We start from the raw sequence: 57,671 nt of genomic DNA on the forward strand, positions 1-57,671 counted from the left end.
ATCGCCTAAAAAATAGTCTCTGTCAGTGCCATGGTCGAATGTTCAACACGCCCTAATATTCTCTATTAGTTTTTTGATGTTTTGACAATAATAATAGGGCCGCTGTAGTGTGCCCCTTATTTAATAAACAAGGATAGTTATGATTTATCAGTATTTAGACAAAAAACCTGAGTTTGCCGTCCCTTTTAATGGCTGGGTTGCCGATACGGCGCGAGTCATTGGCGATGTGTATTTAGGTCATCAAGCCAGCGTTTGGTTTGGCGCAGTGATTCGCGGTGACAATGAGCGTATTCATATCGGCGACTACAGCAATGTGCAAGAAAACAGCGTGATTCACACTGATGCGGGTATCGAAGTCAAAATTGGCGATTATGTGACGATTGGGCATTTAGCGATGCTACATGGCTGTGAGATCGGTGATAACAGTTTAATTGGCATCGGCGCAGTAGTACTTAATAAAGCCAAAATCGGTAAAAACTGTATTATCGGCGCTAAAGCCTTAGTCACTGAAGGTAAAGAGATTCCGGATAATTCACTAGTGATGGGCGCACCGGCCAAAGTGGTCAAAACTTTGACTGATGAGCAGGCCGCGATGCTCAAGCTATCCGCTATGCACTACGCAGATCGCTGTCAAAAGTTCAAAACAGGTCTGACCGAAATCCAAGCGCCTGAATAGTTTTATAAGTTTTATAATAAGAAAACCGATAGCTTAAATAGTAAGAATAGTAAGTAAGCGTCCTTATTTTAGGACGCTCCTTTTATCCTCAGCGAGTATGTTTTATGAATAACACTTCTACACCAGCCCCTGCCAATGCGCGCACCTTAGCGTTATTTGATTTAGACCATACTTTGCTCGATGTCGATAGCGACTATTTGTGGGGCGAGTATATCGTCAAGCACGGCCTTGTCGATGAGGCGCAGTATCGCACTGCCAATCAAAAGTTTTATAATGACTATATAGAAGGTACTCTTGATGCGACTGAGTACAACGAGTTTGTCGCACAGTTTTTGAGCTCTTTACCGATGGACAGGCTTGATAAGTTACGTGAAGACTATATAAAAACAGAGATTGAGCCGCATATTCGCCCAAAGGCGATGGAGGTGTTGTGTGAGCACGTGGAGCTTGGTCATGAGGTGGTGATTATCTCAGCGACCAATAACTTTGTGGTGTCTGCTATCGCTCAGCGTTTTGGCATCACCGAGGCAAACGTACTATCGACGCCGCTTGAAATCGTCGATGAGCGCTACACCGGTAAATTAACCGATAAGCCTAACTTTCAAGAAGGTAAGATTTATCATCTGGATAAATGGCTTGATAAAAAGCAGCAAGATGGTATCCACTTTACCAAAACTTATGCCTACTCTGATTCTAAAAACGACATCCCGTTATTAGAATGGGCAGATATTGCCGTTTGCGTATCGCCGGATAAGGCTTTGCATGCCCATGCATTGGCGAATCGCTGGGCGGTTGAGGATTGGTCGATTTAATTTATCATCATTTAGCAGTGCTATTGCGATGAGTAGTCGACAACATCGCTTTTAATAATTATTATTTTTGGCGTAGGCTAGGTTTTTAACTCAGCATTTTGAATTTACAAAGTCCTGAAGCTGGGTTAAAAACCCAGCCTACAAAGACACTATTATTTAATACATACAGGAACACTGATGGAAATTAACCCATATCAAGAGCAAATCAAAGACTTATCGACGCGTGGACAGGACCTGCGGAGGTATCTTTGACTTCGATGGTAAGCAAGAGCGCTTAGAGGAAGTCAATTTAGAGATGGAGAGTCCGGAGCTGTGGAACGATCCGGAACGTGCCACCAAAATTAGCAAAGAAAAAAGTCAGCTCGATAGCGTCATCGAGATAGTGGTATCGCTTGAGACTACGCTTGAAGATGCCGCTGCAATGCTAGAGCTCGCGGTCGAAGCCGAGGATGAGTCCCTGCTCAAAGATGTGCAAAGCGAGCTTGATAGTGCTGAAAAACGCGTCGCCGATTTGGAGTTTCGCCGGATGTTCAGCGGTGAGATGGACCCGAACAACTGCTATTTGGATATCCAATCGGGTAGCGGCGGCACCGAGGCCCAAGATTGGGCGGAGATGCTACTGCGCATGTATACACGCTGGGCGGAGGCGCACGGTTTTAAAGTTGAGGTTATCGAAGTATCTTCAGGTAGTGTCGCCGGTATTAAGTCTGCCACTATCGAGATCAAAGGCGATTATGCTTTTGGCTGGCTACGCACTGAGATTGGCGTGCATCGCTTAGTGCGTAAGTCGCCTTTTGATAGTAACAACGGTCGTCATACCTCGTTTGCGGCTGTGTTTGTGTCGCCTGAGATTGACGATGATATCGATATCGATATCAATCCTGCTGATCTGCGGATTGACACTTATCGCTCATCAGGTGCTGGCGGTCAGCACGTCAATACCACAGACTCGGCAGTACGTATCACCCATGAGCCAAGCGGCGTGGTGGTCACTTGCCAAAACGAGCGTAGCCAACATGGCAATAAAGCCACCGCAATGAAAATGCTACGCGCTAAGCTCTATGAGCTTGAGATGCAAAAACGCATGGAGAGCCAACAAGCGGTAGAAGATAATAAGTCCGATGTCGGTTGGGGCAGTCAAATTCGCTCGTATGTCCTTGATGACTCGCGGATCAAAGATTTGCGTACTGGCGTTGAGACCTTTAATACCGGCGCCGTACTCGACGGCGATTTGGATCAATTTATTGAGGCTAGTTTGAAAGCAGGATTATAAATTAAATTGAAGCTAACTTTCAATTGAGTATAGATTGCTATAGGGTGTATTCTATGCACCGTGATAATAGCGTTTGACGGGTGCTTAGAAAGCACCCTACGCTTTGAGCACCTTAAAAAGTGGTGAATTAAAAAAGAAAATTATGATGACTAAATTTTAATATTAACTGTTTAATAAAATTTACTTAAGGAAACCTATGCCAAGCGTTAATCAATATTTTGATAATAAAGTGGCGTCCATCGCCTTTCAAACCGCTACTCTCCCTGCCACTGTTGGTGTGATGGAGATAGGCGAATACGAATTTAGTACTAGCGAGTTTGAAACCATGAGTGTCGTGAGCGGGACACTCACCGTAAAGTTGCCAAATAATGATAACTGGCAGACTTTTGCGGCGGGCGAGCAATTTACGATTGAAGCGGATAAAAAGTTCAACGTTAAAGTTGAAGTCGAAAGCGCTTATTTATGTACTTACGGTAAATAGCATTATTATCGACAATGTTAGCAATAATTTCAGTGCCATAAAATGCCAAGCTTAATGCTTGGTTTTTTTTTATTTTTTAATCATTCTACTTTTACACAGCACTACATATTCTCTGCGTCAATTTAACAGTAAACAGCGCTTTATTTCATTATTCTAAATCATCAACAGTTTACTTTTAAAATAATGAATTACAAGGGTTTTGGTTTATGGTGAATAAGGCTCAAGTACAGGCGGCTCTAGATCTTCGTCATGATTATGAGCGCCTAGCCAAGCAAGCAAACCTGCGCTATGTCAGCGATGATGAGCCGGGTTTTACCCGCCGCCGTCATGGTCGCGGCTTTACCTATCGAGATGCAGCAGGCAATACGGTCAAAGATAAAAAACTGCGCCAACGTTTTGAGGCTTTAGTCATTCCGCCGATGTGGTCTGAGGTGTGGATATGCCAACATGAAAACGGTCATCTCCAATCGACAGGGCGCGATGGCAAGGCGCGTAAGCAGTATCTGTATCATGAGCTGTGGGATAGTGTGCGCGATCGTGCCAAATTTGAGGCGATGATTGGCTTTGCGAGCGCCCTGCCTAATCTGCGCGCGCAAGTCGAAAAAGATTTAGAAGCTGAGACTTTATCGCATGATAATGTGCTTGCGGCGGTGGTGAAGTTGCTAGAGACGACTCTCATTCGTATCGGTAATAGTCGCTATGCTAAGCTCAATAAAAGCTACGGCCTTAGTACTTTACGTAGTAAGCATGTGAGTGAAACAGAGAATGGCTTGGCCTTCGATTTCGTTGGTAAAAGTGCCAAAGCGCATCATATCGAGCTACAAGACGAGCGCTTGATAGACATCGTACAGTCTTGCTCTGAGTTGCCTGGCTATCAGATTTTTAAATATTTAGATGACAATGGCGACAAACGCGTGGTTGATAGCTCTGATGTCAATGAGTATCTACGCCTGCATCTGTGTGAGGATAGCAAGGCTGCCTCGGACTGCACAAGTAGGCTCTACAGCGCAAAAGACTTTCGCACTTGGATGGCAAGTGTGCTGGCCGCCAGTTATTTATACGATGAGCTACAAAACGGAAACGGCGAAGCCATTTTGGCGAGTGCCCCTGACAGTAAACTGCGGCAAACGTTAGTCACTGAGATGGTCAAAGATGTCGCAGAAGAGTTAGGCAATACGCCAAGTGTCTGCCGTAGCTCCTACATTAATCCTATTATCATTGAGAAGTTCTTGGCAGGCGAGTTTTATGAAAATTATAAACAAGCCCGGCGCGGACGAACTAGAGAGTATCAGAGCTTAGAGGAAAAAGCGCTGCTTCGTTTTTTGGATAACTCATGAGTAGATGAATAGCTCTAAGACTTCTTAGATAAAGCTGTTATCTTTTATATCGTTAAGATAGTTTACTTACTCTTATCTTAACAAGGTAAGCGCATCGTATATATAATCGATAATATATACACTATGAAGATATACACTAAGGGTCATCATCTACAAACGATAAGGGAGATATCATGCAAATACAGGGAAACAGTTTTTTAGTCACTGGCGGCGCTTCAGGGTTAGGCGAAGCCGTGGTTCGCGCTATCACTGCGCAAGGCGGAAAAGTAGTCATCGCGGACCTCAATGAAGAGGCGGGGACAGCTTTAGCCCGTGAGCTTGGCGATAGCGTTCGCTTTGTGCGCTGTGATGTCACCAGCGGCGATGACGTACAAGCGGCAGTCGCTACCGCCGAGACGGACTTTGGTAGTCTGCAAGGCTCTATCAACTGCGCGGGCATCGCTGTGGTACAAAAGCTACTCGACCGTGATAATAACCCAGCGGATCTAGAGGCGTTCACACGCGGCGTTACTATCAATCAAGTCGGCTCGTTTAATGTCGCACGTTTGGTGGCAGCTAGTATTGCTAAGCGTGTCGCCGCCAATACCAACGCTGATAGTGCGCAAAATGCCGATAACGGTATTATTATTAATACAGCGTCTATTGCAGCTTTTGATGGGCAAGTCGGGCAGGCCAGTTATGCGTCATCGAAAGCGGGCGTGGCTGGTATGATGTTGCCACTAGCGCGTGAGCTGACGCGTCATGGTATTCGCGTTATGACGATAGCGCCAGGGGTGTTTGCGACGCCGATGATGCACAGTATCCCAGAAAAGGCCCGCGAACAACTAGAGGCAGCTGTCCCTTATCCAAAACGTCTGGGCGCTCCTGAGGAGTTTGCTAAGTTGGCGATGCATATTATCGATAATGCCTATCTTAATGGTGAAGTGATACGCTTAGATGGCGCGATTCGTATGGTCTGATCGCTTAGCTCTTTTTCTATTCATAACTTCTGCACAAACCTTGGCATAGAGATCTGTTATCTTGTGACTAAGCTCACTTAATAAGAAGCAATTTCTATGTCATTTTCTCGATTATAGTCGAACCACTATTAAAGTGTTACAGCGTTAGACTCGTTTAGCCTACTACTGTAGTACTTGCACTCGTCTGCCTTGTACCACTTTTAATATTGATTGACTATATCATCTCGCAAAACCAAACCCTTCTCTTTGGCTATTCTGATGCTGATAGTCGTTAGTATGATAAGTGTGAGCGCGCTGGCCTTAGCTAAAAATAGCAGCAAGCACAATCAAGCTATCCATACAGATGTCACTATCGATAAAGTTTATGTCGATAAGTCCGAGCGGGTATTAAAGCTATTAAGTGGCGATCGAGTAATCAAAACTTATCACATTGCTTTAGGGGATAGCCCAGTGGGACATAAGCGCCAAGAAGGCGACGAGCGCACACCGACAGGGAGTTATATTTTTGATTATAAAAACGAAAACTCTAACTACTATCGCTCCATCCACGTCAGTTATCCTAACGCCGCTGATAAAGCCCAAGCCAAAAAACGCGGGGTCAGTGCGGGCGGTGATATTATGATTCATGGACAAAAAAACGGCCTTGGTCATCTGGCGGCTATTACGCAGCAGCGTGATTGGACGGATGGCTGTATTGCGGTGACTAATGATGAGATGGATGAGATTATGAGCGTATACAAAGCAGGAATGCCGATTGAAATTGTAGAATAGCTTAGCGTTTTTTATCGTCTCATGAGCCAGTTATAGCGTTTGTTCTGGATAGGGCAAGCGCTTTTTTATTAGCAATAAACTCTTATTTAGGTACTTATTTTTCTTTAAGCTTCTCAAAAAAGCTTCTTGAAATAGCACTGATAAATACTTATTAATAAACTAGATTTATATCATTGCTAATAGTAAGGTTTTTATTGTTTTTCGCTTGAAATGACTGTCACTATACCTTATATAGATAGCAACCAAAGGCAAACGGGCTAACCTAATACTTATAAAAGCCTGTTGCCATGATAAATTATCAAAGGATAACAATATGAGATTTGAGAAATTCACCCAAAAGTTGCAATCTGCAATACAAGAAGCGCAAAGCTTAGCGTTAGGGCGTGATAACACCGGTATCGATCCGGTGCATTTATTAGCAGTATTATTGCAAGATGAGTCAAACATCGCGATCTGTCAGCAAGCCGGCGCATCCATTCCGGCGCTAAAAAATGGCGTGGCCAAAGCGCTCGATAATCAAGCAACTATTAGCAACCCAACAGGCGATGTCAATCTAAACCCAAACTCAGTAAAGATTTTAAACCTAGCCGATCGCCAAGCACAAAAAGAAGGCGATGATTTTATTGCCACTGAATGGGTGCTATTGGCACTGGCGGAGCAAGGCGAAACCAAAAAAATCTTTGAAAGTGCTGGGGTTACCGCAGATAAGTTAGCAGCGGTTATCGAGCAACTTCGCGGTGATGAAACTGTGAATAATCAAAACGCAGAAGATCAGCGTGATGCGCTAAACAAATATACTATCAACTTAACTGAGCAGGCTGAGCTGGGTAAGCTTGATCCGGTCATTGGCCGTGATGAAGAGATTCGTCGTACCATTCAGGTGCTCTCGCGCCGCACCAAAAACAACCCCGTGCTCATTGGTGAACCGGGCGTCGGTAAGACAGCCATCGTCGAAGGCCTAGCACAAAAAATAATCAATGGCGATGTGCCAGAAGGTCTACGCCGTAAGGAAGTGTTGTCCTTGGATTTAGGTGCATTGATTGCCGGTGCTAAGTTCCGCGGTGAGTTCGAAGAACGTCTCAAAGGCGTGCTTAGCGACCTTGCCAAGCAAGAAGGTAACGTCATTTTGTTTATCGATGAGCTGCATACCATGGTCGGCGCGGGTAAGTCAGAGGGCGCGATGGACGCCGGCAATATGCTAAAGCCTGCACTGGCGCGCGGTGAGCTACACTGCGTCGGCGCGACGACGTTAGATGAGTATCGTCAATTTATCGAAAAAGATGCCGCCCTTGAGCGCCGTTTCCAAAAAGTATTGGTCGATGAGCCAACGGTTGAAGACACCATTGCGATTTTGCGTGGTCTAAAAGAGCGTTATGAGCTGCATCACGGTGTCGATATTCAAGACAGCGCGATTATTGCCGCAGCGCGCATGAGCCATCGTTATATCACCGATCGCAAGCTGCCTGATAAAGCGATTGATTTAATCGATGAAGCAGCCAGTCGCCTGCGCATGGAGATGGACAGTAAGCCTGAAGCACTCGGTAAGCTCGATAGCCGTCTGATTCAGCTAAAAATGCAGCGCGAAGTACTCAAAAACGAAGAAGATGCCGGCGCACAAGCAGAGCGTAAAGTGCTTGATAGCCAAATCGAGGAGCTAGAAAAAGAGTACGCCGATCTCAATGAGATTTGGCAAGCGGAAAAAGCGCTGGTCAAAGGCTCTCAGCAGCTAAAAGACGAGCTGGACAAAGCGCGTATCGCTTATGATAAAGCCAGCCGCGAAGGCGACTATGAGACCATGAGTAAGCTGCAGTACGAGACGATTCCACAGCTTGAGCGCCGTATCACAGAGTCTGATTTGGCCGAGCAAAAAGAGCTGGCAGGTGATAATGGCGGTGCCAAACTGCTGCGTAATAAAGTCACGGACAACGAGATCGCAGAGGTGGTGGCAGCCGCGACGGGAATTCCTGTCAGCAAAATGCTGCAAGGCGAGCGTGACAAGATGCTGGCGATGGAAGACAAGCTGCATGAGCGCGTCATCGGTCAAGATGAAGCAGTCGAAGCAGTCGCCAACGCTGTGCGCCGTAGCCGAGCTGGGTTGTCTGATCCCAACCGCCCATCGGGTTCGTTCTTATTTTTAGGGCCTACGGGGGTTGGTAAAACTGAGCTGACCAAATCACTGGCCAACTTCTTGTTTGATAGTGAGGATGCCATCATCCGTATCGACATGAGTGAGTATATGGAGAAGCACAGCGTCAGCCGCTTAGTGGGCGCGCCTCCAGGCTATGTCGGTTATGAAGAAGGCGGTACGTTAACCGAAGCGGTACGCCGTAAGCCTTATAGCGTGATACTGTTTGATGAGGTCGAAAAAGCGCATCCTGATGTGTTTAATATCTTGCTACAAGTGTTAGACGATGGACGTTTGACCGACTCACAAGGCCGCGTGGTCGACTTCAAAAACACGGTGATTGTGATGACCAGTAACTTAGGCTCACACAAAATCCAAGAGATGGTCGGCGAGAGCTATGAAGACATCAAGTCTGAGGTGATGGATTCGGTCGGACAGCATTTCCGCCCAGAGTTTATCAACCGTATCGATGAGATTGTGGTCTTCCATCCGCTTGGCATGTCGCAGATGGCTGGTATTGCTGACATTCAGTTGCAGCGTCTACGTCAGCGTCTCCAAGAGCGTGAGATGGATATCGAGCTGTCAGCCGATGCGATGCACAAACTAGTCGCTGTTGGTTACGATCCTGTGTATGGCGCGCGTCCACTAAAACGTGCTATCCAGCAAGAGATCGAAAATCCATTGTCATTAAAGCTATTGGCAGGTGACTTTGTCGCAGGTGATATCATCAAAGTCGATGTCGATCAAGATGATAGATTGACTTTTAATAAGCTTAGAATGAGCTAATAGTCATTTTAGATTGAGAGTCAATCTCTAAGTAACACTAACCCTTTATCTGCCATAGTAGATAAAGGGTTTTTTGTTGCATAATTGCTGTTCGAAGCGACCTGAAGCTTGCTATATTAAAATAGACGTCAGCGATAAATAAAAATGAGATTAAAGATATTAAAGGATGAACGCTATGCCAATCGACAGCAAGATAAGTAAAAAAAAGCAAGTTAGTTTACCGCTAATGGTAGCCGCTCTACTATTTAGCACTGCGGCCTGCTCAGAATCAGCCGCTCCTGTAGCCAGTACACAAGACGTTGACATTAGTACTAGCGAGCAAACAGAAGATAGCAAGCCCAGCTTTACTACCCAAGTGATCGCAACCTTTAATGAGCCATGGGCGATGACTGCACTACCAAAAACAGGAAATGACGCGCTTGAGTTGCTAGTCACGCAACAGTCGGGCGAGCTATTTGTGGTCGATACGCAGACGGGAGTCAAAACCCAAGTCGCAGGTGTGCCAGAGGTGGCTTATGGCGGACAAGGCGGCTTAGGAGATGTGACTTTAGCGCCAGATTTTAGGGCAAGTAATGCTATTTATATCAGTCACGCCGAAGCGGGCAGTGGTGCTGATAGTAATAAATATGGGGCAAAGGTTATCAAAGCGACGCTCAGCGGTTTAGATACCGAGAAGCCAAGTTTGCAAAACATCAGCACTATCTGGCAGCAAAACAAAAAAATCGATGGGCAAGGGCATTATAGTCATCGCTTATTGTTCTCACCTGATGGACGTTACCTTTATATCAGCTCAGGCGATCGTCAAGAAAAACAGCCTGCGCAAGATATGAGCTTAAATCTTGGTAAAATTATCCGCTTGCATCCTGACGGGACTGTCCCTAGTGACAATCCTTATGCCAACAATAATGACATTAGCGCCCAGTTTTGGAGTACGGGTCATCGAAATGTACTCGGTATGGCGTTTGATGAGTCGGGCAGATTGTGGAGCAATGAGATGGGACCGCGTGGCGGTGATGAGTATAATTTGATCGTCAAGGGCAATAACTATGGCTGGCCTGTGGTTTCAAACGGTCGTAACTATTCTGGCACAGACATACCCGACCATGATACTCGTCCTGAATTTACTCCTCCTAAAGTGAGCTGGACGCCTGTTATTTCACCATCGTCTTTGAGTATCTACACCTCAGGCAGTCAAAATGACTTTCCAGCATGGCAAGGCAATGCTTTAATGAGTGGCTTATCCTCTAAAGCGCTTATCGTGGTCGATATGGACGCGGTAGGTAATGCCAGTGAGCGCTATCGCTATGATATGGGCGCAAGAATACGAAATGTATTAAGCGTAGATGGTCAGGTATGGCTACTGGAAGATGGCGATAACAGCAGATTGCTACATTTATTACCACAGTAAAACCAATGTCAATTAATCATAATGCTATGGTCATAACATGGCAGTAGTTTTACTAATAGTGAAACAATGTTTTTTAATTGATGACTTATAATTTTGTTTCTATTCAATAAAGACTTGTAAGTACTTGGTTTATAATTGATAGTTGCGCGTTATCTTGATAATGTAAATTCCCAAAAAATTTAAGGTTATTTAACGAATGGATCACGTAAAGGTTGAAAGGCTTGGCCCTTTTCCTAGGGTAAACAAGCCCGTCTTCATCACATCGAGTATTCTTATTATTGGTTTTATTGTTTTTGGCGCGTTTTTCACTGAGACTGCTGGTGCGCTTTTTAGTTATCTGCAAAGCTTTATTACGACTAATTTTGGCTGGTTCTTCATTTTACTTATGAACGTGGCTTTAGTCTTTTGTATTTATCTTATAGCAAGTCGCTACGGCGATATACGTTTGGGTCAGCAAACCGAGCGGCCGCAGTACAGTCTGGGGTCTTGGATTGGTATGCTGTTCTCAGCAGGTATCGGTATCGGTCTAGTCTATTGGGGTACGGCTGAGCCATTATACCATTACATGGCGCCGCCAATGGCTGAGCCTGAGACCATGGAGGCCGCTAAGCAGGCGATGAATATATCGTTTTTGCATTGGGGCTTACATGCTTGGGCTATCTATACTATCGTCGCGTTATCTTTGGCCTATTTTCATTTTAGACGCGGATTACCGCTGTCCATTCGCTCAACTTTGTACCCTATATTGGGTCAAAAGATTTATGGGCGCTGGGGACATACGGTCGATATTTTAGCCGTCTTTGGTACGATGTTTGGCGTTGTGACCTCGCTAGGTTTAGGAGTCATGCAGATCAATTCAGGACTTGAAAACCTATTTGGTCTTCCAAATAGTCTTGCTGTTCAGTTTGTCATTATCGCCTTTATTACTCTGCTGGCTTGCGGATCTTTAATGCTTGGTCTTGATAAAGGCATCAAGCGTTTGAGCGATCTCAATATGGGTCTCACCGGCCTTCTGCTAGCCTTTATAGTTATTTTGGGTCCAACACTATTTATCTTTGATAGCTTCTTTGAAAACATTGGTAATTATCTGGCGGCAGTCGTTCCACTTAGTTTTTGGGGCGAGTCGTATAGTGGTACCGATTGGCAAAGTGGCTGGACGATATTTTATTGGGCATGGTGGGTAAGCTGGGCACCATTTGTTGGGGTGTTTATTGCTCGTATCTCTCGTGGTCGTACCATTCGTGAGTTCACTTTAGGTGTGCTACTGATACCGATGACTATTTTGTTCTTTTGGTTCACAGCCTTTGGCGGCGTAGCTATCCATATGGAGCTGTTAGCAGCGCTTGATCCTGCTCTAGTAAGCCCTGGGCTGATAGAGGCAGTACAAGCAGACACAGGTAGCGCAATCTTTAAGTTGGTTGAGTATTATCCATTCGCTAAGCCTATTACCTTGTTGATCGTCATCATGATTGTCTTGTGGTTTGTCACCTCGTCTGATTCTGCAAGCTTTGTCATTGACATGCTAACCGCAGGCGGCGATACTAATCCACCAAAGATTCAACGTCTATTTTGGGCGACGGCAGAAGGCTTTATTGCCGCAATTTTGCTCGCAGCAGGTGGTCTTGGCGCTCTGCAAGCAGCAGCGATTGTTGCAGGGCTACCCTTTGCCATTGTCATCTTTGTCATGATGTACGCGCTATGGCGTGGTCTTGGCCGTGATCGCTTGATCCTTTATCGTGCGCAGCAGCGTTTTATTACTGATGAGTCTATCGATCATAATACCGCTGATGAGTTTACCGATGAGCATCTACTCAAAGGACCGCCAAAGATCGTCAAAGGCGATTAATCTTCAGTTAAGTACGTTAAACTTTATTATTAGTCTCAATCTTTAAACAGATTGAGGCTTTTTTTATATCCATGATAAAAGCTAAAATAGCCTAAGCGATTGTATTGATAATAGCTTTTAAGGCTCAAAGTTCGATTCGCTATAGCAAAATATCCTTAATTCTTTCTAAATTATTTTTGCATATTAACCACTGTATTTTTAATATTGCATTTGATAATCACCCTATACCTTGATAAGGTGACGCAATTTTAACTTTTGGACACGCTATGGATCATGTAAAAGTTGGCCGCTTAGGCCCTTTTCCACGGGTAAGTAAACCTGTGTTCTTGACCTCAGCTATTTTGATTTTGGTCTTTATTATTTTCGGCGCTTTTTTTAATGAGCAAGCTGAAGTGGTGTTTAACGAGGCAAAAGCGTTTGTCTCGTTGCGCTTTGGCTGGTTCTTTATCGTGGTAGTGAATCTAGCCTTAGTCATGAGTATCTATATGATATTTAGCCGTTATGGCGATATCAGACTAGGTCATCAAACTGAGAGGCCCGAGTATAATCTAGTCTCATGGATTGGTATGCTCTTCTCAGCAGGTATCGGTATTGGTTTGCTGTATTGGGGTACTGCTGAGCCGTTATATCACTTTATGGCTCCGCCATTAGGCACGCCTGAGAGTGTTGAAGCCGCTAAGCTTGCGATGAATATCTCATTTTTGCATTATGGGTTTCATGTTTGGGCCATCTACGGTATCGTCGCTTTGGCGTTGGCTTATTTCCATTATCGTGTCGGCCTACCTTTGGCCATTCGCTCAACCCTGTATCCTTTACTCGGCAAAAAAATCTATGGACCTATGGGTCATACGGTAGATACACTTGCCGTATTTGGGACGATGTTTGGGGTGGTGACGACGCTTGGCTTAGGGGTGTTACAGATCAATTCAGGTCTTGATACCTTGTTTGGTATTCCAAATAACATTACCACGCAGATTGTGTTGATTGCTGTGATTACTGTATTTGCAGGGATGTCACTGTTCTTGGGACTAGATAAGGGTATCAAGCGCTTAAGTGATATCAATATATTCTTGACGATCGTGCTACTGAGTTTTGTGATTATCTTGGGCCCGACGCAGTTTATCCTTAATAGCTTCGTCGAAAACGTTGGTAACTACTTGCATCAAGTGATTCCTTTAGGTCTTTGGACTGAGTCTTATGAAGGCCAAGATAACTGGCAGTCATCTTGGACTATCTTCTACTGGGCATGGTGGATTAGCTGGTCACCTTTTGTTGGTGTATTCGTCGCTCGTATCTCACGTGGCCGTACGATTCGCGAGTTTATTTTGGGTGTGTTATTAATCCCCATTACTATTCTTTTCTTATGGTTCACCGCTTTTGGTGGCTCAGCAGTACACATGGAGCTGATGGCTGCAGCTGATCCAAGTGTGGCAAGTCCTGGTCTTATCGAGGCAGTCAAAGCCGATACTGGCAGCGCAATCTTTAAGCTAATGGAATCGTATCCATTAACTGCAGCGGTCAACCTACTCATCGTGATTATGATCGTGCTTTGGTTCGTGACCTCGTCAGATTCTGCAAGTTTCGTTATCGATATGTTGACCTCTGGTGGTGATACCAATCCGCCTAAGATTCAGCGTCTATTCTGGGCAGGTACTGAAGGCGTTATCGCAGCGGTACTCTTAGCAGCTGGCGGTTTAGGGGCTCTGCAAGCGGCATCGATTGTTTCAGGCTTCCCGTTTGCTATCGTGATTATGATTATGATGTATTCACTACTGCGTGGTTTGAGCCGAGATCGTCTGATTCTGTATCGTAATAAGCAGTGGTTCACTACTGAGGAGTCTGCTGAACACAACTCAGCTAACGAGTTCCGTGATGAAGATCTGTTAACAGGGCCTCCTGACTTAATCGTAGAGCCCAAAGATAAGTAAGACAGGTTCAATCTGACTTTGTAGAAAAATGACCATTCGTAAGAAAAGCCCTAGCTTATATATTAAGCTAGGGCTTTTTTATGGGTGATAGCGGGTAAACATTCATAATCATTGAATATGAGCATTGGTTTATAAGCTTTGGTTTATGAACATTGTCCTTTGGTATAACCGATTGCAGTGGCTGTGCCACATGCGGAGCAAGCATTACCCGCGGTACGATAGTTGAATCCTGAGTCGGTCTTTGTTTTGACACATACTGGATCGTACTGCATGGTACACATGGTTTGCTCAGGGTTATAAGGGGGACATTTGGTAAAAGGGTTGTCACTAGGTTTCTGCTTGCCATATTCCACGGTATGAATAGCCGCATCGTCTGGGGTATTGACACTTGGAATATTACTACAGCCAGCTAACGCCATAATAGCTGACAACCCTAGTAATAAAGAGCTTAGTCTCCATGATTTGAGTACAGGGTTCATAGTGGTATCTCCTTATCAGTATTGTTTGATTATGTCCTGTCATCGATCTAGTCACCTTGATTAGTGACAAAGTCTAAATTCATAGTAGCTTATTTATCATCAGTCAGCCAATAGGTTGTTATCGTTGGCGAAAATCTCAGGCTATTACATAGGCTTGAGGGTATCAGTGATATGAGTTTGACTGGCGTGCCTTACTCCTTTTAGTTTATTTTAGACGCACGCTCGTAGCGCTATAGCTGATTTGTAGGCATTGACCATACGGCTATACCAATAAAAAACCCTAAGCTTATGATTAAGCTTAGGGTTTAATAGGGAGATACTAATGAGCATAAGACTTTAATGAAACTAACAAGCTAGGCAAACGCTAAGAATTTGTTTATTCGCCTACTGTATCGTTTTTATTAAGCTGCACATAGTTATCAAAGTTTTGTGCGTAGTCAGTAAGATTGTCGCTGAGCATTTGGCGGTACTGCTTGGTATAAAACTCGATAATGTCCTCTTTTTCTTTGGCAAAATCCTCCCCTTTTACAAAGCCAATAGAGGCGACCGAAGCGCTATAACGCGCGGCAGCATAAAGTAGGGAAGCGCCGACTTGGCCTGAGTGTGCCTTTTCGCCGAGTTGGCTATTAGCAACGCCGATAATCTCATCAGCGCGCTGATAAAAAGACTGCATCTCAGGAGTGATCTCGACATTGTTTTCGATATTGTCTGTATTGGTAGTATCGTTTGGCATATTGGCGTCAGACATAAAAGACTCCGTTAAGTAAATGAGTTAAATAGTATGTTATTTAAATAGTCTAAATTTTATAGAATAGATAGTAATCTTGCTTTTCGGACTACAGACCGGCATCGGCTTTAAGTACCTTAGCCTTGTCAGTTTTTTCCCAAGTAAATGCGGTCTCAGACCCAGGACGACCGAAATGACCAAAGGTTGAAGTTTGCTGATACATGGGCTGCAGCAGATTGAGCATACGCGTGATGCCATAAGGACGTAAGTCAAAATGCTTGCGAATCAGGCGAATAATCTCGTCATTATCGATTTTGTTGGTGCCAAAAGTGTTGATAGAAATAGAAGTCGGCTCTGCCACACCAATAGCGTAGCTGACCTGCACTTCGCAGCGATCAGCAATGCCAGCTGCGACAATGTTTTTGGCGACGTATCGCACCGCATAAGCGGCACTACGATCGACTTTAGAGGGATCTTTACCACTAAAAGCCCCGCCGCCATGACGAGCCATACCGCCGTAAGTATCAACGATGATTTTGCGGCCGGTTAGACCCGCGTCGCCGACAGGCCCGCCAATCACAAACTTACCGGTTGGGTTGATGTGATAGCGCGTGCCTTTATGCAGCAGATCAGCTGGTAGCACATGCTTGATGATGTTCTCCATGATAGCCTCTTGCAAGTCCGCTTGTGAGATACTAGGATCATGCTGAGTCGATAGGACTACCGCATCAATAGCGACAGGGCGATTGCCATCATAGTTGAGTGTTACTTGTGCTTTGGCATCAGGTCGGAGCCATGGTAGCTCGCCTGCACGGCGCAGCTCAGACTGACGCTGCATCAAGCGGTGGGCATACTCGATAGGAGCGGGCATCAATACATCCGTCTCGTTACTGGCATAACCAAACATTAGACCTTGATCGCCAGCGCCTTGCTCTTCTGGGCTACTACGATCGACGCCTTGGGCAATCTCAGGCGACTGCTTGCCGATCATGTTGATAACCGCGCAAGTCTCACCATCAAAACCTAAGTCCGAATGATGATAACCAATACCATTGACCGTATCACGAACGATACGCTCGATATCAATGTTAGCTGTAGTAGAGATTTCACCAGCTAATACGACCGCGCCTGTTTTGACTAAAGTCTCACAAGCGACGCGCGCGTGCAGATCTTCACGCAAAATGGCATCGAGTAAGGCATCAGAGATTTGGTCAGCCATTTTATCAGGATGGCCTTCGCTGACAGACTCTGAGGTAAATAAACTGTATTCACGCATAATATGATCGCTTAATGTCAGGGACTGTTATAAAAACGAGTCAGTATTTATTAAAGGTTATAAAAATAGAAAAATGAGTCAAAAAATTACCATATCTTACCGTGATTTGCTCTAAAACTCTAGAGCGTCTTTACGACTCAACTAAACTCTCGAAACTCTTAAGAGCCCTAAACAAATCTAAAACTTCATAAATATCAAAGAGTCGCGCGGAGAGAGTCGCATGGTGTTACCTTCATTTGAGTAGTCATAACTCCAAAAATTTAGCTTTATCCTTAAACATACATTCCTCATACACCGGACAAGCACCGCATTTCGGTGTGCGCGCTTGACAAGTATAGCGTCCGTGTAAGATCAGATAATGATGGGCATCTACTAGCATATCTTCTGGAATACGCGCGACTAGCTTTTGCTCAACGATGAGCACATTTTTGCCAGTTGCAAGGCCAGTACGATTACCGACCCGAAAGATATGGGTATCGACCGCCATAGTCGGCTGACCAAATGCCGTATTAAGCACCACATTAGCAGTCTTGCGGCCGACGCCTGCCAATGACTCAAGGTCTTTACGATTATCAGGCACTTGACTGTCAAACTTATCAATCAAGTCGCGGCAAGTCTTTATCACGTTTTTAGCTTTTGAATTATAAAGACCAATGTTCTGGATATAAGGTTTGAGTCCTTCCTCACCCAAAGCATAAATGGCTTCGGGCGTATTAGCGACAGGATAAAGCTGATTTGTCGCAATATTGACGCTGACGTCAGTGGCTTGCGCGGAGAGAATAACGGCGATAAGCAGCTCAAAGTTACTGTTGAAGTGCAGCTCAGTGACGGGCTCATCTATCGTTGCCGCAAGCTTTTCAAAGAATGGCCGCACATTGCGCTTAGGCATCAGTCTTGATGGCGGCGTATTAGCGGTTTTATGTTTAACGGTTTTACTCATAAGATGACGTCTTAATTTGACTGATTTTTATCACGTGGTTCGTTATAGCGTAGTCTATTAAAGGGTGGCAAGCTCTTCTTGTAAGGCGCTAAGCTCGCTTTGCTTAGCGGCATTGGGACGCACGCTTAGCTGCTTTTCTAGCTTTTTGATTTTGCTGCGTAGTTTTGCTGCCGCAATAGTATTTTTGGCTTGTTGCTCGCTGATATCGAGAGCTTGGCTCGCGGCATTATTGAGCTTAGCCTCTACCATGCTGACGACGGGCTTGGCATTACTACTATCGGCCAGCTGTTTGGTGACCCGCCTTAGATGAGTATGATAACGCTGGCGCAGATCGTCTTGTTCTTGTTCGCGCTCGGCAGCTGTCAGCTCGCGATGCACTGTCACTAGATCAATGCAGTCGACAGGACAAGGCGCTAGACATAGCTCGCAGCCAGTACACAGATCGGTAAAGATCGTATGCATATGCTTACCGGTACCGACGATAGCATCGACCGGGCAGGCAGGGATACACTTAGTACAGCCGATACAATCGTCTTCACGGATGATGGCACGCACTTCGGTTGGGCGCATCGTCGTGTCATCTATCGGCCACTTGGAGGGCTCGGCGATGACAGGAGTGTCAGCACTGGCGCTACTAATAGAGCTATGACTGCTATCGCTATCTACCAGAATTTGGGCAATCGCATCGGTGACCGGCTGTCCGCCAGGTACGCATTTGTTATGAGGTTCGTCATCGACGGCGATCGCTCTTGCATAAGGCAGGCAGCCATCCGGATGGTCACAAAGCCCGCATTGGGTCTGTGGTAAGCAAGCATCGATCTGAGCGATTTTAATTTGCGTCGCCTTTGGTAGCGACTCTAACGCTCGAGTATCGAATAATAGAGGCAGATCAGCTAGGCGAGTCGGTAAAGGGTGAGTATGATTGTCAGACATGGAGTACTGGCCTTAAAACGGGCATGTAATAAATAATACAGAATAAATAATAGAGGCTAAATAATATAGATAATGACTAGCAGTCAAAATAGACTTTTATGCAAGCGTAACCCCTTGCTCTTCAGCAATTTGAGCAATGAGGTCGTAAGCAATGCTGCCTTTGAAGGGTATCTTTGGCAGGTTTGATAAATCAAAAAAATCTGCGTGCGACAGCTCATCTTCTTGCAGCACAAGATCGCCACTGTCATAACTGGCCCGAAAGCCGAGCATTAAGTTAGAAGGAAACGGCCAAGGCTGACTGCTGACGTAGCGAATGTCTGATAAGCGAATACCGACTTCTTCAAACACTTCTCTTACCACTGCATGCTCTAAGCTTTCCCCAACTTCTACAAAGCCTGCAATCAAACCATATTGTAATGGCAGAGTGGTCTGACCATAGCGGTGATGATGCGCTAATAGTATTTGCATCTCGCCGGACTTAGGGTTTGGGCGAGTAATGGCCGTAATCACACATGGCTGTACTCGCGGATACTGGCGTAAGCGGCAAACGCTGCATACCATCGCCCGCTCGCCAGAGTCCGCTGCACGGACCGCCGCACCACAGCGACTACAAAACTGAGTATCCGCTTGCCAGCGCAGCAGCTGCATGGCCTGACTGATCTGATCGGCGAGCGCTACTGGAATCTGAGTGAGCAGCTGCCGATAAGAGATAAAAGCGTTTATAGCGCCATTGTCATCAGCATCATTTGCTTGAATGTCAGTTTGGTTGATTGCCGCTGAGATGGACTCAATATCATCGCGGATAGTCGGTAGCGTGAGTTGATTGGTTTTTGCATAGTGATAGCTGATAGCATACGCGGCCGGAGCATTATTCGCTGGATGAACAGCTTCATCACTTATGCTGCTATTGCTGCTGTCTCTTTGCCAATGTGCACTTTGCTGCCAATGGCTTGGCGCTAAGCTCTCTAACAGTTCGACACAGCCTAACTGATAAGGGGGCAGGTTGCGGTCTGAATCAGCCGAGAAGTCGATAGATAAAGGCTGCCAACCTTTAGGCGTCCTGCGACATAAGACAGTATCTTTTTCGATTATAAAAGCAGCACTCATTGACATCTATCCAAAATCTTTAGGCGGCTAGTAGTTGGCTTAAGCTATGCTGACCGACATCTAGCGAGCGTTTATTTACGGGACGATTATTCTCAAAACCATCTAAGCGATAATCCACGGACATGAGTACATCCGCCATGTGACTGAGGGTTTGCTCGCTTAGAGGCTGTGCGTTTGTTAGACAGGTCTGGGTGAAGCTTGCCAATTGACTAAACATATTTGCCAAAGCAGGTAGTTCTAAGAAACGTAGCGCTCCTGCGACCTGGAAGATCATCTCTGGAAACTCATCTAACATGGACAGATGCGCGTCATCTGCAGTGATATAAGTGGTGATGGCGTGCTCGGCTTTTGTGATGTTACTACGGCTCTCTTGTACTAAAACATCATAGGCCGTATCAAGCTGATGCAAGGAGATTCGCTGGTTATTCAGCGATAAGTTAGTCGCGCCAGGCGTATGCATTTTTGCCATTGTAATCGAAGCATTTTCGGCCGACATGAGCGCTAACAGCAGCTCGTCAAAATCTTCAGGTTTTGGGTCGTCCCACTTAGCAACTGCGTTAGCTGTATTGGTGAGTAGAGCTGCGGTATCGCTTAGACCGAATAGGTGCAGGGCAGAGCTCAATTTAGCTATTTTGGTTGCGATATCAGTAGGCTCGATAGGGGTAGCGGTGACAGTATTGCTGCGTGCGTAGCTATCCACTTGCTCTTTGATGAGGTTGATCTTTTCTTGGATGAGCTCGTTTGAGATGTCAGTGATGGTGCGGTTGGGACCAAACAAAAAGCGTTTCATCTGTTCGCGCTGTGATGACTCAAGCTGGTTATTGGCGTACTGCTCACGCAGCTTTTGCGCTTGCTCATTATCACGGCTACAAGCGAAGCTGACCAGATCAGCAAAACGAATATCCATCACTGGCAGATAGCTATTAAACTGCTGCTCTAAGTAGATTAAGGTATGTTTTTGGCTTAGAGACAAAGGAAGCTGAGTTTCAATATCGACTATTGCTGCTGCTGCAGCTTGCCAAAATAAGCTGTTACTGTGGCCTGCGATATAAGCACAGGCAGCGCTCATTGCTTCGAGTTTTTTGGCTTCACGGGTCGAGATATTACAATCTGTATTAGCCAATAAAATGCCAAGACCGTTACGATAAACGTTGGTTAATAAATGACTATCAAGCCCGAGTGTATCCAAGGATTGAAAATTCTCTTCAGGGTTTGCGATGATCACGCTGCTACGGCCAAAGTCGGCAAAGTAGTCAGTATCAATAGGTGCTTCATCGCCATAAGCTTGTAGCTTATGGATAATCGGCAGTAATAAGCTTGGCTCTACGGTCTCAGTCAATAGCACGAATTCAACATAACGATCTAAGGTCATTATCGCCTCTGAGAGATCCATAATCAACGCGATATTGGTATTGTCTTGACTGTCATGCAGCTGCTGCAAGCCTTGGGCGATCGCTAAGCTTAATACTTGACCGCCTTTAAGCGATATCAGCTCAAAAATACGCGATAACTGGGTTAAGACTTCGACTGATTCGAGCAATAAAGGCGCTTGTGCTTGATTGTCATTAAAGTCGCTCAAGTGGATTTCAGCGTTTTTTAGGGTAACTATGACCTCATCATGCAATAAGTGCAAAGAGGGTAAGTCAAAGTTGGTGATACTAAGCGTAGGCGCGCTCAACATGGTTTGCTCAGACTGACTCATCGTGTTCCCTTATCGATTATTATTAATAGCCATTAACGGATGATAGCGTATAGCGTTTAAATTCCATAGTACTTCTTATCATAGCTTACCAATTCGCTAAGCTATCATTCATTACTGGATAGTCTTCAGCCAAATTCATAAACCAATCGCGATTTGCCTTATCATCTTGGCTGGAATCCAGCAGTAGCGTGGCTAAATTGGCAAAGGTAGCATGAGCGGTCTGGCCGCCGTCGCCAGCACTATCTTCTTCAATCGCTAATGATACTTGACCACCAGTCATCGCCAGATAGACTTCCGCCAAAATCTCCGAATCTAGTAAAGCGCCGTGAAAGGTACGGTCTTGCTTACCGACATCTAAACGGCGCACTAGCGCATCTAGCGTATTTTTTTGCCCTGGATACTGCTGCTTAGCCATCAGCAGTGAATCAGTGACTTGTACCCGCTGGGCAAAGTCCGATAGTCCGACTTTGTCAAATTCCATAGTCAAAAAGTTCATATCGAACGCGGCATTATGAGCGATGATTTCGGCACCATCCATAAAGTCATAAAGCTTTTGAGCCACTTGATCGAAAGTCGGTTTATCTTGTAAGAAGGCCTCAGAGATACCATGAATACGTATCACCTCTTCATCCATACCGCGCTGCGGGTTGATATAGACATGAAGCTTTTCACCAGTGAATTTACGCCCCACTAACTCAACGATACCCACTTCGATGATGCGATCGCCTTTTAGCGCATCAAGTCCCGTCGTCTCAGTATCCATGATCAGTTGACGATTGCTCTCACCGCGGTGCGTAGGCGTTGGCAGTAGCGGCTTGAAATTAGGGTTGGCGCGGCTCGTATCACCATCGAATTCTGGCAAAGCAGCCGCTTGCGTATCAGGGGGCTGTAAATCGGTTTCGGCAGTCATATCTGTACTCGTAGTATCAATCGTAATAGAGGGCAAGACGCTTGGGTTATCTTCGTCATTTGTGCTATTTAAAGTAGTATTTGAATGGGCATCTAAATGAGTATCGGCGGTCTGATAAGGCTGGCTAGTCGATTGAACTGCAGTCATGTGGTCTGGACTAGGGTCCACCTCAGCTTCTAGCTCGTCAGTGCTGTTGTCCATACTATCTACGTTATCAATGCCGTTAATGTCTTCAAAGTTATCGAGTCCTAAAGGGTCAAAGCTTAACCAGTCGTCTTTATCAAGCGCAGACTCATTAGTCGCGGCTTTTTTTTATGACTATCATCAGCGCTATTTGCGGTACTATCGGCAGATAAATGATCATCATGCTCACTACTGGCTGTGACACCAAGATTGGCAAGCTCATCGGCTTTTTCATTGCCTGCGTGTCCGGCATGACCTTTTACCCAGTGCCATTCTACCTTACGATTTTGGCATAGCGCGTCAAGCTGTTGCCATAAGTCTTTATTCGCCACCGGCTTTTTACTTGCTGTTTTCCAGCCGCGCTTTTTCCAGCCGTCAATCCAGTCGGTAATACCATTTTTGACATAGCTTGAGTCGGTCCAGATCTCTAAGGTAATATCGCGTGCGCTATGCTGCAAGGCTTGTATGGCGCCCATCAGCTCCATACGGTTATTGGTGGTGGCGTCTTCACCGCCGTATAGATCTTTGGTTTGTCCATTACTCAAAATAAGATGTGCGCCCCAGCCACCAGCGCCGGGATTGCCTTTACAAGCGCCGTCAGTATAAGCGATAGTAGTATTGGCTTTGGCGGCTAAAGGGTCTGCTTTATTAGACGCAGCCGTCTGCATAGCTTTAGTTTGGGCGGCGGAACGATTATCTGACATAAAAACTCGGCGGTAAGGGAGTAAGGTCGGTGTTAAAATAGAGAGTTTGATTATAGCAAATCTATAACCGATAAGGCGACTGGGAGACACAAAACACTATCATCACAGATCTCAAAAGCAGCGCTCACATTTTCTGTTAGAATGATAACGGCACTCTTTAAATCCCAATCCAAATTAGATACCAATCCAAAACAATAATGTAGGAAGACTTGACGATGGCTAAAGGCGCAGATGTTATTGGTAAATCCTTTACGACCTTGCTCACTAGTATAACCGCCTGTAGCGTATTATGGCTAGCAGGCTGTAGCGATAGTGACCCTGAAGCTACAAGCGTTGAGTCTACAGTGTCTCAGGCAGATGTTTCTATATTTGCAGGATGCTATACCGTAAGCTTTGATGAACCAGCACAAATAAAAGTCAGTGAGCAAAATGGAAAGTGGGTCATGCAAATGAAAGAGCCTGCCAGTAGTGGGCGAGTTTGGGATGATCCTGAAGTATTAGAGGTCGTAGACAATGAGGAGATTCCAACATTCTTCTCGATCGATCCCGATAATGTCGATGCGGTCATCGCTCGTCCTGATAGGGTGCTAGTGTTAGCGCATGTTAAACCTGCTTATGCCAATATCGACCCTTTGCTCGATAGTGAGTATTTGTCTTATATTTATCGCGGCGCTAATACTATTTATCGCGTCGAGTGCGATGAGGTCAACACTGATATTTTGGCTGATCCACATGCTAATATCGTCATCGATAACGTCGATGAAAGTATTTAAACCTTATGCCAGTGCCAGTGCTGATATTAGTTAGTATCAGTTATCAGTGCCGCTACATCGACGGTAGCGCACGTGGCAATATCCTATAATTAAATGGTCAATGATCGAGTCAGGTATTATGAATTTTTTGAGTTACGTGGTGTTAGGCGGCCTCTCTTATGCCGCAGGCTGGTTGATTCGCACAAAAGTCTTAGATAAAGAAACACCAGAGCAGCCTTATAATCTAAAGCATCCCGCTATCTTAGGGTATATGGGCGGTTTTTTTATTGTTATGCTGATTGTCTCTTGGTTGATTGGCCGCTATATGCTAGGGCATATCCATATTGACCTAGCCTTTATTATCGTCAATAGACTTCTTGCATAAGTCATTGCTAGCCCTTATAACTGCGTCAGTGGAAGTCAATAAACTGATACTTTTGCAAGAGGTCTAATAGCCTCGTTGCAACCTTTGTGTTCTCCTTTGGACTCAATCCAGAAAAGTCCAGCTACCATGTCCCAGATTAACGGTTTATAGTAGTTGTCCCTAGAGTAAGTGCCCTTAGAATAGCTGTCACTAAAATAGTAGAGATAAACAAACGAAACCACGGCCAACGAGATACTCTCATTCGCCGTGGTTTTATTGTGCAGCGATAATAGAATGAAAAGCTAATGAGCTTATGATTTTTTATCAGTCTCGCTATCTTTATCCTTTCTAGCTGACTTCTTCTCTTCTTTACCTTTTGCTTTAGAGTCTTTGTCTTCTTTACTGTCCATATTTTTATTAGTATTTTTGTCGTTAGCTGCCGTTTGCTCGTTTTTCCATTTTTTGTACTTTGATAGATCTTTTTCCATCCGCTTTAAACAAAACTTTAATACTAAAGCGTCATCGATATGACCGATAAAAGGGATGAAATCGGGGATAAGATCAATAGGGTTCAAGACATAAAGAAGACCAATCACTGCCGCTGAAATAGTTCTGTAAGGAATATTGCGATAATTGCCTTGATAATAGTCTTTGACTAAACTCATAAGCAACAGTAGGTCTTTGGCATAACGCTCAAGCCCGCGATCGCTTTCGACTTGGTCCTTTAATTTATCTTCTTTACTGACAATCAGCTTGATACTCTCTAATAGCCCTTTGTCATCTTTTTCTTTATTTTTATCACTCATATAAAAAATCCTTGTTTTTTATTCATTGTCGTTGATTATGGTTTTTACGCACTATTTTGCTAGTTGCTAGTTGCTAGTTGCTAGTTGCTAGTTGCTAGTTGCTAGTTGCTGTTGTTAGCTACTATAGCAAGGGTAAGCTTGAGCGCCAAATGACTAGATAGGGTATTATGTATCGTTTTATTAAGTCTGATTACAGTTTGCAGGATAGTGATGACTAAAAAAATAGTATCTAAGCTCAACCGCCGACAGTTTTTGCGTCATTTGGGCGTAGGGGCGAGCGCCAGTTTATTAGCCAGCCAAAGTATGGTGAATGCGTTGGCGAATGACGATTTATTAGTGACTGATAACCTGACCGCGCTCACTAAAGATGAGTTACCGTCTGCAGTCTCTGGGTCTGAGTCGCCATCTCAGCAGTTAAACCAGACAAGACAGTGCATTAAGCCAACCATCGAAACGCGATTATTTGCAAGCTCAAACGTCGGCAGTCATGATGCTCGCAACCAGCTGGCATTGCAGCGCGTAGCCTGTGCTGGCTTGCAAGTGCAAAACCCTGAGGTTGCCCGCCGTCAGTATCTACGTTTCGCTGGTACTGATGCGCAGCGAGCAAGCGACTTACAAAACATCGCGACGGGCGCGATTAGCGCACCAAAACTGCTGCTTGGCGTGCGCGGTGGTTATGGCGCCTCTCGTCTATTGCCGATGGTTGATTGGGCGACGCTAGGCCGTGTTATGCAAGAGCGTGGTACTATCTTGACCGGATTCAGTGATGTTACCGCGATTCAATGTGCGCTGCTCGCCAAAGGCAACATGAGCTCGCTGGCAGGACCTATGCTCTATAGCGAGTTTGGTAAAGCCATGCCGGACCGCAACAGTTGTCGTCAATTTGTAGCCGCTTTAACCGATCCGAATCTCACTATTGATGGCGCTAATGCCGATCTTACCAGTCCAAAGCTGCCGCCTATTTTGGCAGATAACGATAGCCGCTCAATAACGGGAACGATTTGGGGCGGTAATTTGAGCGTAGTATCGGCACTGACAGGCAGCGAGTATCTACCGCGTATCGATGACGGCATTGTGTTTTTAGAAGACGTCGGTGAGCAGACTTATCGTATCGAGCGTATGCTCTATGAGCTATATCTAGCAGGCGTGTTCAAAAATCAACAAGCCATCGTGTTCGGTGCATTTTCTGGAACTGGTGAGGACAGCTATGATAAGCGCTATGATGTAGCAACTGTCGTTCGTCAGTTGCACAAGTTAACAGGGTTACCGATATATAGTGGCATGCGCTTTGGCCATATCGCGCAAAAAGCAAGCTTCCCATTAGGAGCGTCTTGTACGATTAACCCTAATACGGCGGGTAGCTATCAGCTAAGCTTTGGAGATTATCCAACTATTCACGCCAGCGCTCTTCATGTTGAAGGGTTATGGGCTTAATTGCTAGCATCTAGGCAGTATAATAGTTCTTAATAGATAACACTCTGCAAATAATTGTGTATTTAACAGCTCTAGTGGTCTTTGAAGTATAGATGTGCTTATCATTTATAAAGTAAAAGCATTAGCAAATCGTTAATGAAAGCAAACAAAACCCTCATACTAGTTCAGTTATTTATTATTAAAATTAAAAGTACATTCAACTTAATCTTTAATAAATAGCATGGCTAATAGTTTTGGCCTAACCACAGTGAGGAGATTGACATGGACCAGTTACTAAGCCAGTTACTAAGTCAGTTACTAAGCAAGAAATTACTAGTAAGTAAGCTTACGATGGCTCTATTAGCAAGCACAGTTGTACTAACGGCTTGCAGCAATGAAGCTGAAGAGAGAACGGATACCGAAGCGAGCGAAACAGTCTCAAATGACACTACTATAGAGTCTAGCGAAATGACTCCTGTTCATACGGATGACGCTACAACGACCACTACGACTTCTACAGAAGATGAGGATGCTGAGGCGTATTGTAAATACCCCATTCTTAACACAACATCATCGTAGAATAATTAAGCCACCTGTCTGTACTCGGCAGGTGTCATATCATTAAGTGAATCATGGGGTCTTTCGGTGTTATAAACCGTGATCCATTCCTCAGTCAGTTGACTGACCTCGTTTAAATTGTTGAAAAGGTAGCAATCTAAAACCTCATTGCGATAACTGCGATTAAACCTTTCAATGTAAGCGTTCTGATAAGGACAGCCAGGCTCGATATAGTCAATATAGATACCATGAGCCGATGCCCAGTCAGTAAATACGCTGGATGTAAACTCACTGCCGTTATCCACACGAATTTGCTTAGGGTAACCATGCCACTCGGCTAGCTGGTCAAGGTAGCGAATTACTCGGAGTGATGGAATGCTGGTACCAATATCAATGCCTAATACTTCACGGTTGTAATCATCAATCACATTAAAGGTTCGAAAGCGAATATTGTTGTGTAGTCTGTCGCTCATAAAGTCCATAGACCAAGTATGGCCCAATGCGTTTGGCACACTTAACGGCTGAGGATGACGTGTTGGTAGCCGTCTTTTAGACTTACGGCGTAGGTTTAAGTTTAACGCTGTATAAACACGGTGTACTCGCTTATGATTCCATTGATAGCCAAGCTTACGTATACGCTTAAAGCACTTTGGGAAGCCCCAACGATTGTGCTTGTCAGTAAGCTCATTTAAGACATCAATAATCTCACTATCATCAGATAGCTTAGGCTTATAGTAGTAAGCGGTTCGACTCATGCAGACCACCTGACAACTCACTGCAATGCTGACATCATACTGCGCCTGTAACTCTTGCGCCCAGACTTTGCGCTCGAGGGCAGGCGCTATAGCTTTTTTATGATATCTTCGGGCATTTGTGCTTTAAGGCTTAAGTCAGCATACATCTGTTTAAGCCTACGGTTTTCTTCTTCAAGCTCTTTTAGTCGTTTGACATCAGAGGCTTCCATACCACCGTACTTAGATTTAACTTGGCTATCGCTCCGTCTTGCGTCACTAAAACAGTCTCCCAGACGGTTTTTTAACGTTCCTCATTATAGAAAGTCGAGCTAGCAATACCGTATTTACGGCACAGCTCTTTAGCAGGTATCCTAGCTTCTGCTTCTTTTAATATGGATACGATTTGGGTCTCAGTCATTCGTTTGCTCATATCAAAACTCCTTATGTGTATTTTATAAGAAATTCTACGTTTGAGCTGTGTTAGTTTAGGGGATAGTTACAATACTGTTTCATCAACTACGGTATCGACAGTTTAAGGCATTTTACTATCATCACATGCTTGGCATGATGAAACGGGCGTTTCCAAATCTGCCGAGGTACTCGCGATTTATAGAGCTTGTGCCGCGCAGTATCATGCCACTGTGCAGCTACTTGCAAAGCATGATGGGCGACTGTACGGGTATCAGCTATATTGATTCAACCAAGATAGCAGTTTGTCATAACAAGCGTATCTACCGTCATAAAGTCTTTAAGGGACTTGCAACCCGAGGCAAAAGCAGCATGGGCTGGTTCTATGGCTTTAAGCTGCACGCCATTATCAATCATAAAGGTGAGCTGGTCTCCGTCAAAGTCACTGAGGGTAATACCGATGATAGAGCGCCTGTTAAGGATATGGCAACCCCTTTGTTTGGTAAGCTATTCGGTGATAGAGGCTACATCAGTAAAGCACTGAACGAGTGGCTCACAAAACACAGTGATACTAGGCTGATAACGAAACTTCGGCGTAATATGAAACCGCAAGTACTCAAGCCGATAGATGAGGCGCTACTCAATCATCGCTCTTTGGTTGAGACGGTGTTTGGGGAGCTGAAAAACTTGTGTCAGATTGAGCATTCACGCCATCGTAGTGTCACGGGTTTTATTACAAACTTGCTGTCAGGTTTAATTGCTTATTGCTGGTTTCCCTATAAACCCACCATCAAAAATATGCCTCAGCAGGGACAGGTAGCAACATTGTAAATAGTATCAATAAGTTACAATGTGGCTTATCCCGAACTGGGGGTATTTAGGCAAAGTGTTTACGAATAGTTTGATTGAATACTTGTGGTTGCTCAATATTTGAAATGTGTGACGCGTCAATAGTCGCGAGTGTGGCATTTGGGATATGATCGACCATATATTGACTATCGGCCACCGTCGTCACTGGGTCTTCAGTACCTGCCACCACCGTAATCGCGACATCGATATCTTTTAACTGCTCGCGAGTATCAGCGACAGCCAGCGCTTCACAACAGCTGGCATAACCTTTGCTACTGCTAGCGGCAAGAGTGTCAGACAAGGCGTTGACGATATCAGGATGGTTACTGATAAAGCCCTCAGTAAACCAGCGCGATGCGGCTGTAGCGGCAATAGTGCTCAAACCTTCTGTTCGGACGAGCTGGGCACGGTCTTGCCAAGCTGCTTCCGTACCAATCTTGGCAGCAGTATTGCACAGCATCAATTGATAAAAGCGGTTAGGATAATGGATGGCCAGCCATTGACCCGTCATGCCGCCCATTGAGATGCCACAGAAGAACGCTTTATCAATATTCAAGTGATCAAGCAGATCAATGACGTCTTGTCCAAGCTGATCTAAGCTATAAGGGCCTTTGGGTGCAGAAGATTTTCCATGACCACGAGTGTCATAACAGATGATGAAATAATCGTTTTGCAAAGCATCAATTTGCGGCTGCCACATGTGGTAGTTGGTACCTAAAGAGTTGGAGAATATAAGCGCAGGGTTACGGCTATCACCAAAAGTGACATAGTTTAAGGTAATGTCTTTATTTTCAAGTACAGGCATAACGATCATCCTTATTTGTCATTTTGGGGTGATTATGATGGTAGTGGCGTATAGGTTTATGGTGGTTGGCCATTAATGCATTCAATGTTCAATTCGTTCAATAATCATCGCGATACCTTGTCCAACACCAATACACATCGAGCAGATGGCATAACGCTTATCCGTTTTCTCAAGTTGATTGAGTGCTGTCAAAATCAAACGTGCGCCTGATGCGCCAAGTGGGTGACCAAGCGCAATCGCACCACCATTCGGATTGACACGCTCGCTATCGTCAGCTAATCCCAAGTCACGCGTGCAGGCTAGGGATTGCGCTGCAAAGGCTTCGTTTAATTCAATGACATCCATCTCATCAAGTGACAGTCCAGTTTGCGCCAGTAGTTTTTTGATCGCAGGCGCTGGAGCAAAGCCCATAATACGTGGTTCGACACCTACCGTGGTGGAAGCCACAATACGCGCACGCGGCTTGAGATTAAATTCTTTAATGGCTTGCTCTGACGCTACTAAGAAGGCTGCTGCGCCATCATTAATGCCTGAGGCATTACCAGCAGTGACTGTGCCATTTTCTTTAACGACGGCACGAAGTTTGGTTAATTTCTCAAGCGTGGTGTCTGCACGAGGATGCTCATCCTTATCGACAATGATGGGCTCACCTTTGCGCTGCGGGATAATGACTGGGGTAATCTCGTCTTTGAAAAATCCTGATGCTTGTGCGGCATGGGTACGTTGTTGGCTGCGTAGTGCAAAGGCATCTTGGTCAGCACGATTGATGTTGAACTGCTCAGCGACATTTTCCGCCGTTTGCGGCATGGTCTCCGTGCCATATAACTCGTCGAGCTTTGGGTTGATAAAGCGCCAGCCCATGGTAGTATCTTTTAATTTTTGGTTACGACCAAATGCCTGATTTGACTTACCCATTACAAATGGCGCACGGCTCATGCTCTCAACGCCGCCTGCGATAATGAGACTGGCTTCTCCGGCTTTAATTGCCCGTGCGGCGATGGCTAACGCATCCATTGATGAGCCGCATAAGCGGTTGACCGTAGTAGCAGGCACTTGATAAGGAAGACCTGCGAGCAATGATGACATGCGCCCGACGTTACGGTTGTCCTCACCGCTTTGATTGGCGCAACCGTAAATAACATCATCTACTTGCACCCAATCGACATTGGTATTGCGTTCCATCAAGGCTTTAATAGGAATAGCGCCCAAATCATCGGTACGTACAGGGGCTAGACTACCACCGTAACGTCCAAAAGGCGTGCGAATGGCGTCAATAATATAAGCGTTGTTTAAATCAGTGGTCGAATCGATCATAGTGATTATCCTAAGTTTTAATTATGAGGCGTTTTTATTTAGTCTCGTTAATGAGTGTGGCACCCGTTACCGCTTGTAAGTCATTAAAGCTTAGGTTTTCGACCATTTCAGTCACTACCAGCCCTTTAATCGAAACGTCTATAACACACAGGTCGGTGAAAATTCGATCGACGCAGTTTTTGCCAGTCACAGGATAGGTAAGCTCGCTGACGATCTTGGGCTCACCAGTCTTGGTCGTATGATTGGTCATCACAAAGACTTTTTTGGCACCGATGGCTAAGTCCATAGCACCGCCAACTGCAGGTATTGCACCTTCTTCACCAGTGCTCCAGTTGGCCAAATCACCATTGGCCGCCACTTGAAACGCACCCAATACGCAAATATCAATATGACCGCCGCGCATCATGGCAAACGAGTCACCATGGTGAAAGAAGCTACCGCCATCTAACATGGTGACGTATTCCTTGCCAGCATTGATCAGCTCTGGATCTTCTTCTCCTTTGGCAGGGGGCGGGCCAAAAGCCAACAAGCCGTTTTCTGAATGTAAAAATACGTCTTTGTCATCAGGCAAGTACTTAGCGATTTTGGTGGGTAGACCAATGCCCAAATTGACATAGGCACCATCTGGAATATCTCGGGCAGCACGCTCAGCGATTTGATCCCGTGTGAGTAATGTATGGCTCATGATGACGCTCCTTATGATTGACCGTATTAAGCGCTGGCTGCGGTAGTAGAATGAGTAGGCTCGATTTGCACCACATGCTGCACAAAGATACCTGGCGTGATGATGTGTTCAGGATCAAGCTCACCCAGATCGACGCTTCTAGAAACTTGAGCGATCGTCACGTCAGCTGCCATGGCCATGATGGGACCAAAGTTACGTGCTGATTTTCGATAGACTAAATTGCCCCAGCGATCGCCCTGATCCGCTTTGATTAAGGCAAAATCTGCTTTGATTGGATATTCAAGCACATAGTCTTTGCCATCGATATGGCGCGTCTCTTTACCTTCAGCAAGCAAAGTACCAAAACCCGTTGGCGTATATACCGCACCAAGTCCCATGCCAGCAGCTTGAATACGGCAGGCCAGATTGCCTTGTGGTACCAGCTCAAGCTCGATTTTTCCCGCATGATATAGCTCGTCAAATACCCAAGAGTCTGACTGACGTGGGAACGAGCAAATGATCTTACGCACTGCCCCTGTTTTTAATAGTTTGGCAAGACCATGATCACCATTGCCTGCATTATTGTTAATAATCACTAGGTCTTTGATATCCAAATCAATGAGCGCATCAATCAGTTCGGCAGGTTGTCCTGCCGTACCAAAACCACCAATCATAATTGTGGCGCCGTCTTTGATTTGACTGAGCACATTCGTGATGCTTTTCTCCGCTTTGTTAATCATAGTTTGACCCTATTTTAGATCTTGTGGAAATCTTTAGAATATTTTGGTTAGCGACGCTCTGATCACCTCTCCCTCAAAAGTATTTTTATTTGAATACTCTTTATACACGGCTATATCACCACCTAGTAGATTAGGCGGTGAAAAATAACCCATAGATAAGCCTAAAGCGTTTCTTTCCTCGTCGCCGTCACCGGTCTCAAAAGTGTTGTAACCAACCAGGCCAACATCTAGCAAGCCGTAACTTTTGCTCAAACCCCATTCAATGATTAGCTCATCATCTAGGTCGTCACCATTAGGCATCTCATAACGACTTAAGGCACTGAGATTAATGTCACCTTGTTGGTTGAGCTTAACGTTACCACCAAGGGTAAGCATGACGGAATCATAACCTTTGCCAGGGCTTGCAAATCGATTGCTATCATAGTCGCCAGTTTCTGCCCAATAACCGATACCACTGACTGCATCCCATCTATCGCCATGCCAGCCTAATACACCGCCCACATATAAATCACCTAAGCCTGTACGTTCATCGACATCCTGACCACCGACTCTTAGATCTGTTTTTATAAGCGGTACAATGGCCTCTAATGTCAAATCGCCACCTAGTACCTTTTGCGGTGTGACCCATATCGCTCGATTGGCAAGTGCGGTAACATTAACCTCGCTGTCATCTGGTAACGCCTCATTTTCATCAGCGCTATAATTTATGAGATAGCCTCTGTAATACACTCCAGGTGGTGGTACTACACTTGCTTTTATTCCTTCAATGCCTGGGACGTAGTGGGAGTCAGAAGCATGGATGGTAAATGACAAGCTAGCAGCGATAGTAAGTAGGGTGATTTTCTTCATCGTATTTTTCATAGAACATCCTTGTTCATATTTTATTTTATGATTGTCCAAAACTTAAGATTAGTGTTTATATTAGTCAACCAGTTCATGAATGGATTAGTGAGTTAAAAAAGATTAGATATTAGGTTGAAAATAATGAGTGCTTACCGAAAGTTAAGCTTGATACCACAGCAGGGCGTGGTATCAAGTAGATATTGAGATTATTAGTCATGACTTTTATGTAAATACCTGAAGAAGCTAGGTATTTAACTAAGTATTTAACAAAATATACTATCTACCCTTGTGCACGGCGACGTGCTACCTCACTACCATGTACATCAGCTTTACTATTTTTTAACAGATGGAAGTCGAAATCGATTGAAGCATAAGGCTTATCAAGACCTTTTTCTTTGAGCTTATCAGCGTTGTCAACCATGGTGACTTCCGGTACTAAGCCTTCACGACTGGCAAAAGCAAAGTCATCCCAAAGGTATTCATCACCATCAATATTGATCTGCGTGGTTATTTTGCGCATACCTTCAGCACTAACGAAGAAGTGAATGTGAGCAGGGCGATTACCATGACGTCCTAAAGCACTTAATACTTGATCCGTCATACCACCTGGTGGTACTGAGTAACCCAGTGGCACAATACTACGAAAAGCATACTTGCCGTCACCATCAGTAATGATAGTACGACGTAGATTAAAGTCAGGTTGCGATTCATCGAAGTAAGAGTAGTTACCTAAAGTGTTGGCATGCCATGCCTCTACTTTAGCATTAGGGATAGGATTGCCATCTTCGTCATAAACATATCCTTGCATAAATAGCACTGTGCCTTCTTCATCTTCAGTACCATCATCAAGCCTCGCAAAGCCTTTTTCTTCAGGAGCACCTGATACATATAGTGGCCCTTCAATGGTACGTATTGTGCCACCTTCTAATCCAGCCGCTTTCATATGTTCTTCAATCATTAAATCCATGAAATGATCAAAACCTAAACCTGGTGATAAGAGGCCGGCTTCTTTGCCTAAATCGCCAATGTAAGACACACCAGTCCAGTATTCATCAGCAGTGATATTTAGATCATTAATCGTTTTCATCAAATCGGTCACAATGCGCAGGGTGATTTCTTGCACACGTGGATTAACTTGCTCAGGGAAGTCGATCTTGCCTTTAATGAACTGTTCAGCCAATTTTTCAATCTGCTTGTGTTCCATGTTCTTTCTCCTTGGGTTTAACCTGATTTGTGAGGATATCCTCGTGGTCGTTCAATCGTTTTAGCTGTCATTTTCACGAACAGATGATGGGTGACGAAGTAGTGGCGTAACTTCTACTTTCATGTAAGGATAAAGAGGCAATGACATCATGATATCGTGCAGCTCTTCATTGCTCTCAACATCAAAGATACTAAAGTTTGAGTACTCGCCAGCCAATCGCCAAATATGACGCCATTTGCCTTGCTCTTGCAATTTTTGTGATAGCGCTTTTTCAGTGGCTTTTAGTTCGGCAACTTTGTCAGCATCCATATCGTTTGGTATTAAGACATCCATTCGTACGTGATATAGCATTATTCTTTCCTTATGGTTTTGAGCCCGTTAATTATTTAATTCGTTATAAGCTATTTTCAGCAGCAAGGTAGGGTTGAGAGTTTGTATTTGATACCGCTGATAGGCTGAGTCCTGCATAATGATAGATTTTATCGCGATCCACCTCGATCCCTAGTCCAGGGCCTGTTGGCACAGACAGTCCAAAGTTACTGTAATCTAGCGGACGAGCTAGAATATCTTCGGTGAGTAATAGAGGTCCAAAAAGTTCAGTATCAAAATTTAAACTAGGGTAAGTTGAGAACACATGAGCCGATGCGGCCGTGCCAATGGGGCCCTCTAACATCGTACCACCGTATAATTCTATTCCTGCAAGCTGTGCCATTTGTCCAATGAGGCAGGCTGCCTTTAGTCCGCCAGCTTGGTTGATTTTGACTGCAAAGACATCGGCGCAATGATCAATTGCTAAACGAAAAGCATTTTGTGGATCTTGGACAATCTCATCGGCCATGATGGCTACCTCAAAATGCTCTTTTAAACGTTTCAGTCCCGCCTGATTACGCATAGAGATAGGTTGTTCTATTAAATCTACCCCGCCAGCTTGCAAACGCTTGATTGCGCTCATGGCTTCAAGCTCAGTCCATGCTTGATTGACATCGACGGTGACACGATACTCTGGTATAGCTTGCTTGATAGCCAGTACATGAGAAATGTCTTCATTAATAGGATTACTGCCAATTTTCAATTTGAAAATCCGATGCTTTTTTTGTTCGATCATCTGTTTTGCTTCGCTAATATCTTGATCAGTATTACCGCTGGCAAGTGTCCATGCCACTTCAAGCTCATTACGTACACGGCCACCTAATAACTCACTGACCGGTATGCCAAGACGTTTACCCTCGATATCGAGTAGTGCGGTTTCAATTGCGCATTTTGCAAAGCGATTACCAATGATATGCTGATTTAGTAACTGCATAGCTTTGGCAGTGGAAGTGGGGGCTTCTTTTAATAACAAAGGCGTGAAGTAAGTGTCTATATTGGTCTTGATACTATGTGGGCTCTCTTCTGCATAGTTGAGCCCACCGATGGTTGTCGCTTCGCCCCAACCTTCAAGCCCATCTTCTGTTTGAATATGAACTAAGACTAAGGTCTGCTCATTCATTACCGTACAAGCAAGTTTATGAGTTCGAATGGTAGGTATCGGAACCAGCAATGTCGTAATTGAACGAATCATATTGCGCTAACCCTTGATTAATTAGTTATTATGCTTGTTATTAACTATAAGGCTTATAAACTGCCGTGTCTAAGACCTTATATGATGCTTTTTTATACCTTTTAGGTATAGTATGATAGTAATACAAGGGTTTAATAGACGGACAAAGTTGATTGACAACCTAATGATAATTAAAAAAATGATAATAAGGATAACGATATGGAGCTTAGACATTTACGTTATTTTGTCGCAATGGCAGAAGAAAAAAGCTTTAGTAAAGCGGCTGAGCGGCTTTTTATATCCCAGCCACCACTTAGTCGTCAGATAAAACAGTTAGAAGAAGAGATGGGAGTGCTTTTGATTGATCGTGATCAACGGCCTCTCAAGTTAACTGAAGCAGGGGTTTTCTTCTACGAGAATGCCATACAGATTCTAAAAAAGTCCGATAATCTTCGAGCGATGACTATGCGTAAGGGGAAGTTTGATGGCTCTTTGTCTATAGGTTTTGTGGCGTCGATTTTATACGGAACGTTACCAAGAGTGATCTCACGCTTTCGCAAGGTATATCCTAATATAGAAATAAAACTTCATGAATTAAATTCGTGGCAGCAGACGCAAGCACTGACAAACGGCAAGATAGATGTAGGGTTTGGAAGATTGTTTTTTGAGGACGCTTCGGTGAGACGTATTTTATTGAGAGAGGAGAGCTTAGTGGTAGCCGTTCCTATTGATCATCCCATCATCCAACGACGACAAAGCACTATAACTATTGCTGATCTAGCTAATGAGAATCTATTATTATATCCAAAGTCGCCACGACCTAGTTTTATTGACTTTGTTTTGGGTTTGTTTGAGGAACGCAATATTGAGCCGAGTTCATTTTCAGAAGTCAGCGAATTGCATGTGGCTTTAGGTTTAGTAGCTGCAGGAGAAGGGATCACCATTGTGCCTCAAGCGCTTAAGAACCTACGCGGTACAGAGATTGGTTATATTCCATTAGAAGATGGATTATTAACGTCGCCAGTTATTATGAATGTTCGTCATTTTGATAAGTCGGATTTGCTAAAAACTCTACTCGATGTCACTTACAAGTTATATGATGAAGAGGAGTTTGTTTATCGGCGTGAAGAGATTTAAGCAATTTACTCACTATGAACCGCCCCGGGATTGTCGGAGACTCAACATTCTGAGAGAATACGACAATGAAAAGACAAACCTACACTCCTGAGATTAAAGAACGCGCCGTTCGCATGCTGATTGAAGCGTCGAGCGACTATCCTTCTACATGGTCAGCCATTCAAGCCATAGCGTCAAAGATTGGCTGTACGCCTGAGACACTGCGATCCTGGCATAAAAAGCACATAGACCAAACCATTCCCGCCTCAGTGCAGGCTCAAAGTGACAAAGAGCGTATCAAAGAGCTTGAACGCGAGAACAAAGAGCTCAAGCAAGCCAATGAGATTATACGTAAGGCTGCTGGTCTTGAAGCCCAGGCGGAGAAGGGCCGTCCACCCAGATAATGGTTCAGTTTATTGATGACTATAGAGGTAGTTATGGGGTCGAGCTGATTTGTAGAGTACTACCGATTGCCCCGTCAACCTATCACCGTGCTAAAGACTTGGAGAGCTACCCTGAAAAACGCTCACTGCGCAGTCAGCATGACGACTACTATCTCAGCGAGATTAAACGCATCTGGCAGGACAGCAAATGCCGCTATGGTGCTCGCAAAGTCTGGCGGCAGATGAAGGCAGATGGCATTTATATCGCACGCTGCACCGTCGAGCGTTTAATGAGTCAGCACGGCTTACAAGGTGTCTGGCGCGGTAAGGGTAAGATTACCACCAACAGCCGTGACGACCAAAAGCGTGCTGACGACTTGGTCAATCGTAACTTTAATGCCCATCGTCCTAATCAGCTATGGGTGGCTGACTTTACTTATATCAAGACATTGAGCGGCTGGGTTTATACCGCTTTTATCATCGATGTATTTGCTCGCGCTATTGTCGGCTGGAAAGTATCGAATCGTATGAACACTGATATGGTAATGGCAGCATTAAATCAAGCGATAACAGATAGAAACAATCCCAAAGATGTGATTCATCACAGTGATCGAGGGGTTCAGTACTTATCTATTCGCTATACTGATAAGATGACGGACTCTGGCGTGATTGCTTCTGTTGGCACGACAGGTGATTCATACGACAATGCATTGGCTGAAACGGTCAATGGGCTTTACAAGTCTGAGGTGATTCATTATTTAAAGCAGAACTGGACTGGTGTGAACGATGTTGAACTGACAACCCTTGAATGGGTGGATTGGTTCAACAAGAAGCGTCTACATAGCACGATTGGATATGTGTCACCCTTTGAGTTTGAAAAGCGGTATTATGATAATTTAACCCTGTCAGGCATCGCTGCCTGACTCAAGTAGATCAGCCTCCGATATAGTCGGGGCGGTTCATGTTTAGTATTTGACCATCATAAGTGTCAATAGTGCCTTTAGCTAAGCTAGTCTTTGCTGATTTAAAGTAGGTATATGCATCTCTCAGTGTTGGTACATTATTAGTCTTATCTTTCGGCTCTTCCAAGACCTCATGAAGCCCGTCATAAACATGCAGACCTTTTTTTATATTAGCCATCATTATGCTGGCTTTTTCACGCGCTTCGGTGAGTGTGATTAAATGCGTTTCTTCTACTTCGTCTCTATACAGCTTTCCATTGATGCGCTTATGCAGTGTATAGCGCTTTGACTGCTTGCCTACACGTAGCGCAAATCCAGTTAATACATCATCCATATAGATATCAGTACCTTTAGCGGTATAGTCTACTGAATCAATAAATTTTTTGGTAAGTTTAACCTTCATATATCACCCATGCAGCAGTATATAACCATAGTGTTAGTAGTATCATACTTTAATTACTATAAGGGTCAAAGTATCAAGATAGTATCAAAAAACCAACTAAGTCCATGCGTTCGCATAAATTTTAGACAATAAAAAACCCTTACAAGCTAATGCCTGTAAGGGTTTGAATATGGTGGGCCCAGTAGGACTTGAACCTACGACCAAAGGATTATGAGTCCTCTGCTCTAACCAACTGAGCTATGGGCCCTAACGTTAGACGCACAATGATACCTGATTTCTCTAATTTTTCAAGTAAAAGATAAGCACAATTATAACTATTTACTAAATTTTAATACTTACCACCTGCTAGGGTCAGACCACGTCCACCATCAACATCGATAATCTGTCCGGTGACATAGCTGGCTTGTATTAAATATAGTACGCTGTGAGCAATGTCTTCAGGTTTACCGATTCGCTGTAGAGGTATTGAGTCAACGATACTATGCTGCAGCGTAGGCTCAAGCGCTTGATCACTATCAGTCTCAGGTAAAACATTAACCCCAGGTGCTACACCGTTGACCCGTACGTTTGGTGCTAGATCAAGCGCTAGCGACTGTACCATCATCCGCTGGGCCGCCTTTGCCATATTATACACAGTGTAATCTTTAAAGGGCTTGTTGTGCGCATGAATATCGAGCAGGCTAATGATACAGCCTTGCTGAGCCTGCAAGTAGGGTAGTAGCGCTTGGCTGAGTATCAAAGGCGCTTTAGCATTAGTTAAAAACAGCTCATCCCATTGCTCATTATCGATACTAGTTATAGAGGTTATAGGAGTTGGGTAAAAGCGCGAGGCGTTGTGCACGAGTACATCAAGCTGACCAAACGCGCCGATGCTAGCTTTGACAAAAGTGTCTAAGCGGTCTTTAGCATTAATCACGGATAAGTCTGCGATTAATACTTTGGCGCTATGCGGGCGTATCTGATTGAGCTCGTCGCTGAGTTGTTGTGCCTCAGACTGGCTATTATGGCAATGGATAATAACGCGGTAGTCCTGACGATGGGCAGCTTTAACAATAGCTGCACCAATACGCTTAGCGCTGCCAGTGACAAGTATAACGGGGGCAGTGTCAAGATCTGTCATAAGCTAAGTTTGCTCATCTTGAGCTTGCAGGTGCTGGATACGGGCGCCGCGCAGAGCCGCCCCAATAGCTGGGCCTTTTAGGTCGCTTGCAATATCAGGCATACCAATAGCATGATAACTACTCAGCGCTAGCATCATTTCACGGTGATGAATGGCCAACTGTAGCACTTGACTAGTGACTAACAATTGCGAGATCTTCTCAGGGGCTTTGTGCGCGCTACAAGCTTGAATAAGATCAATCTTTTGTGCGGCGTTCAGCTCATCTATGTTATTTAGCTGCTGCGCCTGCTCGACAAAAAGACTAGCAAACTGAGTATGCGCTTTGGGTACTTTGGCGCTTTGACCTAGGCTAGAGATGCTCTTAGAAGCTGTGGTTGCATCGTTTTTTAAATGAAACAAAGCGTCATCGAGACTCGCCATAAGCAGGGCCCAACGCTGTGAGAGGTTCAATTGCATTTGACCGGCGAAATACAAAGCGGTTTGTACGGTTTCTTTAACAGTGGTGTTTTGCCATGCTTGGCCCAGCGGTGCAAAATAGTCATCAAGCGCACCAATGTCAAATAGCGTCTGCCAGTAAATATGAGGAGAGACCTGCATAGTAGCGCGGCTAGATTCTTGCCAAACGCGCTCACAACTCAAATGCGCAAGCTCACCAGAAGTAGCCAACTTGCGCATCAATTGCAAAGTGTCACTACTGATACTAAACCCTAAGGCATGATAACGACCATAAAAACGCGCCACTCGCAGCACTCGTAGCGGGTCTTCACCAAAAGCGTCTGAGACATGGCGCAAGGTTTTTTGTTCAATGTCATCTAGGCCGCCATAATAATCGATAACTTCGCCTGTGATAGGGGTGTCATCGGTTAAGCTGGTCACCTCGATTGCCATCGCATTGATGGTCAAATCGCGGCGCTGCAAGTCTTGTTGTAGCGTCACGTCAGGGCTGGCATGGACACTAAATCCTTGATAGCCGTGTCCTTGCTTGCGCTCAGTGCGGGCAAGCGCATACTCTTCGTGCGAGGTTGGGTGCAAAAATACTGGGAAGTCTGCGCCTACTTGTACAAACCCTGCAGCTAGCATCTGCTCGACGCTACTGCCTACCACTACAAAGTCTTTGTCAGTCACAGGGCGACCAAGCAGCCCATCGCGAACCGCACCGCCTACCAAGTACACTTGCATGTTCACCTCTAAAACCTAAATTTTAACCAAAAAAAACCAGCCAACGCGCGACGTTAGCTGGTTTTATTATAGCATAGCACTTATTACTAAATGATAAGTGCTCCTAGTTATCAAAACGGCTAGTTATCAAAACCGCTAGATTACTTCTGCTCTTCTTCTAAGTCCAGCGCTTCGGTGACGGCAAGGGCAGTCATATTGACAATACGGCGAGCAGTCGCTGATGGCGTTAGGATATGCACAGGCTTACTAGCACCCAATAAGATAGGACCGATAGAAGCGCTATTGGTTGCTGTTTTTAGCAAGTTAAAGGCGATATTTGCTGCATCAAGCGTTGGTAAGATGAGCAGATTGGCCGCGCCTCTAAATTCGGTAGAAGGGAAGTCTTCTATACGGATATGCTCATCAAGCGCAGCATCCCCTTGCATCTCACCATCGAAGTCAAAGCTGACATTCATTTCGGTCAATAACTGATAGACTTTGCGCATTTTTACCGCGCTTTCGCGGTTTGAGGTGCCAAAGTTTGAGTGCGATACCAAAGCGACTCTTGGGGTGATACCAAAGCGCTCAAGCTGTTCTGCGGCCAGTACCGTCATCTCGGCCAATTGTTCAGCAGTCGGGTCTTCATGGATATAAGTATCGGCAATAAAAATATTACGATCTTGCATGAGTACCGCGTTCATCGCATAAAAATCACTAACGCCTTGTTTTTTACCGATGACGTTTTGTACATATTCTAAATGCAGCTGATAATGGCTAAACGTACCGCAGATCATGCCTTCGGCATCGCCATTTTCGACCAATAAAGAGCCGATAAGCGAGGTCTTACGGCGAACATCACGGCGAGCCAGCTCTATACTGACACCTTTACGTTTGTTCTTTTCGTAGTAGCCTTGCCAGTAGTCTTTATAGCGTGGATCATCATCTTGATTGACGATAGTTATGTTGACGCCGTCTTGTAGACGCAGGCCAAGCTTTTCAATATTGGCTTCGATCACAGCTGGACGACCAACAAGAATAGGCTGAGCCAATTGCTCATCGACCACAACTTGTACAGCTAATAACACGTTATTATCTTCGCCTTCACAGTAAACGATACGCTTAGGATCAGATTTGGCGCGCGCAAAGATAGGCTTCATCACAAACGCTGAGTTATAGACAAACTCAGACAAGCGTTGGCGATAGGCTTTCATATCTAAAATAGGCAGGCTAGCGACGCCTGAGTCCATTGCCGCTTGCGCCACAGCAGAAGCAATCTCAATGATTAAGTTTGGCTCGAGTGGTCCTGGGATCAAGTAATCGCGGCCAAAACGGCGCATCTTATCCGTGTTTTTGACATTACCGACAGGGGTAGCCTCAACGTGAGCCATAGCTGCAATAGCCCGAACACAAGCGACCTTCATCTCTTCGTTAACGGCGGTCGCGCCAACATCTAAGGCGCCGCGGAAGATATAAGGGAAGCACAGGGCATTATTGACTTGGTTAGGGTAGTCTGAACGACCGGTTGCCATAATCACGTCTGGACGTACGGAGTGCGCAAGCTCTGGCATAATCTCAGGCGTTGGGTTAGCAAGTGCAAAGACGATAGGGTCTTTTGCCATACGTTTGACCATATCAGGAGTCAAAATGCCAGGCATCGATAAGCCTAAGAACATATCGGCATCATCCATAACCTCTTCGATAGTCGTCGCATCTGTATCGCGGGCATAGCGCTGCTTGGACTCATCAAGATTATCACGGCTAGTAGATATAATACCGCGTGAATCAGAGACAAAAATATTGTCTTTGTTAACGCCTAGCGCACAGATAATATCTAGGCAAGAGATAGCGGCAGCACCCGCTCCTGAACAAACAATCTTAATCTCTTCGATTTTTTTATCGATCAATATTAGAGCGTTGAGTAAAGCGGCGGCCACGATAATAGAAGTACCATGCTGATCATCATGAAAGACGGGAATGTTCATACGCTCGCGCAGTTCACGCTCGATTTTGAAGCACTCTGGTGCTTTGATATCTTCAAGATTGATACCACCGAAAGTCGGCTCAAGAGACGCTACTGCTTCGATGAACTTGTCAGGATCGTTTTGCGCGATTTCGATATCAAAAACATCGATACCGGCGAATTTTTTGAATAGGACGCCTTTACCTTCCATCACAGGCTTTGAAGCTAGAGGGCCGATATCGCCTAGGCCAAGTACTGCGGTACCGTTAGTGATGACACCCACTAGATTGTTACGAGCCGTATATTTAGCCGCCAGTTTTGGATCTTTTTCGATCTCAAGACAAGGTACGGCAACCCCTGGTGAATAAGCAAGCGCTAAGTCGCGTTGGTTAGCGAGCTGCTTGATAGGAGTGACTGAGATTTTACCTGGACGAGGATGCGAGTGGTAATGAAGAGCCGCTTGTTCAAACTGTTCGATTTCTGAAGCTGGGCTGTCCGTATTCAAGGAGGTATCGTCATTCATAATAATGGCCATAGTTAGGATAAAATGGTTATAGGAGATCCAGAGGGGTCATAAAAAAGGCTAATATCAGCGCCTTAAGACTGTGACAGGCCGTTATCCATAAAATAAAGGCTAGGATAAAGCCAAATTTTTAAAAGCACACAGGGGTTAGCTAGGCAGATAAACACCTTGCGCTAAAAAATAACTATTCTAGCATCAATGTCAATTCACTGCCTAGTCAACCGGCGCTAAATGTACAAATTAAAATAACATGACAAGTCATCTATGAAGAGCAGCTAATCGGCAATTGCGGCGCGTCAGGTGCAGGAGGCGTGGTATCAAGATCAGTGGCGATATCTTGTACTTCATAAGGCCGGCTTAACAAGTCATAAACTCTAGCCACTTCATCGAATTGACCTTGCTGGGCTGCCGTAATAGCGCGCTGTGCCATCTCGTTACGCAGCACGTAGACTGGATTGTTGTTTTTCAAACTCTCGATTACTTCATCGGTCGCTAAGGTAGCAAGTCGGTTTAGATAGCGCTGCCGCCAGTCTTGCCAAACTGCTAGCGCTTCTGGCGGTAGTTCATGGCTTATAGTCGCTAATAGTTGCTTCTCATGAGGGTGTGTATCAGGAGCAACCAAGCCTAATAAAGCGCGAAAGCTATTGGTATAATCGAGCAGGTTATCCTCTAATAAGCTTAACCACTCAAACGCTAGCACTAAACTGTCTTGCTCGTGCGGCAGTCCGAGCTTGCGGCACAGACCTTGTTGGTAATGCTGCATAAAGGTTGTCTCATAAGGTGCTAAGCAGTCTGCTAGAGTCTCACGAGTCACGCCCTCAAGACGCATAAAATGCGGTAGCCAAACGTTTAGGTTCCAATAACCAATAGCGGGCTGGTTCTGATAAGCGTAACGCCCTGTGTGATCGGAGTGGTTATTAATCCAAGCCGGATTAAAGCGCTCCATAAAGCCAAAAGGCCCAAAGTCTAAGGTACTGCCAGTAATCGATAGATTGTCAGTATTCATTACCCCATGAGCAAAGCCGATCAACTGCCAATCGGCAATCATACGCGCGGTACGCTCGACAACAGTACTTAAAAATGCCAGTACCGGCTGCTCAGCATCGCGGCACTCCGGATAGTAAGTATCGATCATATAATCAGTAAACTCGCCGAGTAAGTCCGGTGCAAAGCTCGCTATCCATTCGACATGACCAAGGCGTACATGACTATCTGCTACTCGCATTAAAGCGGCGCCGGCTTCCATGGTTTCGCGGCGCACAGGCGTATCTGAGACCACAAACCCTAACGCATTGGAGGCAGGGATACCCAATTGCGCAAAAGCATGACCACATAAGTACTCACGGATAGTACTACGCAGCACCGCCCGGCCATCTCCCATTCGTGAATAAGGCGTGAGGCCGATTCCTTTGAGGTGCAAGTCTTGTAGGGTGTCATTATTATCTAGCACCTGTGCCATAAGTAACCCACGCCCATCGCCCAGTTGTCCCGCCCATTGCCCAAACTGATGACCGGCATAAGCCATCGCCAGCGGCTCAAAACCCTCAGGCACATACTCTCCGCCGACGATTTCGACCCAGCGCTCCATTAACTCTTGATCAGTTGACCAGCCTAATTGCTCAGCGACTTGTGAGTTGAAGTGGCCGGCACGCGGGTTGTTAAGAGCGCTTGGCGGCTGCTTATGATATAGACGCGGATCTAATTGGGCATAGCTATTTTGGTAGCGCATAACGGCTTCCTATTTTTTATCGATAAATTGAGCAAAAAAATCCCCCTAACTATAACAGTTAGAGGGTAGGAGAAAAGTAGCAATTTTTAAATATTAGCTTTAACACTAACTTAGTACAAACTAAGCGGCTTTATTGTTAAAGCCAATGGAGCGAAATGCGGTTTTGAGATTATTATTATGCTCAAAGATTTTTTGCTCAACTTTAATATATTCGTGCTTAAGCTTATCATCCACTTCGTGTAAGCGATCGGCAAAGTCTGTCTTTTTCATCTCAACCGCTTTGGCTTTTAGCGCTTGCCATTGCTCAACGGTTTGCTTAAACGCATCGTATTCAAGCTTAATACGGTCTTGGAAATTTTGCATTGCTTGCGGAATATCAAGACCTTCAGAAGTTGCTTTGTCGATTTGTTGCTGCGCACGCTTAAACTGCATTTGTACTTCAGCATGCTTAATCGTCGTATCATCAACGGTGCGCAGATCTGAGGTTAAACCAAGCTTAGATAAACCGGCAATCAGCCACTTCGTTGGATCGTACTGCCACCATTTAACGCCATTACGATAGTCGTATTGGAAGAAGTGGTGGTAGTTGTGATAACCCTCACCCCAAGTAAATATCGCTAGCATAAAGTTATCACGGGCACTATTAGTGTCGGTATAAGGACGCGTCCCAAACATATGACATAAAGAGTTGATAAAGAAAGTAAAATGATGCGTCAGCACTAGACGTAGCAGGCCTGCTAACACCAGCGTACCCCAAACGTCACCGATCAACCAACCTACGGCTGCGACCATAGCTACGTTAGTCGCGAGCACCCAAAGACCATAATACTTATGCTGGATTTGTAACACTTTATCTTTAGTCAAATCAGGGATGTTTTTGTAATCAAAACGGCCGCTAGGGTAGTTACGTAGCATCCAACCAATGTGACTAAAGAAAAACCCACGCTGCGCTGAATACGGGTCTTCCATACGATCATCGACGTGACGATGATGGGTGCGGTGACCTGACACCCAATCAAAGGCTGAACCTTGCACGGCAAGCGTTGACCCTAAAAGTAAGAAGTTTTTAACCACAGGGTGCGCTTTGTAGGCACGATGCGATAGCAAGCGATGATAGCCTGCAGTAATACTAATACCTGTCCAGACCATAAAGGCGCCAAACACACCCCAGACTGGCGCACTGACTTCATGAGTCAATAAATACCAAGGGGTAATAACTGCCGCTGCAATAGGCGTTGCTATCAAAAAGATAGCAGGTACTAAATTAATGGGCGACTTTTGGAATTCAAGCTCAAGAGGGTCAACACCTTCATAGTTGGCTGCAGGGTTTGCATTCTTGTAGCCGCTTGTAGCCGCAAATTGAGTTTCTGCTGCTGTATTGGTGTTGCTCTTGTTATTGTCAAACCATGTCTTAACACGTAGCGCTTGAGTGCCAGCGTTTTGTATAAGCGTATCACCAGACTTCATAGCGAGACGTAAGCCTTTAAGTGGTAAACCTATTACTTTTTTAGCAATCATGTAATATCCCTAACGGTATTAATTTCAGCGTCCATATTACCCTAAAAACACAGTAAAGTGAACAGATATGCACTAGAAAAATATTGCTAAATAACAATAACTTGTATGAGTTATGGTATATCTATAGCGAAAACCACGTTAGCTATCAGGTGTTCAGCGAAAGTGTAAAACTGTGCGGAGATATGTTACACAAGGTATCGCGCTTAGCGAGCAGATATCGCATGCTGTTATTTAGGCAAATGCTATAACTTATAACAAAATATCAATTAGGAACTCTCAACGCTAGGGTCATAATAATTGCGAAGGAATATCGGTGATAATGACATCGACTTGCCATTCTATCAGCTGTTTTATCGCACTGATGTCATTGACCGTCCAAGCGCTCACTGGCAACTGATAACGATGACAATTAGCGATGATTTGCTTGTTTAGCAGCGGATAATGAATACCCAGTTGAGTACAGCCTAATCGCAGCGCGGTATTGGGCGCTGATGAGATAAGACTCGGCTCAAGCACTAATAGGCCGCGAGATATCGATGAGAGCTGCGGATGCTGCTGCAATTGGGCGAGTAGGGTTTTATCAAAGCTCGTTAATACCAACGGCAGGCTTGATAACGGGCTATTGACTAAGTAGCGTAGTAACGCTTGCACAAGCTTGGTATGATCGGTGCGATTGTGAGTCTTAATCTCAAGCTCGATATGAGTAAACTGACTCAAAGTATGAGCCTGACTGCTTAATTCTGTGATCTCATAAGCCTTATCACTGCTGATGGTATTAACACCTAACAGACTATTGAGCGCTTGACGTTGAGGTTTGAATGCAGGGGCAGACATCGAGAGCGGTAGAGACTGCGCTAGCATATCGAGCGTAATGATATGATGGCCCGATTGGGTGTGACGTTGAATCTCGCGCAGGCTTAATTGGTCAATTCTTGCTTGCAGGCCGCATAGACGCTGTAAGGTGTCATCATGAAAAACAATTAAATGACCATCAGCGGTGAGCTGCACATCGAGCTCAACACCTGCTAAGCCCCTTGCTTGCAAGCGCTTAGCGTGTTGAAAACCGAATAAAGTGTTCTCTAGCGCTTCCACGCGGGCACCGCGATGCCCAAGGAGCTGCGTTTTTTTAAAATTTATCATAATAAGGTAAGAGTCTTTTGCATGATCAAAGCAGGTTATTGTACCTATCTGAGCTGCCTTTTATGATAGACCGCTTGCTTTGACGGTCAATAAATAATCACAGTGCCTTTAAGCGTTCTGTGTTGTGTTTTTGCAACTAACGCTAGTTTTATATCGATTAAGGGCTTTTATTTGTATATCTGGAAATCGTCATGCTGAACATCTTAGCCAAACCCCGTATAATGATTTCATTTTCAATGAAGTGCCATTCTTTAAAGTCGCTATTCTTTCAAGTTGCCATTTTAAAATTATCTATGGTACAAGACTGTAGATAACAGATAGAGCTTATCCTTAGATTGGGTAAAAGACTATCTGTAAAAGGGTGATGATTTATAAAGCGTAAGTAACGATAAAGAGCTTAAAGGCAGTTATAAAAAGGTCAGTATCTCAGGAGCTAAATGAGTATGAGCGTAGTCAAAAATAAGTGGATGAAATGGCAGCAGGTTGCTGGTATTGGTTTAGTATGTGGTTTAGCCGTTGCAGGCTGTAGTCGCCCAGACGATGAAGACAGCGCCGATACTACGGATATTACTGCTGAGCAGCAAGCCGCCGATGATGCTGATGTTGCACCCGTAATGAAGTGTGATGATCCTATGGTTCAAGACCGTCTCAGAACCGCACTAAAGAACACGTTAGATCAACAAGCGCAAACGCTTGCAACTAACTATGTCAACAACGCAGACGTGGCTATTAGTAATAGTATGCTCGATACTAAAGTGGGTAATATCAAGATTGATGTGCAAAACGCAGCGGTTTTACAACAAGCCAATACCAATGGCATGACCACTTGTCAGGCGAGCGTCAGCATGACTTTGCCTAGCGAAGACTTATACCAAGCCAGCCTCATAGATTCATCTAATAACAAGCCAAGCTTGCAATCACGATTGGCTAAAGAAAATATCCGTATCAATAATAACATGTTAGTAGACGATGCTTTTAGCTATGTCATTGGTGCTCAAAACGGCCTAGTGCAAGCGCGTATCGCAGGACAACCGGCTCTAATCGGCATAGTCGCTGATGTTATGGCAGGCTCATCACTCAAAACCGTGCTAGATGAACAAGCAGCGAATCAACGTGCAGAGGCGGCAGCTGAGCGTAGAGCTGCTGCGTCAAACAGACAAGAGAATCAGACCATCCGTCAGCCTAGAACGGTGACGCCAGTTGAGCCTATTCGTCGAGCCGAGCCGCCAACACCACCAGCGCCGCCATCAATCAATCAAAGCGGCAGTGCGAATGAAGAGAGTACGGCAGCGGCTATCACAAATGATGATAACCCAGTAGAGTCTGCACTTCCAAAAGCCGTACCTGAAGATGAGAGCATCGATATGATCATCATCGAAGACGATAGTGCCACTTACTAAGGGTTATGATTGTCTTAAAAATCATGTCTTAAGCATCAGTGGTTAAAAAAAGCGTCTATAGCTTGAAGTTATAGACGCTTTTTGATTGTTTGTTATTTTCAAAGCGGGTTTTAGAATTTCGTTTAAGGCTAGGGCGTGTTGAACATTCACAAGAAGGCACTGCTGATCGCTGCTAGTTAATCAAAGCTGTGTTCTAGTCTAAGGGAAAATTGCAGGTAATGCAGATGCCTTAGCTAAATTTTTACAACGACTAGGGCGATTTTAGCATCAGCCCTCACTCTAACAACAGGGACAGGACTATTTTTTGCCGCTTTATTGATAAAAACTGACGTATAGAATGACTATACTTACAATTTTTATCTGCAAATCGTCTAAAAAATAGTCTCTGTCAGTGCCACGGTCGAATGTTCAACACGCCCTAGTGTTAATAAACTAATTTAATAAAAAGAGTCATTAATTATAAACGACAGATAACAGAACATTATTTATCGTTATCAAGCTTTTGTAACACTTGACTATCCCATAAGACTTCCGAGACTTGAGCAGGATCAGTACAAAAACGCGCCGCGACAAATAACCAATCAGATAGCCGATTAATCAAGCTGACAGCGGTACTACGAATAGCTTGCGGGCGCTGCTGCTGTAACAACACCGCTTGACGCTCAGCGCGGCGGCATACAGTGCGCGCTATGTGCAATTGACTGACCAATACCGTCCCTGTAGGCAAAATAAAGTCTTTGAGCGGCGGCAAGCGAGTATTCATGGTATCTATCTGCTGCTCTAACCAGTCGATATGAGTCTCGTTTACGCCTTCATACTCTGGCATCGCCAGCTCACCGCCAATGTTAAATAGTAAATGCTGAATAATTACTAAAGCGTGCGCAAAATCTGACTCTTTGATAAGGGATAAATGCTGAGCTGTCTCTTGAGTAGCCGCCGTGTTCATTTGCGTTAATTGGGCACGTACTAAGCCAACATGCGAGTTGAGCTCGTCGATATCACCCATCACTGTAAAGAGTATATCGGCTTTGCTGACGCGGCTACCATCTGCCATACCTGTGGTGCCATCATCACCAGTGCGGGTGTATATCTTACTTAAACGATTGCCCATTTAGAGCTCCTTAGCTTCTGTATCTAGATTTTTGTATTTCAGTTTATTGTATCTTAGCTGCATAACGCGCTGCGAGGGCGGTTAATTAACGGTTTTATTTAATAGCGTCCTACGCTCATTGTAGTATTTTATGTCCATTTTCGCTAAGATAATGCGTTAAAATTTATATCACTTCATTTTATCAAAAGGCTAATTTGTTATGACTACCTCAGTTACCGATGCGCAGTCCCAGCTGGTTGTATACGACTCATTGACAGCTCGCAAACAGCCCTTGCGGCCCTTAGTCGCTGGCAAGTTAGGCATGTATGTCTGCGGCATGACGGTTTATGATTACTGTCATATCGGTCACGCGCGAGTGATGGTGGCTTTTGATATGGTAGTGCGCTGGCTTAGTCAGTTAGGATATGACGTCAACTATGTACGCAACATAACGGATATCGATGACAAGATTATCGCGCGCGCTATCGAAAATAATGAAGATATCGGCACTTTGACACAGCGCTTCACAAAAGCGATGCATGACGATGCTGCCACGCTTGGCTGCTTGAGTCCGGATGCAGAGCCGAGGGCTACCGATCACATCGATGAGATGCAGCAAATGATCACAACTTTAATCGAAGGTGATTATGCTTATGCTGCTGATAATGGCGATGTCTATTACGCTGTCGATAGCTTCGCCGACTATGGCAAACTCTCTAAGCGCAAGCTGAATGAGATGCAAGCAGGCTCTCGCGTTGAGGTTGAAAATATCAAGCGTAATCCTTTTGATTTTGTCTTATGGAAAGCTGCAAAAGCGGGCGAGCCACAGTGGACTTCTCCTTGGGGGCAAGGGCGTCCGGGCTGGCATATTGAGTGCTCTGCGATGTCGACGAAATGCTTGGGTAATACCTTTGATATCCATGGCGGTGGTCATGACCTGCAGTTTCCGCATCATGAAAATGAGATTGCCCAATCTGAGGCGGCAACGGGCTGCGAGTACGCTAATAACTGGATGCACGTTGGCTTTATCAATGTCGATGGTGAAAAGATGTCTAAGTCTTTGGGCAACTTTTTTACTATACGCGAAGTCACGAACAAATATCATCCTGAGACCGTGCGGTTCTTCTTATTGTCGAGTCACTACCGCAGCCAAGTCAACTTCTCAGATAGCGCTTTGGATGAGGCGCATAATAGCCTAAGCAGATTATATAATGCACTAAAAATCGCTCAACAACATCAAAGTCAAGCGCTTGAGGCTGACCAAGAGCTTATTAATCAAGCGTATCAAAGCGCGGCAGGTCAAGACTTTATTGCGGCTATGAATGATGATTTTAATAGTTCGGCGGCTATTAGCGTATTGTTTAGCTTAGCCAGTGAAGTCAATAAAGCAGCTAAAGCGCAAGATACGGACAAGGCTTGGCAGTTAGCGCAGCAGCTGCGCGCGCTTGCCAAATCATTAAATATCCTACAGCAGCCGCCAAAACAGTTTTTGCAAGCCGTTATCGGCGAAAAGTCAGAGAATGGTCTTAGTGATGACGCTATCGATGCGCTGATTGCTGAGCGCGGCGCTGCCAAAGCCAACAAAGACTACGCTCGGGCTGATGAGATACGAATGCAGCTAAAAGAGGCGGGCATTGAGCTTGAAGATAGTAGCGCTGGCACGACTTGGCGCCGCGCTTAACACCGCTGCTGCCATAAACGGACAAAATTACCAAGATAACTACAAATACGCATAGAGAAAGCCAGCTTAATGCTGGCTTTTTTTGATGGACTCAATTAGCTTATGTTTAAAGTAGTTTGATAAGCGATAGCCCTCAATGCCAATACCTTTAGTGTGAGATACGAGAGCAGATGCTAAATTATCTTTACAATAAACAAAAACTTTATCTGCCTGCTGAGCGCATTACCTTCAAAGATGCTTAAAGAATAAAGAGTAAAAAATAAAAAAGAGACATGAAGAAAGATACTCAAACCCTGTTTTTTGTAGAGAGCAGGCTATATAAGTAAGGCAGGTAATATACGTAGACTAACAAATAAAGTCAGTTCTATACTGGCTTTATGTTAAGGACTGCTTTAATTTATCAACATACTTTTGCTAGAAAATTATAAATATGACTAAGTTTCATACCTTTATACCTTGTAGTGCTGGTAGACTCCGTAGTGCTGAGCGGCGCAAGCTGATGCCTTACGCTACTAAGCGAGACGCGTTTATGCTTAACAATCCTTGCTTCGATAGCACCGCTAATGCCGAAGTGGCTATGTGCTCAGTGTTCTCAATACGCTCAGTGCGCTCAAGCAGCATGATGCTAGTTCATGCATTGATGGCCTGGTTAGTGCTATCGCTTATCAGCCTACCTGTATATGCTGCAGAAAATAGCCAAGATAGCCAAGCTAATACGGCCGATAGCTCGCCGATATCAATCACCACTCAGCCTGATAATATCGTTGATTATGCTGAAGATAAGATTAGCAGTATCAAGCTGGAGGATATCAACCCTAGCAAAATAATTAACAAGGTTATTGATCCCTCAGAAAAGATAGCAGTGCCGCAAGCTGGGTATTTACAAGGCGATACTGAGATTGTAGGAGATTATAACCCCAACTATTACCCTCTAAACAAGCTTAATGCAGGTCTGCCACCTTTATCTGAGCCGCCGCATTTATCAAGTCCACTAGCGACGATGGAGTTTTTTCAATCCGCTATTATGAAGCAGCAATTCGGGTTGGCCGCTTATGCGCTGAATATGAACCTGATTGATAGTGAGCGCCAGCCAAACCGCGGCGTTGAGCTAGCAAAACGTCTAGACTATTTATTGCGTAAAAACGAGCTGTATGTCTTCAATGATATGCCCGATCGCCCCGATGGTTTGATTGAGCCGACGATAGGCAGCAGTAGTAGCGTGCGCGGCATCCCGCGTCGCTCGATACGCTTGGGCTATATGGATTATCGTGAGCGCCGAGTACCTATTTCTATAGAGCGTGTCCGCGTCGGTGATCAGCAGCCGGTTTGGGTGTTTTCGGCTCACACGGTTGGCAATATAGACAATCTATATGAGCAGTATCAGCCCGCTAAGTTTGAGCGTTACTTACCGTTAATACTGACCGCGCGTCTCTTCGGTATTGCGATATGGGAATACTGTGCTTTGCTGTTGTTTTTCTTAACGACGATGGGTCTAGGATGGCTGCTAAGTACAGGCGTTGGCAAGCTTATCAACATGGGAGTAAGTAAAAACGATGAGCAAAAAAGTGAGAGCGTAGGGCGCCGCAGTGTTAGAGATTTGGCCAGTAAACTGACGGTACCTTTGACCTTGACCATTAGCTTCTCTCTAGTCTATACCTTGGCTTCTGGCGGCTTTCCTTATCTTGATGCAGTAGCGACTGCGACGCGGCCGATCATTTGGGTGTTTTTAGTCATCAGTACGGTATGGCTAGGTATTCGAATTATTCATTTTTTTGCCAATCGCTATCAAGACTTACAAATCGATAGTTTGGGTGAAGAGCAGTACGATAAATACCGTATTCGTCTCACTTATGTCTCGATATTTAGACGAGTCTTTATTTTTGTCATGATCTTGGGTAGTATTTGGATTGGTATTAGTGAGTTTACCAATGTCGAGGGCTTAGGAAAGACTTTATTAACGTCAGCGGGTATTGCTGGGGTAGTAATTGGCGTGGCGGCGCAGCCTACTTTGGGCAATATTATCGCTGGCATGCAAGTGGCTATTACCCAGCCTGTACGCATTGCTGATACGGTGATGATGGAAGGCGATTGGACGACTATTGAGGATCTGCGATATACCTATGCGGTACTCAAAACTTGGGATGAGCGGCGGTTAATCATCCCGATGCGCCACTTTGTCACTGAGATTGTCGAGAACTGGTCGCATACGGAGTCTCATCAAACAAGACCGGTCTATCTCTATGTAGATTATGGCGTCGATATTGAGGTGATTAGACAAAAATTCATTGAGGTGGTCAAAGACAATAAGCTCTGGGATGGCGAGACTGAGCCTGAGCTCATCGCCACCGCGGTCAACGAAGATACGATTACGCTACGCGGCGCGCTAGCTTCTGATAGCCCACTGAATGCTTGGACGCTTGAATGTGAAGTTCGTGAGGTCATGCTAGCGTATCTCCATGCAGAACAAAAGCCATACCTGCCAGCGGAGCGGATAACCTTTAAAGACAGTTAAACTCATATCATCGCTAGTAAAAATAGACCAAAAGTGTAAGAGCGCCTGCAAATCAGCGCTAAAAATAACCTGTGAGAGGGTGTTATATTTGCTATAATATGGCGTTATTTTAAAGGGATAACTAAGATATCAAGATGACATCAAAATAGCTGCTGCGTTATATTTACGCCTCTATCGTCTTGCAATTAGCTCCCACCCATCAAAATAGCCACTATTAGGGGTATGTATGTTACGTATTGTCGATGAAGCCTTAACTTTTGATGACGTGTTATTGTTACCAGCCTATTCTGAAGTCCTACCAAAATCTGCCGACCTCACTACGCGCTTGACCAAAAATATTACTTTGAATCTACCCTTAGTTTCGGCTGCTATGGATACGGTGACTGAGTCTGAGATGGCCATCACTATGGCGCAATTGGGCGGTATTGGTATTTTGCACAAAAGCATGGATATCGACAAGCAGGCCACGCAAGTACGCCGCGTCAAAAAGTTTGAAGCCGGTACGGTCGTCGATCCTATTACTGTGCATCCTGAGATGACTATCGGCGATCTACTAAGACTGACTGAGGACAATAACATCTCAGGCGTACCGGTCGTAGAAAAAGGCACCGATAAAGTGGTCGGTATCGTCACTCACCGTGACTGGCGTTTTGAGACCAATCTAAAACAGCCTGTCAGTGAGATCATGACGCCAAAAGAGCAATTAGTGACCGTTCATGAAGGTGAGAGCAATGAGAATATCAAAAAATTGCTGCATGAGCATCGCATCGAAAAAGTAATCGTTATTGATGATGATTTTCGTCTGCGTGGTTTGATTACGGTCAATGACTTTGCAAAGGCTGAAAATAACCCCAATGCTTGTAAAGATGACAAAGGTCGTCTGCGCGTTGGTGCTGCTGTCGGTACTGGCGCGGATACTGAGACCCGCGTCGAAGCTTTGATTGCCGCTGACGTCGATGTACTAGTCGTTGATACTGCTCATGGCCACTCTAAAGGTGTCATCGAAAAGGTATCTTGGATCAAAAAGAACTTTCCGCATATTCAGGTCATCGGTGGCAATATTGCCACAGGCGACGCAGCTTTAGCCCTACGTGATGCTGGCGCCGATGCGGTAAAAGTCGGTATTGGCCCAGGCTCTATCTGTACCACTCGTATCATTGCCGGTATCGGCGTGCCGCAAATCTCGGCGATTGATAATGTTGCCAGTGCCCTAAAAGATAGCATTCCGCTAATCGCTGATGGCGGTATTCGCTACTCAGGCGATATGGCAAAAGCCATTGCCGCTGGTGCCTCATGTATTATGGTCGGCTCCTTAATGGCTGGCACCGAAGAAGCTCCTGGTGAGGTTGAGCTATTTCAGGGCCGTTATTACAAAGCCTACCGCGGTATGGGTAGCTTAGGCGCGATGTCAGGATCAAACGGCTCGTCGGATCGCTACTTCCAAGATGCCAAAGATGGCGTAGAAAAACTAGTCCCAGAAGGCATCGAAGGCCGTGTACCTTATAAAGGTCCAGTCGCCGGTATCGTCAATCAATTGGTCGGCGGTCTGCGCTCATCGATGGGTTATACAGGTAGTGCGACGATTGAGGAGATGCGTAGCAATCCGCAATTCATAAAAGTCACCTCAGCAGGTATGAAAGAGTCGCACGTCCATGATGTGCAAATCACTAAAGAAGCGCCTAACTATCGTGTATAAGCTGACAAGCATACGCTTGGCTAGATAAGTTTTTTAGCGCATAAACGCTGTATAAAGACCTAATAATAGCTAGATACTAGATACAAACAGTCAACAATGCTCTGTCATTGCTGACTGTTTTTTTTCGTAAAATAACGGAGTAGTAAAGCCCCTTATCAAAGGATGGTTATACTTTAAATAAGTATTTTTAAATAAGTGTAAGGATGTAATAATAATGAGCTATTTCGGTACAGACGGTATACGTGGGAAATTTGGAGAGTTACCAATCACTCCTGATTTCATTTTGAAATTAGGTTATGTGACCGGACAAGTACTGATAGAAAATCGAAGCAATGCTACGCGTAAGCCAAGTGTCGTCATTGGTAAAGATACGCGGCTGTCGGGCTATGTCATCGAAGGCGCACTGCAAGCAGGCTTCAATGCTGCAGGCGTTGATGTCCACATGCTAGGGCCGCTACCTACGCCTGCAATTGCGCACCTGACTCGCAGTTTTAATGCTGATGCGGGGGTAGTGATCTCGGCCTCCCACAATCCATACTACGATAATGGTATCAAGCTATTCTCAGGTGATGGTAAAAAACTCACCGATGAGGTGCAAAACGCAATCAATGAAAAGTTAGATGCCATTATGAGCGCAGATCTAGCAGATGCGGCGACGCCGATGATGCCTATTAACGATCCTGCCAAACTCGGCAAAAACCACCGAATCGATGATGCCAAGGGCCGCTATATCGAGTTTTGTAAAGGAAGTTTCCCATACCAGTATGACCTCAACCATCTCAAAATCGTCGTGGACTGCGCCAATGGAGCTGGTTATAGCGTAGCGCCAAGAGTGTTACGCGAGCTTGGCGCTACGGTTATAGCGATTAATAATACTCCCGACGGTATCAACATCAACTCTGACTGCGGCTCCACACATCCTG

46 protein-coding genes, 1 tRNA gene, 3 pseudogenes and 1 other annotated feature (1 of these 51 running past the window's edge) are annotated in these 57,671 nt (G+C 45.0%); of the genes and pseudogenes, 23 read left to right on the top strand and 27 right to left on the bottom strand.

Annotated elements, in window-relative coordinates; all coding sequences use genetic code 11:
- Positions 1–139 precede the first annotated feature (139 nt).
- The 11 genes from JMY03_RS06325 to JMY03_RS06375 all read left to right on the top strand — a co-directional run bounded on the left by JMY03_RS06325 (position 140) and on the right by JMY03_RS06375 (position 14,402).
- Complete coding sequence (locus tag JMY03_RS06325) at positions 140–676, top strand: gamma carbonic anhydrase family protein (RefSeq protein ID WP_201602224.1); 537 nt, start codon at positions 140–142, stop codon at positions 674–676.
- Between the two features lie 104 nt (positions 677–780).
- Positions 781–1,488 (top strand): HAD family hydrolase, encoded by a 708-nt coding sequence (locus JMY03_RS06330; RefSeq protein ID WP_025645769.1) that lies wholly within the window; start codon positions 781–783, stop codon positions 1,486–1,488.
- 177 nt (positions 1,489–1,665) lie between these two features.
- Positions 1,666–2,761 (top strand): peptide chain release factor 2 gene (gene prfB / locus JMY03_RS06335; RefSeq protein WP_198013319.1). Its coding sequence is split into 2 segments (ribosomal slippage): positions 1,666–1,737 and positions 1,739–2,761, totalling 1,095 coding nucleotides; the frame shifts between segments, so codons are not numbered across the junction.
- A gap of 196 nt (positions 2,762–2,957) precedes the next feature.
- Positions 2,958–3,242: a pyrimidine/purine nucleoside phosphorylase gene (gene ppnP, locus JMY03_RS06340; protein ID WP_201602226.1), complete on the top strand. Its 285-nt coding sequence runs from the start codon at positions 2,958–2,960 to the stop codon at positions 3,240–3,242.
- Positions 3,243–3,448: 206 nt separating this feature from the next.
- Positions 3,449–4,579 carry a DNA topoisomerase IB gene (locus JMY03_RS06345; protein ID WP_201602228.1) on the top strand — a complete coding sequence of 377 codons (1,131 nt, stop codon included), beginning with the start codon at positions 3,449–3,451 and terminating at the stop codon, positions 4,577–4,579.
- 173 nt (positions 4,580–4,752) lie between these two features.
- Positions 4,753–5,538: an SDR family NAD(P)-dependent oxidoreductase gene (locus tag JMY03_RS06350; RefSeq protein WP_201602230.1), complete on the top strand. Its 786-nt coding sequence runs from the start codon at positions 4,753–4,755 to the stop codon at positions 5,536–5,538.
- Positions 5,539–5,814: 276 nt separating this feature from the next.
- Complete coding sequence (locus JMY03_RS06355; RefSeq protein WP_227675524.1) at positions 5,815–6,309, top strand: L,D-transpeptidase family protein; 495 nt, start codon at positions 5,815–5,817, stop codon at positions 6,307–6,309.
- A 313-nt stretch (positions 6,310–6,622) separates the two neighbouring features.
- Positions 6,623–9,220 (top strand): ATP-dependent chaperone ClpB, encoded by a 2,598-nt coding sequence (gene clpB, locus JMY03_RS06360; RefSeq protein WP_201602232.1) that lies wholly within the window; start codon positions 6,623–6,625, stop codon positions 9,218–9,220.
- Between the two features lie 175 nt (positions 9,221–9,395).
- A complete protein-coding gene (locus tag JMY03_RS06365) occupies positions 9,396–10,628 on the top strand; it encodes a PQQ-dependent sugar dehydrogenase (RefSeq protein ID WP_201602235.1) in 1,233 nt (410 codons plus the stop codon).
- 196 nt (positions 10,629–10,824) lie between these two features.
- Positions 10,825–12,474 (top strand): BCCT family transporter, encoded by a 1,650-nt coding sequence (locus JMY03_RS06370; protein WP_201602238.1) that lies wholly within the window; start codon positions 10,825–10,827, stop codon positions 12,472–12,474.
- A 266-nt stretch (positions 12,475–12,740) separates the two neighbouring features.
- Complete coding sequence (locus tag JMY03_RS06375; protein ID WP_201602240.1) at positions 12,741–14,402, top strand: BCCT family transporter; 1,662 nt, start codon at positions 12,741–12,743, stop codon at positions 14,400–14,402.
- Positions 14,403–14,545: 143 nt separating this feature from the next.
- Here the strand turns inward: JMY03_RS06375 and JMY03_RS06380 are convergent, their stop codons facing one another.
- The 8 genes and pseudogenes from JMY03_RS06380 to dnaQ form a co-directional block, all read right to left on the bottom strand.
- The gene (locus tag JMY03_RS06380) at positions 14,546–14,881 is read right to left on the bottom strand and encodes a hypothetical protein (RefSeq protein ID WP_201602241.1); all 336 of its coding nucleotides are present in this window, start codon (positions 14,879–14,881) and stop codon (positions 14,546–14,548) included.
- A 376-nt stretch (positions 14,882–15,257) separates the two neighbouring features.
- Positions 15,258–15,629, bottom strand: coding sequence for a DUF3144 domain-containing protein (locus tag JMY03_RS06385; protein WP_156923964.1), 372 nt, complete (start codon positions 15,627–15,629; stop codon positions 15,258–15,260).
- Positions 15,630–15,717: 88 nt separating this feature from the next.
- On the bottom strand, positions 15,718–16,884 hold the full coding sequence (metK, locus tag JMY03_RS06390; protein ID WP_201602243.1) for a methionine adenosyltransferase: 1,167 nt from the start codon (positions 16,882–16,884) through the stop codon (positions 15,718–15,720).
- A gap of 244 nt (positions 16,885–17,128) precedes the next feature.
- A complete protein-coding gene (nth, locus tag JMY03_RS06395; RefSeq protein ID WP_201602245.1) occupies positions 17,129–17,824 on the bottom strand; it encodes an endonuclease III in 696 nt (231 codons plus the stop codon).
- 57 nt (positions 17,825–17,881) lie between these two features.
- A complete protein-coding gene (locus tag JMY03_RS06400) occupies positions 17,882–18,757 on the bottom strand; it encodes an RnfABCDGE type electron transport complex subunit B (protein ID WP_201602247.1) in 876 nt (291 codons plus the stop codon).
- Positions 18,758–18,853: 96 nt separating this feature from the next.
- On the bottom strand, positions 18,854–19,864 hold the full coding sequence (gene nudC, locus JMY03_RS06405) for an NAD(+) diphosphatase (RefSeq protein WP_201602250.1): 1,011 nt from the start codon (positions 19,862–19,864) through the stop codon (positions 18,854–18,856).
- A gap of 19 nt (positions 19,865–19,883) precedes the next feature.
- On the bottom strand, positions 19,884–21,566 hold the full coding sequence (locus JMY03_RS06410) for a hypothetical protein (protein WP_201602253.1): 1,683 nt from the start codon (positions 21,564–21,566) through the stop codon (positions 19,884–19,886).
- Between the two features lie 85 nt (positions 21,567–21,651).
- Positions 21,652–23,327: pseudogene (gene dnaQ / locus JMY03_RS13090) on the bottom strand (DNA polymerase III subunit epsilon).
- 251 nt (positions 23,328–23,578) lie between these two features.
- Between dnaQ and JMY03_RS06425 the strand changes: the two are divergent.
- Together JMY03_RS06425 and JMY03_RS13095 are read left to right on the top strand one after the other, a co-directional pair.
- Complete coding sequence (locus JMY03_RS06425; RefSeq protein ID WP_025645805.1) at positions 23,579–24,136, top strand: hypothetical protein; 558 nt, start codon at positions 23,579–23,581, stop codon at positions 24,134–24,136.
- Positions 24,137–24,254: 118 nt separating this feature from the next.
- A complete protein-coding gene (locus JMY03_RS13095) occupies positions 24,255–24,500 on the top strand; it encodes a hypothetical protein (protein WP_227675525.1) in 246 nt (81 codons plus the stop codon).
- Positions 24,501–24,790: 290 nt separating this feature from the next.
- Here JMY03_RS13095 and JMY03_RS06435 read toward each other — a convergent pair whose 3' ends face one another.
- Positions 24,791–25,285, bottom strand: a complete 495-nt coding sequence (locus JMY03_RS06435) for a YkvA family protein (RefSeq protein WP_201602256.1) — start codon at positions 25,283–25,285, stop codon at positions 24,791–24,793.
- 210 nt (positions 25,286–25,495) lie between these two features.
- On the opposite strand from JMY03_RS06435, the gene JMY03_RS06440 reads away from it, so the two are divergent.
- Positions 25,496–26,719 carry an LD-carboxypeptidase gene (locus JMY03_RS06440; protein ID WP_201602259.1) on the top strand — a complete coding sequence of 408 codons (1,224 nt, stop codon included), beginning with the start codon at positions 25,496–25,498 and terminating at the stop codon, positions 26,717–26,719.
- A 261-nt stretch (positions 26,720–26,980) separates the two neighbouring features.
- Positions 26,981–27,277, top strand: a complete 297-nt coding sequence (locus tag JMY03_RS06445; protein WP_201602262.1) for a hypothetical protein — start codon at positions 26,981–26,983, stop codon at positions 27,275–27,277.
- A gap of 5 nt (positions 27,278–27,282) precedes the next feature.
- On the opposite strand, the pseudogene JMY03_RS06450 reads toward JMY03_RS06445, so the two are convergent.
- Positions 27,283–28,420 (bottom strand): annotated as a pseudogene (locus JMY03_RS06450) (IS3 family transposase).
- Between the two features lie 65 nt (positions 28,421–28,485).
- Between JMY03_RS06450 and JMY03_RS06455 the strand changes: the two are divergent.
- Positions 28,486–29,229: pseudogene (locus tag JMY03_RS06455) on the top strand (IS982 family transposase); the annotation flags it as partial.
- Between the two features lie 46 nt (positions 29,230–29,275).
- Here the strand turns inward: JMY03_RS06455 and pcaD are convergent.
- From pcaD to JMY03_RS06495, 8 genes are all read right to left on the bottom strand, one after another.
- Entirely contained in the window at positions 29,276–30,052 is a 777-nt protein-coding gene (gene pcaD / locus JMY03_RS06460) for a 3-oxoadipate enol-lactonase (protein ID WP_201602265.1), read from the bottom strand.
- Positions 30,053–30,133: 81 nt separating this feature from the next.
- Positions 30,134–31,366 carry a 3-oxoadipyl-CoA thiolase gene (pcaF, locus tag JMY03_RS06465; protein WP_201572145.1) on the bottom strand — a complete coding sequence of 411 codons (1,233 nt, stop codon included), beginning with the start codon at positions 31,364–31,366 and terminating at the stop codon, positions 30,134–30,136.
- A 34-nt stretch (positions 31,367–31,400) separates the two neighbouring features.
- Positions 31,401–32,051, bottom strand: a complete 651-nt coding sequence (locus tag JMY03_RS06470; protein ID WP_102091445.1) for a 3-oxoacid CoA-transferase subunit B — start codon at positions 32,049–32,051, stop codon at positions 31,401–31,403.
- 26 nt (positions 32,052–32,077) lie between these two features.
- Positions 32,078–32,770: a 3-oxoacid CoA-transferase subunit A gene (locus JMY03_RS06475; RefSeq protein WP_201602274.1), complete on the bottom strand. Its 693-nt coding sequence runs from the start codon at positions 32,768–32,770 to the stop codon at positions 32,078–32,080.
- Positions 32,771–32,803: 33 nt separating this feature from the next.
- The gene (locus JMY03_RS06480) at positions 32,804–33,631 is read right to left on the bottom strand and encodes a SphA family protein (RefSeq protein ID WP_201602276.1); all 828 of its coding nucleotides are present in this window, start codon (positions 33,629–33,631) and stop codon (positions 32,804–32,806) included.
- 262 nt (positions 33,632–33,893) lie between these two features.
- Complete coding sequence (gene catA, locus JMY03_RS06485; protein ID WP_201557875.1) at positions 33,894–34,817, bottom strand: catechol 1,2-dioxygenase; 924 nt, start codon at positions 34,815–34,817, stop codon at positions 33,894–33,896.
- A gap of 60 nt (positions 34,818–34,877) precedes the next feature.
- Positions 34,878–35,168, bottom strand: a complete 291-nt coding sequence (gene catC / locus JMY03_RS06490) for a muconolactone Delta-isomerase (protein ID WP_102091449.1) — start codon at positions 35,166–35,168, stop codon at positions 34,878–34,880.
- A 43-nt stretch (positions 35,169–35,211) separates the two neighbouring features.
- Entirely contained in the window at positions 35,212–36,378 is a 1,167-nt protein-coding gene (locus JMY03_RS06495; RefSeq protein WP_201602278.1) for a muconate/chloromuconate family cycloisomerase, read from the bottom strand.
- Between the two features lie 198 nt (positions 36,379–36,576).
- On the opposite strand from JMY03_RS06495, the gene JMY03_RS06500 reads away from it, so the two are divergent.
- A complete protein-coding gene (locus tag JMY03_RS06500) occupies positions 36,577–37,494 on the top strand; it encodes a LysR family transcriptional regulator (RefSeq protein WP_201557879.1) in 918 nt (305 codons plus the stop codon).
- A gap of 65 nt (positions 37,495–37,559) precedes the next feature.
- Positions 37,560–38,779, top strand: a protein-coding gene (locus tag JMY03_RS06505; protein WP_201602280.1) for an IS3 family transposase whose coding sequence is annotated in 2 segments (ribosomal slippage) — positions 37,560–37,842 and positions 37,842–38,779 — 1,221 coding nt in all. Because the reading frame shifts where the segments join, the coding sequence is not laid out codon by codon here.
- Positions 37,835–37,951 (top strand) — a sequence feature (AL1L pseudoknot). Its footprint overlaps the gene before it by 117 nt.
- Before the next feature lie 10 nt (positions 38,780–38,789).
- Here the strand turns inward: JMY03_RS06505 and JMY03_RS06510 are convergent.
- From JMY03_RS06510 to JMY03_RS06545, 8 genes are all read right to left on the bottom strand, one after another.
- On the bottom strand, positions 38,790–39,221 hold the full coding sequence (locus JMY03_RS06510; RefSeq protein ID WP_227675526.1) for a hypothetical protein: 432 nt from the start codon (positions 39,219–39,221) through the stop codon (positions 38,790–38,792).
- Positions 39,222–39,391: 170 nt separating this feature from the next.
- Positions 39,392–39,468, bottom strand: a tRNA-Ile gene (locus JMY03_RS06515).
- An 81-nt stretch (positions 39,469–39,549) separates the two neighbouring features.
- Positions 39,550–40,341: a pteridine reductase gene (locus JMY03_RS06520; RefSeq protein WP_201602282.1), complete on the bottom strand. Its 792-nt coding sequence runs from the start codon at positions 40,339–40,341 to the stop codon at positions 39,550–39,552.
- A gap of 3 nt (positions 40,342–40,344) precedes the next feature.
- Positions 40,345–41,520, bottom strand: coding sequence for a tRNA nucleotidyltransferase (locus tag JMY03_RS06525; protein ID WP_201603208.1), 1,176 nt, complete (start codon positions 41,518–41,520; stop codon positions 40,345–40,347).
- A 140-nt stretch (positions 41,521–41,660) separates the two neighbouring features.
- Positions 41,661–43,982 (bottom strand): NADP-dependent malic enzyme, encoded by a 2,322-nt coding sequence (locus tag JMY03_RS06530; protein WP_201602283.1) that lies wholly within the window; start codon positions 43,980–43,982, stop codon positions 41,661–41,663.
- A gap of 262 nt (positions 43,983–44,244) precedes the next feature.
- Positions 44,245–45,711 carry a protein adenylyltransferase SelO gene (locus JMY03_RS06535; protein WP_201602285.1) on the bottom strand — a complete coding sequence of 489 codons (1,467 nt, stop codon included), beginning with the start codon at positions 45,709–45,711 and terminating at the stop codon, positions 44,245–44,247.
- 120 nt (positions 45,712–45,831) lie between these two features.
- Entirely contained in the window at positions 45,832–47,229 is a 1,398-nt protein-coding gene (locus JMY03_RS06540; RefSeq protein WP_227675527.1) for an acyl-CoA desaturase, read from the bottom strand.
- A 288-nt stretch (positions 47,230–47,517) separates the two neighbouring features.
- Positions 47,518–48,369, bottom strand: a complete 852-nt coding sequence (locus JMY03_RS06545) for a glycerophosphodiester phosphodiesterase (RefSeq protein WP_201602286.1) — start codon at positions 48,367–48,369, stop codon at positions 47,518–47,520.
- A 443-nt stretch (positions 48,370–48,812) separates the two neighbouring features.
- On the opposite strand from JMY03_RS06545, the gene JMY03_RS06550 reads away from it, so the two are divergent.
- Complete coding sequence (locus tag JMY03_RS06550) at positions 48,813–49,769, top strand: hypothetical protein (RefSeq protein WP_201602288.1); 957 nt, start codon at positions 48,813–48,815, stop codon at positions 49,767–49,769.
- A 481-nt stretch (positions 49,770–50,250) separates the two neighbouring features.
- Here JMY03_RS06550 and JMY03_RS06555 read toward each other — a convergent pair whose 3' ends face one another.
- A complete protein-coding gene (locus tag JMY03_RS06555) occupies positions 50,251–50,880 on the bottom strand; it encodes a cob(I)yrinic acid a,c-diamide adenosyltransferase (RefSeq protein WP_201602290.1) in 630 nt (209 codons plus the stop codon).
- A 199-nt stretch (positions 50,881–51,079) separates the two neighbouring features.
- On the opposite strand from JMY03_RS06555, the gene cysS reads away from it, so the two are divergent.
- The 4 genes from cysS to glmM form a co-directional block, all read left to right on the top strand.
- On the top strand, positions 51,080–52,540 hold the full coding sequence (gene cysS / locus JMY03_RS06560) for a cysteine--tRNA ligase (protein WP_201602293.1): 1,461 nt from the start codon (positions 51,080–51,082) through the stop codon (positions 52,538–52,540).
- 430 nt (positions 52,541–52,970) lie between these two features.
- Positions 52,971–55,052 (top strand): mechanosensitive ion channel family protein, encoded by a 2,082-nt coding sequence (locus JMY03_RS06565; RefSeq protein ID WP_227675528.1) that lies wholly within the window; start codon positions 52,971–52,973, stop codon positions 55,050–55,052.
- A 226-nt stretch (positions 55,053–55,278) separates the two neighbouring features.
- Complete coding sequence (gene guaB / locus JMY03_RS06570) at positions 55,279–56,748, top strand: IMP dehydrogenase (RefSeq protein ID WP_025645611.1); 1,470 nt, start codon at positions 55,279–55,281, stop codon at positions 56,746–56,748.
- A 214-nt stretch (positions 56,749–56,962) separates the two neighbouring features.
- Positions 56,963–57,671: the 5' portion of a phosphoglucosamine mutase gene (gene glmM, locus JMY03_RS06575; RefSeq protein ID WP_201602296.1), read on the top strand. Its footprint extends 665 nt past the window's final position; the window shows 709 of its 1,374 coding nt (coding positions 1–709); the start codon lies at positions 56,963–56,965; the stop codon falls past the right edge of the window.

Source organism: Psychrobacter submarinus (assembly GCF_904846685.1).
Taxonomy (GTDB): Bacteria; Pseudomonadota; Gammaproteobacteria; order Pseudomonadales; family Moraxellaceae; genus Psychrobacter; species Psychrobacter submarinus.

Bases quoted from the DNA above. Each gene is read 5' to 3' on its own strand.
- JMY03_RS06555 (WP_201602290.1), bottom strand. From the start codon at position 50,880: ATGGGCAATCGTTTAAGTAAGATATACACCCGCACTGGTGATGATGGC.
- JMY03_RS06495 (WP_201602278.1), bottom strand. From the start codon at position 36,378: ATGATTCGTTCAATTACGACATTGCTGGTTCCGATACCTACCATTCGA.
- JMY03_RS06535 (WP_201602285.1), bottom strand. From the start codon at position 45,711: ATGCGCTACCAAAATAGCTATGCCCAATTAGATCCGCGTCTATATCAT.
- nth (WP_201602245.1), bottom strand. From the start codon at position 17,824: ATGAGTAAAACCGTTAAACATAAAACCGCTAATACGCCGCCATCAAGA.
- JMY03_RS06330 (WP_025645769.1), top strand. From the start codon at position 781: ATGAATAACACTTCTACACCAGCCCCTGCCAATGCGCGCACCTTAGCG.
- JMY03_RS06355 (WP_227675524.1), top strand. From the start codon at position 5,815: ATGATAAGTGTGAGCGCGCTGGCCTTAGCTAAAAATAGCAGCAAGCAC.
- pcaD (WP_201602265.1), bottom strand. From the start codon at position 30,052: ATGCCTGTACTTGAAAATAAAGACATTACCTTAAACTATGTCACTTTT.
- JMY03_RS06445 (WP_201602262.1), top strand. From the start codon at position 26,981: ATGGACCAGTTACTAAGCCAGTTACTAAGTCAGTTACTAAGCAAGAAA.
- JMY03_RS06550 (WP_201602288.1), top strand. From the start codon at position 48,813: ATGAGCGTAGTCAAAAATAAGTGGATGAAATGGCAGCAGGTTGCTGGT.
- JMY03_RS06370 (WP_201602238.1), top strand. From the start codon at position 10,825: ATGGATCACGTAAAGGTTGAAAGGCTTGGCCCTTTTCCTAGGGTAAAC.
- JMY03_RS06435 (WP_201602256.1), bottom strand. From the start codon at position 25,285: ATGAGTGATAAAAATAAAGAAAAAGATGACAAAGGGCTATTAGAGAGT.
- clpB (WP_201602232.1), top strand. From the start codon at position 6,623: ATGAGATTTGAGAAATTCACCCAAAAGTTGCAATCTGCAATACAAGAA.
- JMY03_RS06425 (WP_025645805.1), top strand. From the start codon at position 23,579: ATGGCTAAAGGCGCAGATGTTATTGGTAAATCCTTTACGACCTTGCTC.
- catC (WP_102091449.1), bottom strand. From the start codon at position 35,168: ATGCTATATCACGTACGAATGGATGTCTTAATACCAAACGATATGGAT.
- JMY03_RS06400 (WP_201602247.1), bottom strand. From the start codon at position 18,757: ATGTCTGACAATCATACTCACCCTTTACCGACTCGCCTAGCTGATCTG.
- guaB (WP_025645611.1), top strand. From the start codon at position 55,279: ATGTTACGTATTGTCGATGAAGCCTTAACTTTTGATGACGTGTTATTG.
- JMY03_RS06510 (WP_227675526.1), bottom strand. From the start codon at position 39,221: ATGAAGGTTAAACTTACCAAAAAATTTATTGATTCAGTAGACTATACC.
- JMY03_RS06530 (WP_201602283.1), bottom strand. From the start codon at position 43,982: ATGAATGACGATACCTCCTTGAATACGGACAGCCCAGCTTCAGAAATC.
- JMY03_RS06500 (WP_201557879.1), top strand. From the start codon at position 36,577: ATGGAGCTTAGACATTTACGTTATTTTGTCGCAATGGCAGAAGAAAAA.
- metK (WP_201602243.1), bottom strand. From the start codon at position 16,884: ATGCGTGAATACAGTTTATTTACCTCAGAGTCTGTCAGCGAAGGCCAT.
- JMY03_RS06345 (WP_201602228.1), top strand. From the start codon at position 3,449: ATGGTGAATAAGGCTCAAGTACAGGCGGCTCTAGATCTTCGTCATGAT.
- JMY03_RS06410 (WP_201602253.1), bottom strand. From the start codon at position 21,566: ATGAGTCAGTCTGAGCAAACCATGTTGAGCGCGCCTACGCTTAGTATC.
- catA (WP_201557875.1), bottom strand. From the start codon at position 34,817: ATGGAACACAAGCAGATTGAAAAATTGGCTGAACAGTTCATTAAAGGC.
- JMY03_RS06325 (WP_201602224.1), top strand. From the start codon at position 140: ATGATTTATCAGTATTTAGACAAAAAACCTGAGTTTGCCGTCCCTTTT.
- JMY03_RS06440 (WP_201602259.1), top strand. From the start codon at position 25,496: ATGACTAAAAAAATAGTATCTAAGCTCAACCGCCGACAGTTTTTGCGT.
- JMY03_RS06525 (WP_201603208.1), bottom strand. From the start codon at position 41,520: ATGCAAGTGTACTTGGTAGGCGGTGCGGTTCGCGATGGGCTGCTTGGT.
- JMY03_RS06545 (WP_201602286.1), bottom strand. From the start codon at position 48,369: ATGATAAATTTTAAAAAAACGCAGCTCCTTGGGCATCGCGGTGCCCGC.
- JMY03_RS06380 (WP_201602241.1), bottom strand. From the start codon at position 14,881: ATGAACCCTGTACTCAAATCATGGAGACTAAGCTCTTTATTACTAGGG.
- JMY03_RS06385 (WP_156923964.1), bottom strand. From the start codon at position 15,629: ATGTCTGACGCCAATATGCCAAACGATACTACCAATACAGACAATATC.
- JMY03_RS06475 (WP_201602274.1), bottom strand. From the start codon at position 32,770: ATGATTAACAAAGCGGAGAAAAGCATCACGAATGTGCTCAGTCAAATC.
- JMY03_RS06565 (WP_227675528.1), top strand. From the start codon at position 52,971: ATGACTAAGTTTCATACCTTTATACCTTGTAGTGCTGGTAGACTCCGT.
- JMY03_RS06520 (WP_201602282.1), bottom strand. From the start codon at position 40,341: ATGACAGATCTTGACACTGCCCCCGTTATACTTGTCACTGGCAGCGCT.
- nudC (WP_201602250.1), bottom strand. From the start codon at position 19,864: ATGAGTGCTGCTTTTATAATCGAAAAAGATACTGTCTTATGTCGCAGG.
- JMY03_RS06350 (WP_201602230.1), top strand. From the start codon at position 4,753: ATGCAAATACAGGGAAACAGTTTTTTAGTCACTGGCGGCGCTTCAGGG.
- ppnP (WP_201602226.1), top strand. From the start codon at position 2,958: ATGCCAAGCGTTAATCAATATTTTGATAATAAAGTGGCGTCCATCGCC.
- JMY03_RS13095 (WP_227675525.1), top strand. From the start codon at position 24,255: ATGAATTTTTTGAGTTACGTGGTGTTAGGCGGCCTCTCTTATGCCGCA.
- JMY03_RS06365 (WP_201602235.1), top strand. From the start codon at position 9,396: ATGCCAATCGACAGCAAGATAAGTAAAAAAAAGCAAGTTAGTTTACCG.
- JMY03_RS06375 (WP_201602240.1), top strand. From the start codon at position 12,741: ATGGATCATGTAAAAGTTGGCCGCTTAGGCCCTTTTCCACGGGTAAGT.
- JMY03_RS06540 (WP_227675527.1), bottom strand. From the start codon at position 47,229: ATGATTGCTAAAAAAGTAATAGGTTTACCACTTAAAGGCTTACGTCTC.
- JMY03_RS06480 (WP_201602276.1), bottom strand. From the start codon at position 33,631: ATGAAAAATACGATGAAGAAAATCACCCTACTTACTATCGCTGCTAGC.
- JMY03_RS06470 (WP_102091445.1), bottom strand. From the start codon at position 32,051: ATGAGCCATACATTACTCACACGGGATCAAATCGCTGAGCGTGCTGCC.
- cysS (WP_201602293.1), top strand. From the start codon at position 51,080: ATGACTACCTCAGTTACCGATGCGCAGTCCCAGCTGGTTGTATACGAC.
- pcaF (WP_201572145.1), bottom strand. From the start codon at position 31,366: ATGATCGATTCGACCACTGATTTAAACAACGCTTATATTATTGACGCC.